This window comes from Kineosporia rhizophila (assembly GCF_021277265.1).
Taxonomy (GTDB): Bacteria; Actinomycetota; Actinomycetes; order Actinomycetales; family Kineosporiaceae; genus Kineosporia; species Kineosporia rhizophila.
In genome coordinates this window covers 1-57,671 of record NZ_JAJSOH010000015.1, presented here as the reverse complement: position 1 = coordinate 57,671, position 57,671 = coordinate 1, and the positions used below count along the sequence as shown (strand labels likewise).

Below are 57,671 nucleotides of genomic sequence, written 5' to 3'. Positions count from 1 at the left end.
GGAAGGGCTACTGAGGTGCTGGCCCGGCGGCCCTGATCGGCCGCCGGGCGTCCGGGTGCGGATCAGCCTCGGGTCAGGCGGTAGCCGGCGTGGTGAAGCACACCGTCGCGGAACTCTCCGAAAGCCCAGAAGCCCAGATCGTCCAGGTACTCGATCCGGTCGCCCTGGATCCAGTAACACCCCTGATAGGCGTGCGGCCGGCCACCGCGGGTCTCGTCGTACCGGCCGTCGGACAGCAGCTCCTGGTGCAGGAAGCCGGTGTCGTCGATCCACATGCCGGCGTAGGCGTGGTCCTGATCCGACTTCACCGTCGAGCCGGTGGGCTCGACGGCCGGAAGATCGACCGGGCGTCCGTTCCACACCTGCACCTGCCCCTGCGCGAGGACGATGTCCAGGTGGCTGGGGCGATTGACCACGGGACCCGTGGGCGTCGCGTCGCTGTCGGCGATCCGCATCACCACGATGTCGGCCGGGTTGCCACAGGTCAGGGTGCCCGCACCGGTGCCTGCCGGGGCGGTGAAGTCGGTCTGCGCAGGCATCACTACGCATCCTGCGCAGTCGATGACCAGCATGTTGTCGTCGGCGGCGGCTGACAGCAGCCCTGGCCCGACCCCGACGATCAGGGAACCGCCCAGCAGGACGTCCGCCTGCTCCCAGTCCCCCATCAGCGGGTTCCTGGTCAGAACGGTCCCGCCGCTGAGCAGCAACGGCTGCGACTCGGAACCGGTGGCCTTGAGCACAGCCTGGAGAACTTCGGCGCTTCGCGACTTCTCCACGGACATGAACTTCTCCTGTCTTCCGAAACTGTTACTCCTCAGGCGCTCTCGTGGTCGAGGAGTTCGGCGTAAACAGATCTTGACCGAGTTCGGCAGGCCCCGGCCAGGTCGTCGCTCTCCCTGGGAGCGCCGCACCCAGGGACAAGATCAGGCCGGAACCAGGGCGGGCTGAACCCGATCGGCGACGAGCCCGTGGTGTGGATGTGAACGTCCAGGATGTACACGGTCCGGCCGGGGGTCCGGTTCCGGGCATGACCGCCCGGTGGCGGGTGCTGTTCCGACCGGTAGGTACCGAACTGTGGCGGGAGGGCAGGCTCCTGCGCATCGGTGTCGGACCCGCCATCCCGTGGCCGATGCAGCGGATCGAATGGCTGAACCGCGACGGGTACAGCTGTGTGGTCGACTTCAGCAGCGACGGCATGACCTTCTCGGGAGTACGCACAACGCCCGACGGTCAGAACGAGGAGCTGCAAGGCCTGGTCCACGGCCCACCGCCGGTACCGGAGTCAGTGCGCGCCGCCTGGCCGGCCTGGCGAAGACGCCCCGCCACCGACGGATGGACGTTCACGATCCAGACGGCCGACCACCTCTGGCGCGCCACCAGCGACTGGCAGATCCTCCTTGACGACGGCATCGCCGCCCCGGCCTGGATCGGCTGGGAGGACGCCTCCGGCAGCAGCGGCGAATGGGACCTGGCCGAACCGACCCCCCGCGAGCATCCCGTCACCATCGCCCGTGTGGAGGCCGACGCCGAACACGTCGCGGCCGGGGAGGTTGCCGCCAACCTTCTGGAACCGGGCCCGTCCAAGTGGTTCGCGGACCAGCCCACCGGTGACCTCGTCCTGCTCCTGGGCGGCGCCGACACGGTGACCTCGTACGAGCTCGTGAGCGGCGACGATGCGCCCGACCGGGACCCCGGCGAGTGGCAACTGCTGACGCTCGAGGGCTCCGGATGGAGTGTCCCGTTCCGTCCGGAGCAGTGGCGACTCGTCGACAGCCGGTCAGGTGAGCACTTCGACGGCCGGAACACCGCTCGCCACTTCGTGGTGGCCCAGCCCGGCGAGGCCGGCCGGGTCTACCGGCTGCGGATCACCGGCAACGCCGGTTCCGGGCACCTGCAACTCAGCGGGTTGCGACTGTTCGGTCTCGACGCACCACATCCGGACACGGTGAACGGATTTCGCGAGCCTGCTGGTGGGCCCCGGCTGTTCATGCGCGGATACGCCGCCACTCAGCCGGCCCGTCACCTGGTCCCGACCGATCCTGCCGGGGGCCGGTGGGAACTGGAGCGAGCGGAGTGGGAGAGCCCGGACCCGGCCGCCCCGGTGGGCCCAGTGACGATGGACGAATGGGCAGTTCTTCTCGACCGGTTCAGCCGGCTGGGGCCGGTCGAGCTCGGCCCTCCTGCCACTGAGGAGCAAATCCTGACGCTGGAAGAAAGACTGGGTACACAGCTTCCCCCCAGCTACCGCAATTTCCTGAAGGTCAGCAACGGCATCGCTCAGGGAGGCACCTTCTGCCCGCCGGTCCTCCCGTTCGGGAGCGTAGGCTGGTTCCGCGACATTCACCAGGACATTCACATCGACAACATCAACGTGAGCACCGACCTCGACGACTGGACACGGGTCTTCGGCCGGAGCCTGGCCGTCACCCCCCGCGATGACGGCTGGTACTGGTTCCTCGACCCCTTCACTGTCGATGAGCGCGGCGAATGGCGAGCTTTCCGGTGGCGCGACGGCGACGCCCTCCCTCCTGAAGCCGTCGCCGACTTCGAAGTTCTGCTCGCCATCTGTCAAGCACTCGCAGACGCCCGGTCCGCTACCGCTGGAGGGTGTCCGTCGCCGGCCGGACGTTGTGGTTGACGCGGAACCGGTTGGCCGGGTCGTGACGGGCCTTGACCGCCGCGAGCTCGTGGTACAGCTCGTGCCCGTAGACCTCGCGCACCTGCTGCCCCGTCTGCGCCTCGTCCGGCGAGAGGAAGTTGGGCAGGGAGCGGTCGTGCCTCCACGGCCCGACCGCGACGATGAGGTCGTCGAGCGCAGCCTGCAACATCGAAGCCTGCTCGGGGCCGCCCACTCCGAAGGCGAACAGCTGGAAGGGAAGCCCTCGGGTCGAGACGGCGTCTGCTGCTGCCGGGGCCTGATCCAGCTTGCCACCCAGCGCGCGGATCTCGGCGTGGACCAACGGTGACTGTGAGTCCGGGCCGAGCACTGCCACCAGGGCGTCGACGGTCTCGGCGGTGATGCGGCTCAGGCCGGTGCTGCGGTCGAAATACGGGATGGCCTGGGGTGGGTCGGCGTGAATGGTGCCGGCCAGCATATACGGCATCTCCTGCAGTGTGTCCAGAACGATCGGGGCCGCAGCGCGCAGCGGAGCAAGGATCTTCTCGGCAGCTTCGGTCTCGCCGAGCGACGAGAATCGCACGTGGGTCACGAACTTCCCCTGAAGCACGGGCGGCAGCGCCGGGTCGGCCGGGAGGCGCTGGATCGCGATCGACGACGACATCTCCTGCGGCAGATCGGTGACCCAGCGGCTCCAGGCCCCGAGCACCTCACGCAGGGCCTCGCCCGGGAAGTAGAGACCGCCACCGTAGAAGCTGGACAGCGGAACCAGATTCGTCTCCACGGCGCAGACCACGCCGAAGTTGCCCTTGCCCCCTCGCAGGGCGAAGAACAGGTCTGGATGCCGGTCGCGCGTGACCATCCGGAAAGTGCCGTCGGCCAGAACCACTTCCAGATGGGTGACGTGATCGGAGGCGTAGCCGTGGCTGCGGCCCAGGACCGGGCTCTGACCGCCGCCCAGGAGGTAGCCGATCGCACCGACGGTGGGGCTGGAGCCGGAGACCGGGGCCAGACCGTGCCCAGCAGCCGCCCGGATGACGTCGTCCCAGGTGGCGGCGCCTTCGATCCGGGCGGTGCGCCGGGCCGGGTCGATGTGGACGTGGGACATGCGGCCCAGGTCGATCAGCAGGGCCTCGTCGGCAGGGCGGGCCACGCAGTGCCCACCGCCCCGGACCGCGACCGGCAGGTCGTGGATCGCGGCGAAACGCACAGCGGCCGCCACATCCCGCGGGCCGGTGGCCCCGACCGCGATCAGCGGCTGCAGCGGGCTCATCAGATTGTAGGTGCGACAGTCGTTCTCGTAGTCGTCACTCCCGGGAAGAGAGACCGGGCCTTCCACCTCGGCCACGAGGGCGGGCAGATCGGCGAGCGGGGAGGTCATGGGTGGTGCTCCGTTCGGTCAGTCGCGGTCGAGGTGGACGATGGGCATGCGACGCGCGGTCATGGTGCGGTAGCCGGAGAAGGCCGGGTTCTGGGCCACGACCTGAGCCCAGAGCGGTTCGTAGTCCTCGTCTCCGGCGATCTCGGCGTGTGCCGTGAAGGTCTCGTAGGTGTCGCCGTCCCACTGCTCGACGCCGACCCGGGGCTGAGCGACGAGATTGTGGTACCAGGCGGGGTGCTGCTCTCGGCCGGCGGCCGAGCCCACCACCGCCAGGCGTCCTCCCAGGACGAACTTCACCACCGGCCAGGTGCGCTGCTCGCCGCTGCGGGCGCCGGTGGTGGTCAGCAGGAGCAGGGCCGAGCGCGGGAAGACCCCGCTGAGATTCTCCCGGCCCGCCCGGAAGTCGGCGATGACCTGTTGATTGTTCGCCACCTCGGCGGCAAGTCCCGTCATGGTGTTCGTCCTCCGTCCTCGCACACGCGGTGATCGCCTGCCCACCCTGGGTTCTCGGTGGGGCGGTCGGCGATCATCGTCTGCTGCCCGCCTGGTGAGGAACTTGCAGAATGCCGGTGGCCGGCTGGTGGAGAGCGCGCCGGTGCTCAGCCGACCTGTGTTCTGATGTCCGTGTGCCAGATGCGACGCTCTTCCGCCTCCTGGGTCATCTCGAGGTCGTCCGGGACGGCCGGCCTCTCGACCTGGGCGGGCCGAAACAGCGAACCGTGCTGGCCGTGCTTCTGCTGGAGGTGGGGCGGGTCGTCTCGGCAGCTCGCATTGCCGATGCGCTCTGGGGTGAACAGCAGCCGGCGACGGCCACCGCGACCATTCAGGGATACGTCTCCAAGCTGCGCCGAGCGCTGTCCGAGGCTGAGGCTCCTTCCATCGTGCGGCGTGCCCAGGGTTACGTGCTGGAGGTGCCCGACGGTCAGGTGGACGTGGCCGTGTTCGCGGCCCGGGCCCGCGAGGCCCGCACGGCGGTCCAGAGCGGTTCCTGGGACGCCGCGGTCGCCGCGGCTGAGCAGGCGCTGGAGTTGTGGCGAGGTGTCCCGCTGGCCGACTTCGCCGACGAGGAATGGGTCCAGGCGCCGGCCGCCCATCTGGAAGAGCTCCGGGTCGAGTGCACGGAGAATCTGATCAGGGCCCTCCTGGGCGCCGACCGGGTCACCGAGGCCCTGGGCCACGCCGGCGTCCTGGCGCTGTCCGCGCCGTTCAGCGAACGGGCAGCCTGGTTGCGTATTCTGGCCGTCCACCGGGCCGGGCGCCCGGCGCAGGCGCTGGCCGCGTACACCGACTTCACCGAGACCCTGACCGCCGAACTGGGCCTGTCACCCGGCCCGGACCTGACCGAGCTGCATCGGCGCATGCTGCGGCAGGACCCGGGTCTGCTGGTCTGGCCCCGGGAACGGACGGACTGGGCGGATCCAGCGCGTCCCCGGGGTGGCCTCGTCGGACGTGATCACGAGCTGTCGCTCATCGACGAGACGCTGAAAGAGGCTCTGGACGGCCGGACCCGATGGCTGGCCCTGTCCGGGCCCGCGGGAATCGGCAAGAGCAGGCTCGCCGACGAGACGGCCTCGCGGTGGCGGGCCGAGGGCGCACGGACGATCCGGGTCACCTGCCCGGAGGACGACGGGCTGCCACTGTGGTGGCCGATCAGGGAACTGCTGCGGGCGCTGGGAGCGGACGCCGAGGGCGTCCTCACCCCTCCAGCGGGTGCCGAGGCGGATGCCGCCACCTTCGTGGTCGCCGAACAGGTGCAGACCGAACTGGCCAAGGCCACCGCATCCGGGGCACTGCTGATCCTGCTCGACGATGCCCAATGGGCCGACGCAGCCTCGCTGCGCTTCCTCACCAACCTGGCCACGACGTCCATGATCGAAGGGCTTCTCGTGGTCCTGACCGTGCGCGACCGTGAGGTGCCCGCCAGGACGGCACGACTGCTGACGGCCGTAGGGCGGCATCCGGGCGGGCGCCATCTCGCGGTTCCCGCGCTGACCGCACTTGAGGTGGCCGAGCTGGTGGCCGAGGTCAGTGGCCGCCCCCTGGATCCGGGCGAGGCCCGGCAACTGACCGAGCACACCGGCGGAAACCCCTTCTTCGTGCAGGAGTTCGCACGCCTGCCGGCCTCCCAGCGCGGCGCCGGTCAGGTACCGGCCGGTGTCCGCTCGGTCGTCACCCGCAGGCTGAGCTCGCTCCCGCCTGGGGTGCTGGACCTGCTGCGCGCCGGCGCCGTGATCGGCGACCCGATCGGCCTGGACGTCCTGGCCGCCGTGGCCGAGACCGACATCGACGCACTGGCCGACGTCCTCGACGAGCTCGTGGCCGAAGGGCTGATCGTCCAACTGTCCGGCGGTTACGGCTTCGCCCACGGTCTGCTGCGGGACGAGGTCCTGCTCGGCACTCCGCCGGTGCGCCGCCAGCGCCTGCACGCCAGGGTCGCCCGGGCACTCGAGAGCACTCACCCGGTCGACCAGGCCCGCAGGGCCACCCATATGACGGCAGCCCTGCCGTTCCTGGCCCCTGAACAGGTCTACCAAGCCTGTCGCGAGGCTGCCCTGGAGGCCGAGGCGCAGTGGGACTCGGACTCGGCCTCCCGCTGGTGGGACGCCGCCGTGCGGGTGTTCTCCCAGGTGCCGCCGCGGCCCGGTTCCGACACCGAGCGCGACGAACTCCTGGAGGCCCAGGTCAATGCCCTGGGCCGGGCCGGACACGACCAGCGCGCCCTGGACGCGGTCGACGCGGCCCTGCTGATCGCCGGGCGGCAGAACCACGCCCGGTCGGTGGGGCGGCTGGCCAGTGCCCTGCTGCGGACCGCGGGAGGCTGGCCCTGGGTGAGCTACGCCTCCGACCCGGGCCCACTCGTCACCCGGCTGGCGTCGCTGGAACCGCTGACCCGCGCCGATCCGGCGGCCCACGCGAGGGTTCTGGCTGCGCTGGCGGTGGGCAACTGCTACGACCCCGACCACTCCCTGCGCGAGCAGCTGAGCGCCCGGGCGATCTCGGTGGCGGAACAGGGCGGCGACGAGGACGCCCTGGCCGATGCGCTCCTGGCGCGGGCGGTCACCTACTCCGGCGTCATCACCAAGGTCGGGGAGGTGAAGGCCCTGCTGCTACGGCTCATCGGGCTCCCGCACAAGCAGGCTCGCCTGGACAAGGTCCTGGCTCACAACATGCTCTCCTGGGCAGAGATGACCCTGGGGAACATCGCCGCGGCCGAGGAGCACCGGCGCCTGGGCGTGGGCGGCTGCGACCTCCTGCGGCTGCCCGTGGCGCGCGCCCAGCTGCGCTGGGCCGAGGGCGCCCTGGCCCAGTGGCACGGCGACCACGAGCGCGCCGCATCAGTTTTCGAGCACGCCTACGAGCTGCACCGCAGCACCGAGCTCTACAGCAGCGGGGTGTACGACATCGCTATGACGGCCCTGCGCTGGGACCGTGGCACCTTCCGGGACGCATCACACCTGCGTGAACCGGATGCGACCAGCGAACCCTGGGACCGGCTGGGGCGATGCGTAGCCACCGGGCAGGCGGCCGAAGCCGGGCGGCTGATCACCGCGGAACTGAGCTCTGCAGGTCCGGACACCTGGACCACCTACGGCAAGCTGACCATGGTGGCCCATTTCGTCGCCGATCTGGGTGCCCGCGGCCATGCGCCGGCGCTGATTGCGCGGCTGCAGCCGATCGAGCACTGCATCGCCACCATCGGCCACGTCGGCGTGGTCGGGCCGGTGAGTCTTGCTCTGGCCCGGCTGCATCACCTGCTGGGAGACGACGGGAGCGCCCGGAGGCAACTGGCGACAGCGGTTCTCGTGAGCGAGTCGCAGGGCGGTGGCCCTTCGTTGCAGCGCTGCCGGGAGCTGGCCGCGCAGATCGCAGGCCCAGGAACGCCGCTCCCCACCTGCTGATCAGGGTGCATCAGCAGGTGGGGGTCGAAACCGGGCGGGCCTGCTACAGGCGGCGCCAGGTGTGGATGGCCGAGGCCTCGCAGTTGGCCAGCTGCAGCTTGGCCCCGTTGGCCGTGCTGGCACCGGCGATGTCGACGCACTTGCCGGACTGGGGATTGACCAGGTTGCGGTTGGCCGCGAAGACGAACTTCTGGGCCCCGGTACCGTTGCAGTCGGAGATCTGGACGGCAGTACCCACCGCCGTCGCCCCGCCCGCCACGTCCAGGCACTTGTTGTTCGAGGTCTTGAAGACGTTGTTGCTGTAGTTCCAGTTCTGGGCGAGGGTGCCGTTGCAGGTCCACATCTGCACGCGGGCGCCCCGGTCGAACTTGGCGTCCGGTACGTCCACGCACCTGTTGGTCAGGTTGTTGATCAGTCCCTGGCCGTTCTCGGCGGTCGTGGTGAGCTTCAGGTTGAAGGCGAACAGGGCCTCGGTGATCGGCTCGTAGAACTTGACGGACGTACCGTCCTCGCACTTGCCCCAACCGCCGGAGTGCACGCCCTGCGCCTGGTTCCCGCTGAGGTAGGGACCGCCGGAGTCGCCGGGCGAGGCGCAAGCGGTGGTGCGGTACTGCCCGGTGGCGATGACGTTCTCGGCTGACGCAGCGTCGGCGTCCTTGGCATACAGGAGGGTCTCGTCCCGGCCGAGCAGAATGCCGCACCGCCAGCCGGTGGTGATACCGGTGCGGCAGACCGAACTGCCGATCGTGGCCTCCTGCCAGCCGGCCACCTTCACGTCCGGGCCGCCGTAGCTGTTCACCAGCGGTCGCGACGTCCACTGGCTGTTGGTGCGGACGAAGGCGTAGTCGCCCTGGTCGGACTTGGCGGCGAAGGTGCCCTGGTCGATGCCGTTGTAACCCTTTACCGGCGTGCCCAGTTCCCCGCAGTGCCCGGCCGTCACGTACCCGCCCTGCACGGCGAACCCGATCGAGCAGGCTGCCCCAGGCACACCAAGAAGGTCGCCACCGCGGATGTCGTACTCCAGGCGCGGCTGTTCCTTCTGGACCACCACTGTGACCTCACCGGCACCGCTGGTACGGGCGAAGTCTCGGGCAGCGGCCTCGGCGCCGGGGGCCGCACGCACCACGACACGGTTGCCGGGCGTGTCCACGTACCAGCCCCGGATCTCGCCCGGGACCGCCTTGGCGGCATTGCGGTTCAGCGCCGCCAGCGACTCGTTCAGGTCGGCGGTGCTGCGGGTGACGACCTTGGGCTGGGCGCCCTCGGCACGCACCGTGGCCACGTCAGCGGAACTGGTGACCGCGACCGTCATCCGCGACTGACCTTGCGGGATCCAGGCCCCGGCGAAGCTCTCGCCCAGCCGGGCCTGCAGTCGCTGTTCGATCTGCGGAGCATCCGCCTCGGTGTGCAGTCGGTCGGTGACCTCGGCCGGACCCAGGTCGAGATCGCGTTGCATCGCCTTCAGCATGGCGGGGGCGACCTCGGCCGGACCAGGGTCCGAGATGGCGGCTGCCTGGGCCGGCACGGCGCACAGGGAGATGGCAGCGAACACGGCCGCAGCCAGAGCCGGCAGTGAATGTCGACGCACGGAAGTCCTTCCACGGGAAATACCGCCGCCGGTGGCGGCGAGCACCGTTCCTCACGGCCGGACGCTCACCAGGGTTCACCCGCCTTGGCCGAAGAGCTCCCGGAACACGGCTGCGGATTCGGGCATCGAAGTCAGCCGGTGGTTGCCGTTGTCGCCCACGTCGAGCTCGAAGTAGGCCTGATAGGCGACGTTGTTCGCCGGGTCGCTGATGAACTCGTGCATGCTCTCGATGAAGTACGGGTTGTCCAGGCCACCGTGCCCGTCGTTGGCCGTGCGGTCCCACAGACCCCATTCCGGGAGTGACAAGGGCTTACCGCGTCCGGCGGCGAAACCCGACCAGAACTTCAGGCCGAACCTGGAGTTGTAGACGTCGTTCCAAGCCGCTTTCTGACGCTCCAGACGGCAATCGGCCGGGCAGTTGCCCGGGTACGGGTAGGTGTTGTCGGCCCAGGAGATGTCGTAGACATCGACGCCCACGTAGTCGACATAGTTGTCGCCCGGGTAGAAGCGGGTACTGTCGTAGCGGCCACCACCGTTGCTGGGATTCCAGTCGAAGCGCAGGTTCTCACCACCGGGGACCGAGCGCATCGTGGTCACAATATGACGCCAGTAACCGATGAAGTCTTCGCGGTCCTGCGGGTGCCAGCGCCAGTTGCCGAGATTGAACTCCCAGCCGAGCCGCAGGATGGCGTCCTGCTGACTGTGCTCGACCAGGTTCTCCGCCAGCCGACGGTAGTGCTGGTTGTATTTTCCCTGCGCACCTTGGGCGAGGGAGACCCTGAGGTGCTCGGCCTCCGGCAGCATGGCCAGTCCGTAGACGACCCGGTAGTCGTGGTCCTGCCAGGCGCGTAACTGGTCGTACGGATTCGCGATCTCGTCCCAGGTCGAGCGCAGGGAGAAGTCGATGACGTAGTCGATCTCCTGCCCCGACCAGTCGGCGAACTCCTGGACGTCCTCGGGCGAGGTGCTGCGGAAGACGCCGGCTCTCGTGGTGGGTCCCGGGTTCGAGGCTGCCTCGGGGCCGGATGGGGCGACCAGTTCGCGGAACTTCTTCCCAGCATCCGTCAGGACCGACAGTTCGTGGGTGCCGTTCTCGGCCACGTCGAAGTCGAAGTAGATGTGGTAGGCGACGTTGTTCCTGGGGTCTTCGATGAACTTCATCATCTGCTCGACGAAGTAGGGGTTGTCACCACCGCCGTGCCCATCGGGCCGCTGCCAGACCCCCCATTCGGGAAGCGACATGGGCTTACCCATCGAGCGTGCGAAATCGGCGTAGGTTCTCAGCCCGAAAGTGCCGTTGAGCCTGTCGTTCCAGGCGACCTGCCGCCGGGCCTGGACGCAGGTCTGGTCACACCCCGGCGGAAGCGGGTACGCGCCGGCGGCCCAGGAGATGTCGTAGATGTCGACACCGACGTAGTCCACGTAGTCCCCACCCGGAAAGTACTGACGCGGGTCGTAGGTCTCTCCCCCGATGTTGGGATTCCAGTCGAACTGGAGCTTCTCGGCCCCTGGGACCGAGCGCATCGCCTTCACGATGTGCTGCCAGTAGCTGATGAAGTTCTCTCTGGAGTCCGGGTGCCAGCGCGACTCGCGAAGATTGAACTCCCAGCCCAGACGGAGGATGGAGTCACCCTGCCCGTGATCCACGAGATTCTGGGCCAGAGTCCTGAAGTGATGGTCGTACTCACCTCGGGCGCCGGCCGCCATGGTCGCGGACTCGTCCTGGAGCGGGAGCATCGCCACCCCGTAGACCATCCGGTAGCCGGAGTCCTTCCAGATGTCCAGGAGGTAGTTCGGGTACGCGATCTCCTCCCAGGTTCCCCGGGCGGAGAAGTCAGCCGCGTAATCGATTTCTCGTCCGGCCCATTCGCCGAACTTCGCCACCTCGGCGGGTACGCTTCCCTTGAAAACTCCTGTCCGGGCATGGCCTGCGTCCGGCTCACCGCTGGATTCGTCGGAACGCCCTGCAAAAATGAATGTTCCAGCCAGGACGGCAGCCAGAGCGATCAACGACACCACGATGGAACGGTTTGATCGACGGGACTTCTCCGCATCGTCTGACGGTGTCGCTGCCTTGCTCTCCCCGGGCTCCGGTGGGTCGACCCGCACAGGAACGGTGGGTTCGGTCGGTGGATGCACTGACTGCTCGGGCATGTTCTCGGCTTCCTGCTCGACTTTCCTTGCCCTTCAGTCACGTCAGCAGCAGGAGCATGGGTTCACCGAGTGATGTTCCTCCCCTTCCGGGCTTTTCGGCCGCGTCAAGGCCGTGGAGCACCGGTCGAAGGAACCGTCCACACCGCCTTGCCCTCGGCCGGGCGCTGGAGCATGCTCAGCACCCGGTGCAGAGCCACGTCGGAGACGTCCGGCTCAGAGTTCTTCGCCAACTGCAGGTGGTAAAGCAGTTCCGGTTCGGGAGCCAGGCCGTACCGTTCGAGGTAGTAGGTGATCGCGTCCGTCCAGACCCACCGGCCGTCAGTACGGAAGGTCAGCGGCACGACCTCAGGGCGCCGCGGGTCCATGACGTCCGCCATGGTCACCGCCGTGGTCAGCACGGGCAGGCCGCTGCCCAGGTACCGCAGCAGCAGGATCACTTCGTCCAGGTCGTCGATCCGCGGGTGCCCGTCGTCGAAGAGCGGGCCGCGCTCGGCGTCCACCGAGTCGAAGACCCGGGCCATCCGTACCGGGGCGGTGGGCTCGGACGTCCAGATCAGCGCTCCCCTTGCGCAGGCGTTGCTCTGATAGGCCGGCACCGGCGTGGCCTGGCCACACACCTCGACCTGCGGGTCCGGTTCGCCGGCCGCAGACAGGGCGGCCTGCAGTCGGGCCGTGACGGCAGGCAGGTCCCGAGGTGCGCTCTGAGGGCCCGTCTGGACCACGAAGACCAACCGGGGCGCGGGCCAGGGCGAGCCGTCGGCCGGGGCCCGCCAGGCCCGCCACACCGCGACCAGACCTCTCTCGGCCTGGGCAGCGGCGGCTATCGCACGGTCCAGTTCGTCGTGAGCCTGCTGCTCCCGGGCAAGGGTCAGGTCGATGGGCCCCTGAACGCCCCGGGGATCGCGGGGGTCGGTGGAACTGAAGATCCAGGACCGGTGACGGTCGGCCGGTTCCTCGAGTCGCTCCAGCGAGTCGATCAGCTCGGTATCCTGGCCGGCCGCGAGCAGCTGCGCCGCCATCAGCTCAGCGTCCTGGGCCAGGACCGGTACCCGGCCGGTGACGGCGGCGAAACCGATGGCCTGCGCCACGTCCACCAGCCCACCATCGGCCAGCCAGGCGCGGGCTTCGCAGATCAGGTCGTCGGGCAGCGATCCGGCCAGCCGCAGCAGCAGGGCATGCCATTCCCACAGCCCTGTGCGGTCGCCCTCCCTCGTCAGCCATTCCGGTCCAGCGCCGAGCACCCGCCACCTCCACCATGCCCACATCCCACCGGGCAGATCACCCGAACCGCCGGCTACCGATGACACGGAAATTTGGCTCGACGGGGTTCACCGGCCGGGCCCCGTGCCCTGGAGACGTCCATCACGGGTTCGGCCCGGACTCCACCACCCGCCGGTGTACGTCGTTGGGCAGGACGAGATCGACGACCGGCTGTCCAGACCAGCCGAACCGCAAGTGGACGCTCAGGACCTCCCGTCGCGAAGCGTGGTCGACGTCAGTTCGGCCAGTGCGGCCTGCGCGATCCGTGCCAGATCATCACTGTTTCCCATGTCTGCGTCGACAACTGGGGCTGGGCCCGACGGCGCACCGGGTTCCCGCGGCGCGCTCGTGGAAGCCCCCGGAGAGAACGGGGCCTGCAGCCCCAGCTTGCGAACGAGAGACCTGGTCAGTTCCACAGCCCGCCCGTACCGGTCCCCGGGGGTCGCCAGCGTCTCTGGCCCACTGTTACCCAGGATCGCAGCCACCACCGGCACTACTTCGACCCGCAAGCGGACCAGACGGCGGTCGTGACCCGCCTGCCGTCCGGCCGAGCCGATTGCCGGTGGAGAGTCGCCGGTGGCCCGGGCGACCACTTGAATAGCCATGCGATAGGCCATGTCTCGTGCCTGCGGGCCGCTGCCGAAGCCGGGGAAATCCACTTCCCCGCGAGGTGCGTTCTCCCACCACGTGTTCCACCAGTGCGGAGTGACGCTCTGCTTGACGGTGGCCGGCACGGCACCGAAGGCAGGCATCACCCGTAACGCTCCCGCCACATCGGCGATCCCCCACGCCCCCGGCAATGGCACCACGTTCTCGGTGGCCGCCCAGCGATGCCACGAATCGGTCTCGAAACGGCTGCGATCGGGCCCGGCCAGGTCGACGAAGTGGGCGCTGGGCAGCTGATCGCCGTACCGCTGCCGGAACGTGACCATGTGCTGGACTCCGACGCCGATGTAGCGAACCCCGCGACGGACGGCGTCGGCGGCGATCTCGCTCATGGCCTGGTCCCGCCAGGCCCAGAACATGGCACCCAGATCCGGCGAACGGTAGTAATTCTCCTGCTGCTCCTGGGTCAGGAAGGCGTCATCGAAAACCTTCCCGCGCAGGACCGCCTGCAGGGATTCGACGAAGGTTCGCAGAGCGGGGAGGAAGACGGCGTCGAAGTCCTCTTCACCGACGAAATTCTCGCGATAGGTCGTCAGAAAATAGGAGAGCTCCGGCATGCGGTCGTCGGTGCGGCCGACCGGCTCGTCCCCGCCTGCTGCGGAATCTTCTTCGGAGTCGAGGTCCGACCCGACGTCCGAGTCTGAGGGAAACGCTTCTCCCCGCAGCAGGTCGACGAACGGCTCGATCTGCTCCCGGTAGGCCATGACCATGCGCACCAGTTCGTACTCAGTAGCGGCTCGCTCGGCTCTGTGCGGGCCCGGGGCTTCTGGACCGGAGCCACGATCGGCTACGTCGTTCGCATAGTCCCAGGCCATCATCAAAACGTGCGGCAACATCCGGCCCAGGTACTGGCTCTCCGGGGACGCTCCATTCTCCAGCGCCGCGAACGGTGGGCCGCTGCCGAGCCCCGAAAGAATCTGAGTCAGTGCCCAGCCGAGCTTAGGGAAGATCGAGTCCGCACCGAACTGACGCACGTCCGCGTCCCTGGGCAGGTTCAGTTCCTCCATGACCGGCTTCAGCCCGGCCTCGACCATCCTTCTCAGACGCGGGCTGTCGGTCAGGTCGTCCACCGGGAACAACTCGTCGATGAAGCTGGGTTGCGCCCCGCGTTCGGAGACGCCTGCATGAACCTGCCGGAAGTTCGTACCGACATGGAACTCGCCGATGACGATGGAGCCCGTCGGAGGAAAGGTCACCTGCGTTCCGGCACTCGGGCCGGCATGGAGCACCCCGATGTGATCCGTACCCCCCTCGGCGAAGCGCACCAACTGCTCGACATTCTCGAAGGCATAGATGGCGCTGCCCTCGAAGAGCTCTCGTGCCGATTCCCTCAGTTGCGGGGTGGGCGTCATCTGCCGCCCACCGACCCAGACTCTGGACGTGGAGACCGCTCCGGATGCGGAACCCTCAGATGAGGGTGCGTCGAGGTCCATCGGCTCGGCCGTCGTGGGCGCCCCGCCTCTCAGACGCGGCCATTCGCGCCCATGGTCCCGGTGGTACTCACGCACCACGTTCCAGGCCAGATCCCGCATGGTGCGCCCGGCCGCCCCGCTGTCCAGCAGACGTCGCGAGATCTCGGCCGTCTGGCTGGACTCCGGCAAGGCGAAGTCGGCCGGCAGGCCCTTTCGGTACAACTGGGCCATCGCCGTACGGACTTCCATCGCCAGCAGTTGCGACTGGTCAGGGCCGAACTCCTGAGGAAGCGGGGTCCGCTCCTCGTCCAGCACCTGCCGCAGCTGGGAAGGCCCGAACACCGAACCATCAGGACGCACCAAAAGGACGTCTACCTCGGAGCCTTCCGCCAGGGCTGGGTCGAGTTCGCGTAGCCGTCGTCCGGCCGGTCCCTGGGGATCCCACCACACCGGGGCAGCATCGTTACGGCCCCACACCGTAGTCACCCGGGCCTCGCCGGAACGCTGCTGAACTATCCAGGCCACGGCACCGCTGCCCAACCGCTTGAGCTGACTGTGCAGGTCGAGCACTGCTGACGACGAAAGCCGGGCAAAACGGTTGTGTTCCAGCCCAAGGGCGGAAGACACCTCTTCCTGCGGTGACGCTTCAGCCCCCAGGGAGGGCCGCGTCTCGCCCATGGTGCGGGGCAGGCTCCGGGCCACGCGTACTGCTCGCTCGCGGTCAGTGGCCGAGGCCAGCGGGCCGAGCGGGCCCTCCAGTTCCTGTTCGCGCTGCCCGGTGCCCTCCAGGACAACGGTCTGCTCGCTGGTGCTCTGGGACACTGGCGGAGCGGCCACGACCTGCATCTGCACAGATTCCATTTCCTGGACAACGGGCGTGGCCGATTCATTCTCGCCCGAGGCCCGCAGCACGGGCTCACCGGACTCGGCGAATCCCAGCTCAAGGGACCTGGTCTGGTCGTCCGGGAAGGTGAGCGTCAGCGGCGGCAAGGAGACGGGCGCCTCAACCGTTCCCGACGGCGTCTTCCCCAGGGTGGCCCGCAAGGCATCCCCCAGCGTGGTGTCCGGCTCGCCGGCCACCGGTAGTTCCAGCACCAGCCGGTGCGGATCGGCCGACTCAGGCCGACCGATCCGGGCCAGGTCGGTGATGCCACGGTGATCGACATCGAACTGCCGGGCCATGTGCTCCACCAGCACGTCGCGCACGTGCTTGCCCGAACCGGTCTCGTCCCCGGGAACAACCTGCTCGAGCCAGTTGCGAATCTGCGGGTCCAGACCGGCTACAGCCGTCTTGAGGCTGCTCAAGGCAGACGGATCGATCCCGCGGGACGATCCCGTCTGCAGCGCGGCCCGGGTGAATGCTTCGTACACCTGCTCGAGGTGATCGTGAGCCTGCAGCATCGCCGGCTCCGGAAGGCCGGACTCGCGCAGCGCCTCGGTGACCGCCGGTACCGCAGCCCCACCACGCGCACCCCCCATGTGCATCTTGTCCAGAGCCACCGAGAGCATCTGATCGTCGACCCACTCCAGGTCGTGGGACGCGCCGTGCCCGGTCACCAGGACGTAGTCGTCTCCAGCCGGCTGAATCAGCGCGAACCCGTACCTCGACCGGAGCTGTTCCAGCCGGGGATCGATGAGGTTCTCCGACACCACCAGGGTGCGAGGGGCTCGTGGACGAGGCATGTTCACCCGGGCGGTCAGGTCCTGGATCAGGGCGTCGGAGTAAGCGTCCGCGCCGTCAGCTCCGTGCTGGTCCGGCTGCACCTCGATGATCGTCCAGCCTTCGATCTCGGCCCGTCGCCGAAGCAGGTCACGGCCGTTCACCGGCTGAGCCGGCAGGATGTGCAGCCCGGGCGGGATCAAACCAGCCGCAGGCCGGGTCTGGGCGATGTTCGGCCGGTCCGCCTGGTCAGACAGTTCGTCCAGGAACCGGACCGCGCTGGCCAGGCCGCCGTGAAGGTCGGACAGGCGTTGTGCATTGTCAGCAGCGTCCCTTGACAGCTGTCCCGCCTCACGCACGGAGACAAGCACTTCGTCCGTGTCGTGCAGGGTCCGCACATAAGTGTGTTCCCGGCCGTCCAGTTCCGGGATCGGTCTGGTGCCGTACCTGGCCTCGAACGTGAACTTCGGCTTGCCACCGACCCGGTTCGGGGTTGCCAGGGCATCGCTCGACCCACCGTGGAGCGCCTCCCGCACGATCGAGTGATGGACGTCAAGGGTGAACGCCGTCTTGAGGTGCTCTCGTGCGCTGAACGACGGCTTTCCCGGGCCCACCGAGAACCGCAGGTCGCGGTGGCGATAGTCGAGCCAGTCGGCCGGCAGGTCGGGGTCCTGCAGGGCGGCGAAGGCACCCAGGTTCTCGATCAAGCGATCGGCATTGCGCGCCAGCCAGGCCTTCGCCAGGTCGTCGAGCGCCTGCACCTGTTTCACGAGCCGGTCCCTGCTCAGGGCGGTCACGCCGTTCTTGATCAGCTTCGGGTACCCGGGCCGCCCGTAGCTGCTCGCGGCCTCCGCCTGCAGGTACCCGTTCATGACGACACCGAGCAGATCCTGCGACTCGGCGAAGCCCATGAGGATCTGGATCTGCTGCCGGGTGGCGCGCCCGCCGGTGATCTCGTCCAGGAACGACCGCACCACAGACCCAGCGAACCGATCGGCGTCATCCACCTTCTGTCGTCCGCGGGCGGCCGCCCAGTGCCCACCCGCCCGGGAGGCCAACTCACGCAACAGGACCGGAACTCCCGCCCCGACCGTTTCCTGAGTGATCTGCGTGGAGTAGCTGGCTTCGTCGAGGTTCGCCGGGACACTCAGCGGCCGCGCGCCCCAGTCAGGCGGGACCACCGCCTCGCCGAGCAGCAGAGCCCTGCCCACGCGCTCCACTGCGAGTCGCCACGGCTGGGACGCCCGGCCTTCTGCAGCACCCCACTCGGCGACGGTGCCGGAATGGCCGTGGGAAGCCGGGTGCAAGGCAGCTTCGACTGTCAGGTTCCGCTGTGCGGCGTAGCCGAGCCAGGACTGCAGCGCCTTCGAATTGTCGTGGAACTCCTGGACATCCGGGCCCAGGTCAGCTTCCTGAGTAACCCCGACAGCCGGTCCGTAGGTCGTCTCGATGATGGTGGCCCAGTACTCCCGCCTCGGCCCCGTCCCGGTCCTTACCTCGGCAATCAGAGGATCGGTGTACGTGCGGCCGTCCGTCCCCTCCACGAACAAACCGTGGTCGGCCTTCACCTGCATGCGAAGGGTGGGCAGATCGGCGATCAGCCCGTAGTGGATCGGGTACTGCGGATCCTGCGTCTCTTCAGCGTCCGGCTTTCCGGGGGCGCCGACGATTACCGGTCCTTCCACTTCCCCGCCGGTATGACCACCGCCGGGCCCTCGATCGGCCAGCAGTCCGAGCGACTTCAGGAGGGCCGCCGTCACCTGCTGCACCTCCGCCACAGGTGGCCCAGTGACCTGTTCGGAAAGGGCCTTCGGCGACACTCCGGCGATGAGCGCCGCATCACGCACCAGAACGGCAACCAATGGCACGACATAGTTCTTCAGCAGACTGAGCTCGGGCCCCCGCTCCACGGAGAGAGGGTTGCGACCACTGGCGGTCAACACCCAGCGCTCGACGTTGTTGAGGGCTGCGGCCCGCTCCGACGGCGTGAGATCGGCCAGGATCGCCTTGGCCAGTTCTCCGCGCTCACGCAACCAGTGGCTGCGGGCCTGCTCGAACGCCTCCACCTGGCCCGTCCGGTTGAGCACCTCGATGGGCTGCAAACCCGAAGTGAGTGCGGTCTGCGACAACTCGTTCATTGCGGCTCGGTCGGCGTACCGGGTTCGGAAGAGGTCGCTGAACCGCGAGGGCGAGACCGAGTCCGATGCGTTGCGACGGGTCCCCGGCCCGATCGCTGCACCGGGCAGTAGCCGGGCCTGCACGAGATCGCTCTCGGTGAGCAGCGCTTCCTGGCCGCCTCCGGGTTCGGAGTCCAGCCACGACGCGAGCACTCGTGAGGCCTGCTCACCCAGTGCCTCCAGCCGCTGCGCGACATGACCCTGCAGCGAGGCCAGCCAGTCCGGCCCCCATCCGCGCTCGGGTAGAAAGCCCCCCGGCGAGGTGTTCTTCAGCATGAGCAGCAGGCTGTGCGCCTGGCGTCCGGTCACAACCTCACTGAAGATGCGATCCAGTTCCTGGCGGACCGGCGAATTGTCCTCCAGAACGGTTGCGCTCAGTTCAGCGGGTGTGACCACCGAGCCGTCGGGTCGGACGGCAATGACCTGGGCCGGGCCCTGCGCGAACGACTTCCCGTCGAACTCGACCAGCCGCTGACCGGCCGGGCGCTCGGGGTCCCAGTGCGCAGTGGGAGCATGGTCGCGGCCCCACAGGGTTGTCACCCGCACCGAGCCCTCGTGGTGCTGAACGATCCAGGCCACCGAGCCGGCGCCCCACTGCGCGAGCATCTGGGGCAGAGCCCGCACGGCCGACGGCTGCACCGGGATCGCCGCGTCCAGGCCGGCTCCGATGGCCACGGAGATCTGCTGATCAGGCGCCAGCCTCTTGGCGGGCCGGATCTGCTCCACCCCGTGGTCCGCCGCCGTGAGCTGAGCAGCACGCACAGCCCGGGCCAGCTCCGTGTTAGCCGGCAGAAGGTCGAACTCGGACTCAAGGCGCTGCGACCAGGTCAAGGAGGGACGGGGAGTCGGAACCATCTGTGCCGGTGACGGTGTCAGTTCGTTCTTGTTCGGAACCGTTACCAGGGTCAGTGTTTCGCGCAACCATGCCTTTACCTGAGTGTCCAGTCCCGTAGGGGCGGGGTAGCCGCCTCGAGGCACTTCTGTCTGTTCCGGCAGCAGGGCCGCGACATCGGGTCGGTCGGCCTGGAACTGCCGGTACATGACGTCAGAGAGCTGGTCTGCGTTGTGGTTCAGCCACTCACGCGCGTCCCAGGAAAGTGATTCGCCCCTCGTCCCCAGACCGTCCAGGGCCGAGGCATCGATCTGCACGGACGTCCCGATTCCCGACATCCCCCGCTTGAAGGCCTCGAACACGTCCTCGAGGTAGGCCCAGGTCTGCGTCTGGTCCGACGCGACGAGGCCGGAACCGTTCACCAACTCGACAGCTTGTGGCACGGTCGCCCCACCGGGAAGGCCTCCTCGGCCGTGGGAATCGCCGGCTTCAGGCTCGCCCGCCTCGGCCTCGTCGCCGGACGAGATATAGCCGTGAGCCTCGAACCCCGTGCCGACTTCACTGGCTGCTGCTGCCTCGCGCACGCCGGTCTGCAGCTTACGGGTCAGCAGTTCGGTCCACTGCTGGAGGGCAGTGATCCGTTCGCCGTCGAAGCGGTGCACGCTGACCCGTTCGTCGTCGGCGATGCCCATTGCCTGCAGGTCGGTGACGTGGTCGCCACCCATGCCGATGTACTCCTTGAACTCCTTGTCCTCGGGGTTGTCGTTGGCCAGGGCCTTCTTGGTGGTGGCCCAGAGGGAGCTGGTACGCCACTGGGCGAACAGCGACTCGTCGTCGAGCGCGGCCAGCCGCTCGACCTCTGCCGCACTCAGGTCCGGATCCTTGACCAGGCGAGCCCGCATCGCTTCGTTGAAGACCCGGGCGAAGTCCTCTAGGGCGGGCAGGAACCGCGCGAGGAACCGTTCTCCGCCGATTTTGTGCAGGTGCGCCTGAAGGCTGTGGCGCAGGTGACCTTGAGGTTGCAGGCTGTTCATGAACGGGCCCAGTTCGGCCAGGGTGTCCTTGTGCACCTTGCGCAGTGCCAGCTTGGTGGTGCGGATGTCGGCCCGCCCGCCCCGAAGGAGGGCGTCCCGGGCGGTGGTCCTCACCTCCCCGGCATAGGCCCAGGCCATCTTGAGGTAGTTCTGCCAGATGCTGTCGGCGTGGGTGCCGCCCGGGGTGGGAGCGAGGTTGCCGTCCCGCACCATCTTCAGCACCTCGGTCATGGCGACCCCGAGCTTGGGGTACACCGACTCTCCGCCGTGGCTTCGGATCTCCTGGTCGTTCAGTCGTCCCAGGACCGGCTCCCACCGGTGCTGGTTCATCTGCCGGAAGGCCGCCAGGGTGGCCGGGTACGAGGTCAGGTCGTCCTTGGGGAAGAGCTCGTAGACGAAGGACCGGGAACCGGTCGCCTCGAGGATGTCCATCAAGGTGACGTCGGTGTGTCGCTCACCGATGAGCTTCTGGACCGGCTTCGGCTCGAAACGCACCCAGACCCGGGAGACGTCGTCCTGCCCAGGACGGGCCGGAAGGTTGCCGATGTGCGTCGTCCGCCCCTCGGCGTACGCCCGGAACTCCTCCACGCTCTCGAACTGCTGGAGCATGTTGTAGGTGGTGAGGGCCCGCATTCGGTCGGTCTCGCCCTCGGCCAGCTTGCCCTTGCCCTCCCACTTCTCACCCGCAACCAGCGTCACGCCCTCATGGTCGAGGTTGTACCGCCTCCCAGCGTCACTGCGAGCCTGGCTCGAGGCAGCCCGGCTACGGACCGAGGCCGCCTGTAGGCGACTGACAGCCGGCAGAGAGGGAAGCCTGCGGGTGGATGACTCCCGGGCCGATGGGACCGCTCGCTGGGTTCCCTCCGGTTGCGCCGGCCCAGCTACGTCGGCCGCATCCTCGGTGTCCGGCTCCAGAGGACGGAACGGGGCCAGAGCGGTGGGCGACCCCGCTGCCTCGTCCTCGTCCGAGTCCCGGTCGGAGCTGCTCTCGGACTCACTGGACGAACTGTCGTCCATGAAGCTCGAGAACGTCGGCGGCAACTGGACAGCACCCCGCCAGAGCGCGTTCTGTTCCAACGTCGAGGGATCCAGATGGCCTGGTCGCCCGATGGTCACATTGACCCCGTCTTCGAGCGAGAGCCGGCCCACGACCGGCTGGAAGCCGACCCGGACCAGAACAGCGTCCGCGTCACTGCCCCCGGGACGGTCCAGGCGCACGTCCAGGACCGTCGGCTGCTCGGCAGCGGCCCGCCGGCGCAGAGCCGGCGCATCCAGTTGGGTGACCATGGGGTGCCCGGCCGGGAAGCCGGCGGTCCCGGCCTCATCCGGCTGCGTCGGGGGCAACGTAGCCCCCTGCCCGGTCTGCAGCATCCCGTTGCGGACTGCCTCCAGGATCCGGCTGCGTGCCCCGTCCAGATCGATGGTGGCCAGCAGGTCCCGCTGCCCCGGCATCGCCAGTTCCCGGTCGCCCGCGCGGACTCGTTCGTACAGCTCCAGGACGTCCCGGACCGTGGGGTCGATCGAGTCGGCCCGGTTCCCGTTCCTCATCAGGGTGCGGCCCAGGTCCAGGGCGGTACTCCCCTGCTGCCTCAGGGGGTCGACCATGGCTTCGCGGACACCGATCCGGTAGCGATCCCGCAGACCCAGGGCGTGACTCGCCTCATGGGCCAGGGCAAAGGCCGAGGACTCCACAAAGACGTCCGCCACCGTCTCGCGTCCCCTCCCCGGATGCACCCTCATCACCCGGTCCGCGGGCAGCAACGGGTCGGCCTGGATCTGTACTTGCGGATCCGCCCGGAAGAAGACCGTCCGGCCTCCCGCCTTCACCCCCGGGCTGCGAGCCCAGGCGGCGGTCAGCCCCTCGCGCAACCGCTCCGCGACCGCTTGTAGGTCCTCCTGCGAAACCCCGGGCTCGGGCGAGAGGAGGATGACCGGCTGCATGACGAAGATGCTCACATCGGGCCGGGGGTTCACCTCCTCGATCGCGAAGCGGGACCGGACGCTGTTGCCGGTGACCAGGTTCCGGTCGTTGGCCAGCCGCACAAGCAGGCCCTCGAGCACGTCCGAGGTCGTCAGCTGCTGCAGTTCCCCCAGCTGGGTCCGCACCTGTGAGCGCAGCGCGCCGGGCGTCAGGCCCTGTAGCCATTGGGTCCGGCCGGGAGTGCGCAGCCCCGGGTCCATGACGCGGGCCAGCTCGATCAGGGTATGGCGCTGAAACGGCTCGAGCGCGTCCGTGGCGTCGAGGTACCGGCGGACCGCCTGGGGGTCGGGCCTCAGACCACGGCCAGGCCCCGGCTGCCAAGGACGGGTCGGTCCCTTGCCCCGTTCCAGCGAAAGGCCCTTGGCCGCACGGTCGGCAGCAGCGGCCCGGGCTGCGTCGGCCGCTGCCTTCTCGGCGTCAGCCCGGGCCTGGACGTCCTCCTGCATCCGGGTCAGTGTGCCGCCCAAAGGATCCGGATCACCGAGGCGTGCCCTGCGCTCCAGGGCCTCCCGAACGCGCTGCGCGAGCGAGGTGGTGTCCTGCTCCTGCAGACCAGGTACAAATACTCCCTGCTCGTAGCTCACATACGTGAGTAGCCGCTGCAGCGGGATGCTCATCTCTGCCGGAACATCCGTGGCCCCGGCTTCCAGCGCACTCCTGAAGTCCTGCTCGGGCGGTATCGCTCCACGGCCGTGATCGGTCCGCAGCGGGCTCTCGCCGCTGACCATGACCGGGCGGTTGTGCGGTCGCTGGATCAGGAGATCCCAATCCGGGTCCCAGGCCACCGGGCCGCGTCCCATCCGGTTGTGCGGTGCGAACGGCGCGGGTGGGTCGACGTAGAGCGACCGGCGGTCGTCGTGCAGACGCACCGAGGTGACCCCGGGAAGCAGGTCGCGCCAGGCCTGGAGTCCTTCGTCGGCGATCCGGTCGTCGGCGATCTGCGCGGTGGACACGGTCGGACGTTCCGCGTCCACGGCGATCCGGGCCGATCGGTCCTGCAGGGGCGCACCTTCCGAAAGCATGATCCCGGCCGGCATCCGCAGGACCCGCACGGTCGAACGGGCCTGGGGCGAGGCCGGGTTCACAGTCACCTGGAAATTGCTGGAGGCAGCTTCCGGAAGCAGATCCTCCGCCCAGGCCGGCAGGCCGTAGACGTCCTCGAAGGGAAGGTCCCGGCCCGAGGTTCGAGGACCGTGCCGGAACCACCAATTGCGGACGTCGGTGGGCCCGGAGGCGGACCGCTCCGGGTGGCGCTGTGGTTGCGGTCCCGTGGTGTAGACCAGTTCCACGCCGTGACTGAGGTACAGGTCGTGCACGAAATCCGGGGACATGTCCCCGACCAGTCGGACCGACTCTCCCGGCGCCGGTGCCAGTGCGGTGAGAGCGGCATCGAGGGCGGCCCGCGTAGCCGGATGGCCGCTGTCACCCTCCACCGACACCACGAGCCGCATCGAGTCCGCCTCCGGTCCCCTCACAGGGGCGAGATGCCGGGGAGCCACCACGGCCACCCGGTCGTTCCGGAAAAGGGCCCAACCGGAGTCTCCTCCGACGTCCAGTTCCTGGACCGTCCAGTTGACGGGCCCGGTCGTGACCGTGCCTGCCCCGGTGTGCGGCGGGGCCGAGAACTGCGGGCCCAGATCATCGATCAGCCAGGCCCGTGAACCGTCGTCCACCGGGGCCGGGCGGGTCCGGACCCAACCCGGAGCAGCCGCGTCGCCCGGAACCAGAGCCTGCCCGGTGCGGGGATCCGCACCAGCCGGTGCGTGGACCAGGTCGATATCGTTCTCGGAGACCAGTTCCCGGACGAAACTACCGGGCAGGTCCGGTGTGTAGAGCCGCCAGGCCGGGTTCTCGGTACGGCGGGCGGCGACCAGTTCACGAATCTTCTGCTGTACCTGAGGGTTAGCACCGTTGGCGTCTACCACCAACGTCGTGCGGCCTACCTCGAGCGGTACATCACCCGGCCGTACGAGCGGTTCCTGGCCGGGCAGGCTCAGGAAGACGGCGCCGTCCCCTTCCTCCTGTACCCAGACGACGTCGGTGTCCCCACCGGGCGAGGGCGAAGTGCCCGAAGCAACCGGTTCCGGCTCCGGTTCGTCATCTTCCGGGGCCGAGAACACCGGCAGGTCGGAGGACTCGGTGACGATGGGAGGCGCCGTCCGGCCGAGGCTGACAGGTAGGTCAGCAACATCCTGCGAGCGAAGCCCGAGCAGTTCGCTCAGATCGCTCACGGTCCAGGTCAGACCTTCGGAAAGCAGGACCTGCGCGGGAGTTGGGCGCAGGTCCTCGGGCAGGTCGGCGATGATCTGCGCAACCTCGGCCGCGCTGGGCTCCCGGCCGTCGACCGGTCCCTCGACGTGCACGTTCCGGGGACCGGGCTCTCCGGTGATCTCGAAAGTGTCGGCTGTGTCCGGCGTCCTGGGCTGACCGCTTACCCGGACGGTGATCCCGTCGGCAGCCGGGGCCACGCGAACGCCCTGGACCATCGTCTGCTGGGCGGCCAGCACGGCCCGGTGGTAGGAGACGAGCCCGTTGTCGTACAGGCTGACCACCTCGGAGGCCGGCAGGGTCTGGGTGCTGGCCAGCAGGTGGGCCCTGATCTGGTCGGCCAGCCGGTCGAACTGAGGGGTGCGCAGAGATTCCTGGAACTTCTTCACCCGGGCCGGCAGGTCGTGCAGCGAGGCGGTCCGGCTCCAGGCGTCCTGGACGGCCTCACCCACCACCCGCTGTGCTTCCTCGAGCCCGGCCCCGGCCTGGGTGTGCTGCCACTGCGTGATGATCTGCGGCCGGACCTGGATCACGGCTCGTTGCACGAACCCCTCGACGGCATGATAAAACTCCAGATAGGCCCGGGCATCCACCGAGACCAGGGCTTCATGGGCCGCGGCCAGTCTGCCCGCCGCCTCACCCGGTGGAATACGGCCCTGCTCGACCGAACTCCGGATCCTGGTGGCCCGCCGCTGCGCCTCGGCACCGAAATCGGCCAGAGCCCGGTCGATCACCTCCTCGGAACGGCCGAGAGCCTGCCACTGAGCGCGCAGATGCGCCTGATCCGTGCGGATCCGGGTCTGCGGATCGGCGAGGAACTCGTCCTGCAGCATCGGGCTCTGCGTGGTGGACGTGGGCGGGTTCGCTGCCCCCGCAGCGTCCTGCTCGGCCGACTGGATGGCCTGGAAAACCTGCAGCAGGCGAGCGCGGGTCTGCTCCGCGCCGCTCGGCTCCTCGTCCGTGGGCCCGGGCCGGTACTTCTCCAGCAGGTCCAGGCCGGACAGCGCCGTCACCTGGGGCACCCCGCCGTCGTCGCCACCCGTGGTGCTGATCACCAGCCGGTCGTTCTCCAGCAGGGCCCGTAGGTCCTGCTCGCCGTCGGTCAGCAGGTAGTGGTCGATGAACGCGAGATCGCGGCGGAACCCCTCGAACAGATCACCCATCACGTCGTCCGCGATCACGTAGTTGCGGTCGAACTCGTCCGTTCCCACCAACTCGTCCCAGCTACGGGCGGCATCGCGGATCGAGGCACGGATCTGGTGCTGCTCACGGACCCAGGCCGGGACCTTCGCGATCACCGAGTCGGCCTGGTCGTTGAAGCGCTGTACCCGCTCGGCCGCCCCGTGGGACTCAGACAGGGTGCGGCCCTCGCGGAAGAGGTGGAAGATATTGTCCTCGAACCGCCCGTATCCGGCTTCGTCGCGGACGTCACCGTCCCAGATGCTGTCCCTCAGCTCACGCAGCCGTTCGGTTACCTCGGCCCCGAGGAGGTTCACGGCCTCAGGCGGCAGTGTGGCCGGCTCTCCGGCTTCTTTCTGCCACCGCGCGTAGGCGGAGTCCACCACGTCCAGGGAGAGGGCCCGCAGCGCCATCTCGTCGGCGAGCAGCCCTATCCGGTCCGTCTCGTCCATTCGGGCCCAGGCTTCCGGGTCGCCGGCTGCGTCCAGGAAGACCTGGCCGGAGGAGTGCTCGAGGCCCGGTGCGGGCTGTAGCGCGGTGTCGAACTCGCGGAGAATCTGGGTCAGAACCTCAGGATGACGGCCAAGGATGTCCGGCACCGGGGACGCGTCCCCGCGCAGAATCTCCAGGGTGCGCTCCAGCAAGGGCTGGCCCGACGGATCAGGGCCGTCGATGGACGACGGTGGCAGGCCGAGTGCGTACCGGTCGTCGTTGAGCACCAGATCGTCCGACGGATGTGTAGAGCTACCGGACTCGGTGGCCGGTCGGCCGGAGAACAGGTCGGACGGCGCGCTGGTCCCGACTGTCTCGGCCTCCACCCGGACCGCAGCATCGATCTTGCCAGGCACCTGGGAAAGAATGGAGTCCACGTGCGCTGCCCAGCGCGCGGCGCTGTTCTCACCCTGGAAGTCCTCCGGGCGGGCGAAGAACTGATTGCGCAGATCGGACTGCACCTCCGCCCACAGCCGCTCGTATGTCGTGTCCCTGGGTTGCGGGCTTTGCGCCGGTCCGGCCGGGGGCGCCGCGGTGTGCTGGTCGAACAGCTGCCGGAACTGGTCTCGAGGCCCTCGGGCGGCAAGCTCGAAGCGCTCCTCCAAGGCCAGCCGCTCACGGTAGGAGTCGGTGACCAGACTGATCAGGTGCTGGCGCCGCTCGTGCAGCGGACCGGGGTGCCCAGTCGGCGCCGGCTCCGGTACCGGGAGGATGACTGCTGGCGGATCGGGGGGCTCCTGGGTGACCTCCCCCTCGTCCGGCAGGCGCTCGTAACCTTCCTCCTCCGGGTGGTCGTCCGGGTTCGGTCCGTCCCGGTCCGCCCCCGGCTCATCGTCGATTCCAGGCTCGTCCCTGCCACCGGTCCGGAGAGCGAGATCGTCCATCTCGTCGTTCAGGCCCGAGGTGGACGGATAGGTTCCGGGTCCGTCGAGCCTGCTCAGATCGATCGGACCGGGTAGTGCCGACGGTCGGGGAGCGTCGAGGGAACCCGTGTCGACGTCGAAGGACACGAGACGGTCCGCGTCGCTGGTGTCGCGGCCCAGCAGCGGCATCGTCTCGTTGTCGGAGAACGCGTCAGCGTACGGCCGAGGCGTGTTCTCGCCACCGATGGTCCGCACCGCGATGTCCGGGGCCGCCGGCTGCCGGTCGTCAGGTGCGGGCGGCCTCGGCTCATTTCCGCCACGCGAGCCGCCACCGTCAGGGCCGGCGCCTCCTTCGGTGTCCGGGTCCTGGTCTGCAGGCTCGATCTGGGGCTGCTCCTTGCGCTCGTCCCCTTCTGCACGTAGACCGCCGTCCGCCCCAGAGATCAGATCGGCCTGTAGTTCCTTCAGGGACGGCAGATTGCGCAACTGGATCGGCTCAACGCCCCAGATGTGCCCAGCATGTGCGGCAATACCCAGCACCACACCACCGGCGAAGGCCCCGGCCTCGGTCTCGAATCTCTTGTTGGGGCCGATCAGAAGGTTGTAGAAACCCGTGGACAGGGTTCCGGTCACCCCCTCCAGCAGACCGGTACCGGCCAGTGTGCCCAGCTTGTACCCGAGCGTTCCGGAGAAGTTGCGCCGCAGGTTGGTGAGCACCAGGTCGACCACGTCGTCCGAGAGCATCCGCACCGTGCCGGCTCCGAGCGGTCCCTCGAAATCCTTCAGCAGCAGACGAAGCTCGTTCTTCAACGGGAGGATGCCGTTGCGCGACCAGTTACGGACGAAGACATCGGCGTAGTCGCGGCCCAGATCGCGGGCCAGTTTCTCGCCCAGTTCGTGTCCGGCGAAACGCTGGAAGGTGTGAGCCATCGACTCGACGAAGTTCAGGGTGTTCTCGTCGAGCTGACGTGCTGCAGCACCCACTCCCCCGCCCGCACCCCGAAAGCTCACCGGCGGGTTGTCGCCACCGAAGATCCGCTGGTAGTTGTCCAGGAGGCTACGGCTCTGACTGGGCCCGATCAGACTGCTGTTCTTCTGCAGCAGATTCGGGAAGAGGGTCGTGTCCCCCGGTCGTCCGGCCCCACCGGGCACCCGGCCCCCGCCGCCGCCCAGGCTCTTGGTGTCGGGGCCGCCCTTGACCGGGGGTTTCCGACCGAAACCGGCGATCAGACCGTGGGAACCGTTACCGAAGACGTTCGCCAGGTCGTCCGCAATCTGTTTGTTGTTCGCGCCCTTGGGCAGGGGGGCGTCGTCGAAGAGGCTGCGCAGGTCCTTGACCAGTTTGCCGACGAAGTCGTCACCGAAGGCCTTGCCCAGGATGTGGATCAGTGCGCCGCCGAGGCCGAACACGATGCCGCCGACCAGGCCGGCCAGAGCACCGAAGGTCAGCGCTCCGACCGTCTCGTCCTCCAGCCAGCCGTCGATGATGCCGTCGTCCTTCAGCTTGAGCTGAATGACCACGTCCACCATCAGTGCGATCATCGTCTCGACGGCCACCATCGTGACGATAGTGCTGATCAGTACGGCGATCTGACGGTTGATCCCCAGCCGGGTCAGCCAGCGCACCAGGAAGATGCGCTGCATGGCCCCCGGGAACCAGTAGGCCAGCGCCATCCAGAAGAGAATCTCGGCCAGCGCCACGGCCAGGTTGCTGATGATGCTCAGGTTCAGATAGTCGACCTTCGCCCCCAGGTCGCGGGCGAAGCCGGCCAGCAGTCGCATGGTCTCCGCCGCCACGCTCAGATAGTCGCCCGGGCCGGAGGGGTTCAGCGGATCAACCGTTACGAAAGGCTTGAGCTGGTCGAGAAAAGCCTCCGCGGATTCGCCGGACCAGTTCGCGCTCACCTCGGCGATGGTCCGCAGCACCAGCGAACGCAGTTGCTCGACCTCCTCGGCGGCCTCGAGGTAGAGCTGACCGGCTTCCCGGAGCATGTCCGAATCAGCCTGCGGGGGGCGCATTCCCAGGCCTGCCAGGAAGTCTCTCAGCGCGGGGGGATACTCGACCGACATGTCGCTACCTGATCATCGTCGTGTTGTCTGTGCTACCGGTCACCAGCCCTCAGTGTTCGGCGGTCCAATCGGCGTTCGCGGCGTCCTGGGCATCGTCCTCGGCCCGCTCGAGCACCGACGCCGCGGCACTGCCGGCTTCGGCCTTGACCCCGAAGATGCGCCCGATCTCCTGAACCATGGTGGCCAGATATTCTGTCGGCCGGTCGATCTGGCCGTGGTACGCCTTGGCGATCCCGTCGTCAGTGCCGGCCGCAGTCTTGTTCAGTGTGTTGATCTGCTCGATCTTCGCGGCCAGCGCCAGGACTGCTTCGCCGATCTCGTCGACGTGGGAGAACCGGTCTCGTAGGTTGCCGGGAATCTGGACGTAGTGCGGTGTTCCCTGGCTCATCAGTAGTTCTCCCTGGGGTTGCTCTCCGGCGGTTTCGGCCTGGTTCGGAGCATTTGGAAGATGCTGTCGACCTCTTCGGTCAGATCGGGGAGCCCGGCGCCGCCGAGCAGCGACTCCCGGAACTCGGTGGGGAAGGCCGCCTGCTCACCGAACATCTCCCGGGCCTGCTCGGTGGCCTTGGCGAAGGCCGCGTCCAGTGTCTCGACCAGGATCGCGGAGAGCTGGGCGGGAGCCATGCGGATGTAGTCGTCACGGTGGAACTTGACGGCCTTGACCTGCCCGCTGGGCAGCAGGGTGACTTCGACCATGCGGTCCTTCGACAGCGCCGAGACGGTGCTGCTCTCGAAGGTCTCCATCACCTGGGCCAGTTCGGCGTGCTGCTGCCGCAACTGGGACATGATCTCGTCGACCCGGTCCTGGAAGGGTGAGTTCATCGGCCCAGCACTCCTGAGTTGGTTGCGGTCTCGGTACCCCAGACGTCCTCGTCCTCGGTCACCCACGTCTTGCGCGAGCCGTTCTGCCCCTGCGGTCCGCCGCCGGCCCCACCACCACCGCCCCCGCCCATCATCGGCGGCATCATCTGGCCCTGTCCGGACGAGCCGTTGCTGCTGGTGGCAACCCGGTTCATCATCTGCTGCTCGGCGGCGTTCAGCGTCGGGCGGGCCTCGGCCGCCGGGGAGATCTCCGGCAGGATGCCCTTGGACGAGGTCACCATCTGGCTGGCCGGACTCGCGACTCGGGTGCCCTGGCCGGAAAGACTGGACTGAACCGGTGTGCCGCTGCTCAAAGGCGTGGACTGAGAAGGGGTGAGTGCCTCCAGCGCCGGCGTGCCGCCCTGCGGCTGGAGTGGACTCAGCGGAAATGACTGATAGCGCGGCGGCACCAGCCCAGAGGAGTTGCTCTGCATTCCAGTGGGCAGATTGTAGGACGCCTGACCGCCACGGGGAGGGACGAAATCCGCCACTGGAAGGTCGGGGCCGGAACCGCCAGTCTCGGTGCGCGGTGGGGCTGTGGAAGTGAAGGAGGGCAGGTTGCCCAGGTTGGGTGGGGCGAACGCTCCGGAACCTGAGGAGCCGCTGGCCCCCACGCCGGTGAGGGAGGAACCGGCAGGGACCGAGACCGGCGCACCGCTGGAGTCGATGATGGGCCGGCCGTCCGGTCCGGTGATCGTGCCCTCCGGCGTGATCACTGACCCATCGGGCACGACGATCGGCTGGCCGCCGGCGTCACGTACCAGGTCGCCGTCCGGCCCCAGCACAGTTTCGCCACCGGTCACCCGGTCGCTCGGCACCGTGATGTCGTCCAGGTCGGGCAGATTCCTCGATCCCGTACCCCCCTGGCCCGAACCAGAGGCTCCGGTCGAGGTGACGAAGCTGCGCACCGGCGCAAGGGGCAGCGACGAACCGGAGGAGTCCGTCGAGGTGGCCAGGCTGCCGTCCGGCGTGGTGATCGTCCCGTCGGCATTCACCCTGGAGCCCGGAGGGACCGTGATCTTCTCGCCCAGGGCGTCACGCACCGGCTGACCGTCCGGACCCACCACCGTCCCGTCCGAGCTGATCTTCGCGCCCTTGGGAACTACTTGGAGCCCGCCACCACCGCCGCCGAGCACCGGGCCCGGCTGGAGAATGCCGGCCTGGTAGAGATCGGGCGAACTCCCGCCCGGGCCGTTCGCTCCCCCTGCGGTTGTCTTGACGTCCGGCTCCCCCTTGGGCGTGGAGTCCCACAGATCCGGGAATCCGTCGCCGTCGGTGTCCTTCTTCTCAAGTCTGTCGGGAATGGTGTTGTTGTTGGAGTCCTCGGCGTTGCCTTCGCCCGGACCCGACCGACCCTCGAACAACTTGTCATAGTCCGGCGGCTCGCCCTGCGGGGTCTTGTCCTTGTAATCAGGAGTGCCGTCACCATCGGTGTCGATGTGCTCCTGGCGGTCGTCGACATCGTTGTTGTTCTTGTCGAAGTCCGGCGGTGAGCCTTGCGGCGTCTTGTCCTTGTAGTCAGGGGTACCGTCACCGTCGGTGTCGATGTGCTCCTGGTAGTCGGGAACGTCGTTGTCGTTCTTGTCAAAGTCGGCCGGCGAACCCTGCGGCGTCTTGTCCTCGTGGTCAGGCGTGCCGTCGCCATCGGTGTCGATGTGCTCAAGGTAGTCGGGAACATTGTTGCCGTTCTCGTCCCAGTTGGTCTCCCCACCCCCGGAACCGCCCCCGGCACCCGCACCCGCACCACTCCTCGGAGCCCCCGGAACCGAGGGAAAGAACGTGGGAAAGTCCTCGTATGCCTCCTGGTACGCCGTGTCCAGAGCCGGAAGCAGGCGGGTGAGGTCCTCGTTCAGAACCTCGATGTAGGTCTTCCACCGCTCATGAGCGGTGGCCATGAGCTTGTCCCAGAAAGCCTGCTGCGTGGGGTCACCGTAACCGGGCACGTCGATCTTGGGCACCTGGCCGTCTTCCGACTCGTCCTTGGTCGGTGCCGTCCAGCCGTTCTCACCCAGGATCACCTTCTCGATGTCGTCCTGCCAGACCGCAGCCAGGGCCGCCTGCGGGGAGTTCTGGTACTGCACCGCCCAGTCCGCGAAGGTCTCGAACAGTCGTCCGGCCGTACTCATCAACTGGAATCCGGCCGTCTGCAGAGCCATTGAGCTCTTCGACGACTCGATCTGCTGATTGATCATCTGCATACGGCCCGAGAAGGTGCTCAGAGTGCGCCGGAACACCCCGGCGGCGCTACCGGACCAGTTGCTGTCCGGGACGTCGATCGCGTCTGCCCACTGCTTGAACGTGTGCCCCCAGGCCTGCAGGAGCCGTCCCACTGCCATCACCGTGGTACCGGCTTCGATCAGACTTCGGGGACTGGTCTGGTCATTGCCGCCCTGAGCGTAGATGGGCAGCAGGATCTCGCCGGGGGCGGCGAGGAACTTCTGGTAAGGCGACTCGGATGCCTCGAAGTAGGCCTTGTTCGGATCGAAACCGATGAAGTAGGTGTAGTTGTCGGTCTTGTTCTCGGCCGACTGTCCGGTCTCGGCGGTGAAACGGCCTGAACGGCTCGGGGTGCGGTAGGAGTAGGCCCACTGCAGGCGGATAACGCGGAACCACTTCGGCTGTGCAGGAGCGACTTCGCCGTTGGCCGACTGGGTGTGCCACCCACCCTCAGCTATCCACGGGGTCCCGTCCTTGCCTCCCTGGATGACTGCGGTCGGAGTCGTCACCTCCTGGGCTGAGCCCGCGAAGGTCTGCAGGATCTCGGTGTAGTCGTCCAGAGGCAAGATCTTTCCTCACTGCTCAGCATCGCCGGGTTCGTCGGATCAGTCCGTGGTCAAGGACCGGTGGGGGCCGGCTTCCCGCCGTCGGCCTTCCCCCCACCGGTAGCTTCCGGGCCGCCGACCGGTCCGGTGCCGACGGCCCCGGCGCCACCCGCAGATCCTCCTCCGGCTCCGTCGACGTCCACGTTGGCCAGATCTTCCTGCATCTCCGCGGCCGTCAGGTCCGCCTCGTCGGAGGCGTCGGTCAGCACCATCGAGACCAGTTTCAGGTCGCTCTGCATCTGGACCGCGGCCTGGTACAGGTTCTGCACCGCGTCGTCCACCAGCGTGGCCAGCGTCTGGAAGTCTCCCTGCAGCTTCTTGGCGCTGACCAGTTGCCCCTTCTCGGTGTTGGCCGGGAGCACCTGGGCGTACGAGCCGTTCGGGGAGACCCCGCCGGTGGCGCCGGAGGCGAACAGGTTCAGGTCGTCGATGGCCGGGTTCTGCTTCAGCTCGTCGATGAACGACTGAAGGTTCATCGATGCGAAGTCGTGGAGCAGGTCGGTGCTGATCTTGACGACTTTCCCGCCCTCGAGCGCATTTTCACCCATGAACCGGTCTCCCTTCTGCGGGTCGGGGTGGGCTCAGCCCGAGACGATGACGCCACCCCGGCGGTCGGCGTCGTTGAGGCTCTGGATCATCCAGGTGAGCGTGTCACCGGCGTTGTTGAAGGTGTTGGCCATGCCGCCGGCCAGCTGGTTCAGCTCGTTGCACTTGGTGGTCAGCTCATCGGCGGTCATACCCTCGAAGTTCTGCAGATTGGCCTGCACGATCCCGGTGAAGTCGGCGATCGCCTGCATCATGTTCTCGGCCTGCCGGTCGATCTCGTCGATGTCCGCGTCGAGGGCCTGGTTCAGCATCCGGACGTCACTCATCGGAACTCCTGGTCTGTGAGAAGGTCTGGGAATGCTCAGCCGTTGCTGAGCGTGGAGTAGACGGCATCGCCGGCCGGTCCGCTCTCCATGCTGTTGCTCATCTGCACCGCCTCTTCGTGGGCAGCGTTGATCGCCCCGTCGGCGACGAGCAGCCGGTCTGTCACCTCCTGCACCAGACGGGTCACCTGCGCATAGTTCTGCTGCCACTCACCGACCTTGTTCTGCCAGGTCAGCGAGGCCTCAGCCTGGAAGTCCCGGTTCACCTCCTCGATCAGCTGCCCGACGGCCTGGTTGGAGTGACGCATGTGCTCGACCTGGGTGTCCAGGGCCTGGTTCAGGGCCCTGAGCCCGGCGTCGTTCTTCTGGAAGGTCTGGGCGACAGCCATGAATGCTCCCGGTGTCCTGTTCCGCGTGGTTGTTCCGCACCACCATCACGGGCCGCCACCGTCGCTGGTTCACCGCAGATCGCAGGCATTCTCGCCGAGAGTCAGGCGCAGACCCGACCGGGCTCAGTGGCGGTCTCCGGCCGAGCTCGATCGTCCAGCACCGGGCCGGTGGGCAACAGGCCGAGCCAGGCGCGCGGAACCCCCCTGGCCTGCTCAGGTGCGTACCCCAGCGCTGCCATGGCATTTTCCGAAGCGAGGGCATACTTCACCCCGTTGTCGGTGACGAGGTGATAGCTGCTACCCGGTACGCCACTCGGAAGCCTGGTTGCGGCCAGCACTCCGTGGCCGGGTCGGATCCGGATGTACTGTGCTGGTGCACAACTGGGCACGATCGCGCGTCCGGCCTCCGGAGGTGAGGCCCCCGGCGTGGTCGCCTCGGTGATGATGAAGGACGTGGTGGTCGCGTCGGTCTCCATCCGCGTCTGTGCGCAGAGCGTCTGGGCCGACGACGGCTGGACGAGTCGGGGCATCGCGGCCGGTAGCTTCCCGGCGGCCGGTGACTGCTGGGGAGCAAGGTTCTGGCTGACGTCCTGCGGCCCGAGCCGGCCCACGCTGATCGGCCGACCGGCGTAGGCTTCGGCCTGGGTGCGCGAATCCGCCTGGTAGAGCGCGAAGAACAGGGGTGTCAGGGCGACCAGGCCGTCGGACGTGAGCAGATAGTGGTTCTGGCGGCTGTCGGCGAACAACTGCCCGATCCGAGTCGGCTGCCCGGCCAGTGCCGGCCCCGCCTGCCCCGCGCGGGCTGTCGCCGGTACCCCGAGGTCGGGACCGGCGGGGACGACCCCGAGAAAGGCCGCCGACACCGGGGGCAGCGCCGCAGCGCCGGCACCGATTGCCTGGCGTACGTCCTTCGACGGCCGCAGCCGCAGGCGTCGGCCGTTCCACAGCAGGTAGTCGTGCCCGTCCGGCCCAGCCACGGCGATCGCGGTGTCCTGGTTCACGGCGGTGCCTTGCGGAGGCGACCCGACGACAAGAGAAAGGCCGGGCTCGACGGTGCCGGTGGCCTGGTTGCTCCAGGTGGCGCAGGCACTCCAGACCTCACCGTCGAGGTTCTCCGGCGCCGGCAGCGAGTCGGGGGCACCGACCACACCGACCGCTGGACCGCGTGGGGCCTCACGCAGCGACTCGGACTTCATCGAGGAGACGGTGAGGTTGTCACCGGCCAGCAGCCGCGCCGAGGTCAGGTTGTGCACCGGGTGCAGGACCCCGTCGAGGGACAGGTAGCGGGCTCCGGTGTCCTCGACCAGCACCAGGGTGCCACTCTTCTCCCACTTGGTGTTCCCCCCGGGCACGACGAAACCGAACAGGGCCACGACCAGGCAGACCAGCGCGGCCACCAGGATGCCGCCCAGGGCGCCCCGGCTGGTCCGGGTAACCGGCTGGTCCAGACCGTCGGGTTCCAGCCGCAGCAGCCCCGAGGAGAGGCGGCCCATCACGAACATGTGGGCCTGGACCTGGTCCTTGCGTGACTGCACGGCTCACCCGCCCAGACCGCGCAGGCGGGTGAACACCCCGACGCACAGCAGGAGCAGCGGCAGCAGGCTGATCGCCAGCATGGTGTGCAGGATCTCGCCCGCCCGGGCCCAGTGCGGCACCATCCGGCGCCCAGGAACGGTGCCGGAGGCCACCGCCAGGCCCAGCGCCAGGATCCAGAGCAGGTTTGCCGCGATCATCGGGCCCAGCCCCTCGGCGGTGACCAGGTAGCTCACGGCCAGTGCGGCCAGCCCCACCAGTCCTGGTCCGACGACGGCCAGGCGCTGCCCGCTGCCGCCCAGGGTACGGCCGTGCAACAGGGCCAGGCCGCTCAGCGCGCCGGCCATCAGCCGGGCCGAGATGCCGTCGGCGGTGACCACCAGGGTGATCACCGCGACCGTCATCCCCGTCCCCAGAGCCGCCAGCAGGCCGGTGAGGAAGGCGTCGGCCACGGCCGAGCGCTCGATCACGTTCCGGCTCGGATGCGGCTCGATCCCCTCCTGCAACTGGTCGGCGTTGGCCGGCAGGGGCGGCAGACGCAGGCCCGAGAGCCAGAACGCCCAGCCCGGGGCAAAGGCCAGCAGGAGCACCACCACAGCGCCGACGATCGCGGCGGTGTGCTGAAAGCTGCTGCGCACCAGGGCGCCGGCCAGCCAGGCGAGCAGGCCCAGGGTTCCGATGCCCAGGTACATCGGTGCGCCGGAGCCGGTGACCGAGAACCCGACGGCGGCCGCAGCTGCGGCCAGTACCCCGCCCACCAGCAGGCGCAGGTGCGAGGCGGCCAGGTCCTCGCCCACCGGGATCGTCGCGGCCGCGACCACGACGTGCAGGATCGCGGCCAGGGCCAGGACGTGTCCCAGCCGGGTCTGGTCGAACGACCGCACGGACGAGGCCGCCGCGCCGAAAAGCACCGCAGCCACCACGTAGCCGTTGGCGGCCGAGGCGATCGGAGGCATCACCAGGGGCAGACAGGCGGCCGCCAGCACGAGAACGGCCAGCATGGTTCCGAGCAGCAGCCGCCGGGTGAGTTCCGGCTGCCAGGTGTCGTTGCGGGTGACCAGCGTGCTCATCACTCCGTCGACCAGGTCGTCGAAGTGCACCGGGGGCAGGGAGTCCTGCTGTGGGCGCAGATGGAGCACTTCACCGTCGCGCAGTTCCAGCTCCGCCGCTGTCCGGGCCAGGGGCAGCGGCTCCTGGCCCAGTCGTTGCAGCACCCAGCCGCCCTGCGCCATGCCTTTCTCGTGCAGGTCCTCACCGGCGTGACCGACGAGCGTGGGCATCAGATCGGCCAGCTGGATGTCGGTCGGCACCGCCAGGTCGAACCGGCGGCCGGGACCGTGGACGGTGAGCCGGCACAGGCCGGCCAGTGCCCCGGTCGGGCCGGCGCTGGAGAGCGGGTCGCCGGGGGACGTATCCGTGATGGTCACGCCTACCTCCGCACGCTTCGAGAACTACCGCCGGATCAACGGATTCCGGCACCTTCGGCACAGCCTGCAGCACCGTCCGCGTAGCGAAGCCGGTTCTGGGCGACCTTCGGCCTCGTGTACGGCAATCTCCGCCCCTGGGGACAGATTTCCTGCTTCATCGGTGACCGCACGCATGCTGGAGGGCAGGATGAACGTTCGTCGTGCCGCCGCGCGCGGATCCAGGGAGGCGGTTCTGCCGTGAGCATCATCCTTTTCAAACGCCCACCCCGCCGGCCCGGGCCGGAGATGCCCGGCGGGGAGCTGCAACTGCAGGAACCACCGGAACTGCCGGAGCAGCCCGACAGCCTGTCTTCGATGGTCATGTACGCCCCGACCGCGCTGGGCTCGATGGGCATGGTGCTCATCTTCGTGCGCCCGGGCGACAACGGGCCCCTGGTCTACTTCGCCCTCGGCCTGATGGGCCTTTCCGCCGTGGCCATGCTGTTCGTGCAGTTGCTGCGCACCTCGCTGGACCGCAAGCACAAGATGCGCGAGGAACGCCGCGACTACCTGCGCTATCTGTCCCGGTTGCGGCGCCGGGTGCGCAGGACCATCGACCAGCAGCGCGAGGCCCAGGCCTGGCGGCACCCGCAGACCGAGGCTCTGGCCTCGGTGGTGCGCACCTCACGGCTGTGGGAGCGCCGGCCAACTCACCCCGACTTCACCGAGGCCCGGATCGGCCGGGGGCCACAGCGTCTGAGCCTGACCCTGGCGCCGGTGGAGACCAAGCCGGTGGAGGACCTGGAACCGCTCAGTGCCCACGCGCTGCGCCGGTTCATCCACGCCTACTCCAGCGTCCAGGACCAGCCGATCGCGGTGTACCTGCGCGCCTACTCGCGTCTGGTCCTGCAGGCCGAGGACGAGGCCGCGCAGAGCGCGGCGCAGGGCCTGGTGCGGGCGCTGCTGCTGCAGTTGGCGGTCTTTCATTCACCCGACGACCTGCGGATCGTGATCCTGGCCCCGTCCTCCCGCCATCCGGACTGGGACTGGGTCAAGTGGCTGCCGCACGCCCTGCACCCGCACGAGACCGATGCGGCCGGCCCGGTCCGGATGATCACCACCGGCCCCGGCCGCCTGGAACACCTCCTCGGTCCGGACTTCGCGGGGCGGGCCACGTTCGACCCGGACTCTCCCCCCGGGCCGGAGGAACCGTTCACCGTGGTGGTGCACGACAGCGACATCCCGGTCCCGGCCGGAGACCGCCTGGTCACCCGTGGCTACCGCAACACCGTCCTGCTCGACCTGGCCGCCGGAGGCGGGCGCCCGTCCCGCCACGATCTGGTGCTGCGGGTCAGCCCGGAGCGGCTGGAGATGCTCGACACCGACCCCAACGGCATCGAGAAGGCCACACTGCTGGGGGTTCCCGACGTCCTGGCGACCGGACCGGCCACCGCCCTGGCCCGGCAGCTGGCCCCCTACCGCATCAGCACCTCCACCGAGTCCGCCGAGCCGATGTCCACCGACGTCGAGTTGACCACCATGCTCGGGATCGACGACCTGGCGACCCACCCGGTGGAGAACCTGTGGCAGCAGTGGCGCAGCTCCGGCCGGCGGCTGAAGGTGCCGCTGGCCGTCACCGGCGACGGAACCCCGCTGGAGCTGGACATCAAGGAGGCCGCCGAGGGCGGGATGGGGCCGCACGGGCTGCTGATCGGCGCGACCGGCTCGGGCAAGTCCGAACTGCTGCGCACGCTGGTGCTGGCGCTGGCCCTGACCCACTCCTCCGAGACGCTCAACTTCGTCCTGGTCGACTTCAAGGGCGGTGCCACCTTCCTGGGCCTGGAGCAGCTTCCGCACACCTCCGCGGTGATCACCAACCTGGCCGACGAGTCCTCGCTGGTGGAGCGGATGAAGGACTCGCTGCAGGGTGAGCTGATGCGCCGACAGGAGCTGCTGCGCTCGGCCGGGAACTACAGCTCCGTGCTCGACTACGAGACGGCCCGGGCGCAGGGCGCACCACTGGCTCCACTGCCCAGCCTGTTCCTGGTCGTCGACGAGTTCAGCGAACTGCTGGCGGCCCACCGCGACTTCATGGACGTCTTCGTGATGATCGGCCGACTGGGCCGCAGCCTCGGCGTGCATCTGCTGCTGGCCTCGCAACGACTGGACGAGGGCCGCACCAACCAGCTGGAGTCGCACCTGTCCTACCGGATCGGCCTACGCACGTTCTCGGCCATGGAGAGCCGGGGAGTGCTGGGCGTCCCCGACGCCTACCAGTTACCGCCGCAGCCCGGAAACGGCTTCCTGCGCACCGACGTCACCACTCTTTCCCGGTTCCGCGCAGCGTACGTCTCCGGGACCTACCGGGCCCGGGAACGCGTCGCACCGGCCGCCGTGGCTGCGAAGGTCGTCCTCTACGGAACAGATTTCGTCGAGGCGGCCGCCGAACCGGAATCGTCGGCACCGGCCCAGTCGCAGCCGGCCGACGCCCTGGACACCCGAACCCTGTTGCAGGCCGCGGTTGCCCGGCTGCAGCACTCCGGCCCACCGGCTCATCAGGTGTGGCTACCCCCGCTCACCGTGCCGCCCTCCCTGGACGAGCTGCTACCTCCGTTGGCCCCCGATCCCGAACGCGGCCTGACCACCCTGACCGAGCGCGGGCCCAGTCGTTTCGCGGTCCCGGTGGGGTTGATCGACCGGCCCTACGAACAGGTGCGCGACCTGCTGGTGGCCAACCTGTCCGGGCAGGGCGGCCACGTCGGCATCGCCGGTGGGCCGCAGAGCGGCAAGAGCACGCTGATCCGGACGCTGATCTCCAGTCTGAGTCTGGCCAACTCGCCCGAGGAGGTGCAGTTCTACTGCCTGGACTTCGGCGGCGGCTCCCTCTCGTCGCTGTCCGGGCTGCCACATGTGGGCGGGGTCACCGGCCGGCACGACCTGGAGCGCGTGAACCGCACTCTGGGCGAGGTCACCCAGCTGATCAGCCGTCGTGAGCACCTGTTCGCGCAGAACGGGATCAGCTCGGTCGAGGAGTTCCGCCGGCTGCGGGCCGCCGGCACGGTGGTGGACCCGCACGGCGACGTCTTCCTGGTGGTGGACGGCTGGAACACTGTGCGCCAGGACTTCCACGACATGGTCCAGGCCTTCACCCTGATCGCCAACCGCGGCCTGAACTACGGCGTCCACGTGATCGTCGCCGCGGGCCGGTGGAGCGAAATCGGCACCGCCCTGCGCGACCAGCTCGGCACCCGCTTCGAGCTGCGCCTGGGCGACGCGATCGACTCGATGATCAATATGCGGGCGGCCCGCACCGTGCCCAGGCGGCCGGGAGCCGGGATCACCGACGAACAGCTGCACTTCATGGTCGGCCTGCCCCGCATCGACGGACGCACCTCCACCGACGACCTGGGCGCGGGCACCACCGCCATGGTGGAGAACATCCGGGAATGGTGGACGGGGCCGAGCGCACCACCGGTGCGGATGCTGCCCGCGGTGCACGACGCGGGCCAGTTGCCGGCGCCGGACGGCGATCTGCGGATGGCGCTGGGCCTGGAGGAGAACGAACTGCTGCCCTTCTGGCACGATTTCGAGCAGAACCCGCACCTGCTGGTGGTCGGCGACCTGGAGTCGGGCAAGACCAATCTGCTGAAGCTGGTGGCCCGGGCCGTGGCACAGCGCTACGACCCGTCCCAGGCGCGCATCGCCCTGGTCGACGTGCGCCGCGAACTGCACGGGGCCGTCCCCGAGGATCACCGGCTGGCCTACGCGGTCTCGGCCGACATGGTGAAGGACATCGTCGGCGGCGCCGCCCGGGCCATGCAGGACCGGATGCCCGGCACCGACATCACGCCCGAGCGCCTGCGGCGGCGGGACTGGTGGAAGGGCCCGCAGATGTTCTTCGTGGTCGACGACCTGGAACTGATCTCCGGCGGGCTGGGCGACAACCCCTTCGGACCGCTCCTGCCCTTCCTGTCCCAGGGCAACGAGGTGGGCCTGCACCTGGTGGTGGCCCGCAGCGCGAACGGCATCGGGCGGGCGATGAGCGATCCACTGATCCGGAAGTTGCTGGAGAACAACACTCCTGCGGTGATGCTCTCGACCCCGCCGTCCGAGGGAGCGTTCGTGGCCAACGTGAAGCCCCGCAAGCTCCCACCGGGCCGGGCGCTCTACGTCACGCGCCGGGGTTCGGTGCAGATCCAGACGTCCCAACTGCCCGAACCGGCCAGCGCCGAGCGCTGATCCCACAGTCTACTCGTCGCGGTCGCTCCGGGCCCGACACGCTGCGGCACTCCACAGGGCCAGCGCCAGCGCTGACAGTCCCGCTCCGGCCACGATCAGCGCCCTGATCCAGGCCGGCTCGCCCGGCGGTGGGGGCATCGGGGCAACCGGCGCTGCCACGGGAACGCGGTCCACGGTGCCCAACTCCTGGGGCAGCACGGCGGTGACCGCCGCGTAGGGGTCGATCAGACCAACAATGGACGATGGCGTGGGCCCGGCGTCGATCGGATAGGCGGTCTCGGTGAGACGCCCGATTCGCTGACGACGGGTCAGGCCGGGATGGTAGGCATCCATCAGCGCCGCGGTGGCGGCCACGGCCGCGGCCGAGTACGCCGCTCCGGTGCCGACGCAGACCCCACCGGGGCACACGCTCGTCACCGCCTGCCCCGGCGCCAGAAAGCCTCTTGCTGCGGATCCGGCCGAGGGATCACTCACCGCCAGGACACCGTCGAGGGCAGCCGGGTACACCGGGCCCTGGATCGTCTGGTCGTCGGCCACCGCCGGAGCGATCACCAGTGCTCCGGCATCGACGGCGTCCTGCACCGCGGCCTGGAGTCTCGCGCTGGAACGGGAGGAAACCACGGACACCAGAATGATCTTCACCTCGGCCCGGACCGCTGCGCGGATGCCCTTGGCGATCACGTCCGGGCCGGTCGCGCCGGTGTCGTCGGTGACCGTGATGCCGTAGACGTGAGCACCCGGGGCCACCCCGGCCACGGTGCTGCCGGTGCGGGGTCGCGCGGCGACCAGCCCGGCCACGAAGGTGCCGTGCCCCACGCAGTCGACCCCGACCCGTCCTCTGCTCACCTCGTTCTCCCCCAACGTCACCTGATCCCGCAGATGCGGGGAGCTGACGTCGAAGCCGGTGCCGAGCACCGCCACCACCACCCCCTCGCCCTGGGTGAGGGGCCAGGCCCGCTCCGGCCGCAGTGCCTGCGCGAGAGGCGAGGGCGTGGAAACCGTCGGCACCGAAGACGTCACACACCGGTCTCGGTCACCCAGAACGGCTGTGACACGGGGCAACTCAGCTACTGAAGGTTCGGTCGTGGCCAGCGCGGAGGTCGGCAGGGCGACCAGAGCAGCGAGTGTCCCGAGCACAACCGGGGCGCTCCGGCGCCTACGCCGGTGGCAGCGACGAGCACCGGAAGTCATCGGCTCACCCCGCCTGCGCGACCGCCAGGTCGACGGCCTCCAGGCTGCGTAGTTCGCTCATGCTGGGCGACTGGATCCGGTTCAGCCGGGTGGCCTGGCGGGTGATCATGTTCTCCAGTACCTGCCGGGCGTACCGCGCATTGCCGAAGGTCTCTCCCCGGCCGACCGTGGCGAAGTGTCCGGCCAGCTCCTGGCGGGCGCCCTCGCTCAGCTCGTAGCCGCCCTTCAGGGCGTGCCGGCCGACGATCTCCACCAGCTCCTGTGCGGAGTAGTCGCCGAACTCCACGTGCCGGGTGAACCGCGAGGCCAGGCCCGGGTTCGAGGCCAGGAAGTGCTCCATCTGACCGGAGTAGCCGGCCACGATCACCACCACGTCGTCACGGTGGTCCTCCATCAGCTTCACCAGGGTGTCCACCGCCTCCCGGCCGAAGTCGCTGGCCCGCCCGGTCTGGGTCAGGGTGTACGCCTCGTCGATGAACAGCACGCCGCCGCGGGCGGAATCGAAGGCGTCCTTGGTCAGCTGTGCGGTCTGGCCCATGTACCGCCCGACCAGATCGCCCCGGCTGACCTCCACCAGCTGCCCGCGCGGCAGCACCCCCATCGCGGCCAGCAGCTCGCCGTAGAGGCGGGCCACCGTGGTCTTGCCCGTACCGGGCGGCCCGGCGAAGACCAGGTGGTTGCTGATCGCCGGGGTGGGCAGCCCGGCCTGTTCCCGTCGGCGCATCGCCGAGATCAGCTCGACCAGCGCCGCCACCTCGGTCTTCACCGTGCTCAGGCCGATCATGTCGTGCAGCTGGGCCAGCAACCCCGGCAACCGGTCGTCGAGCGCACCCGGCGCCCCCGGCGCCGAGGCGACCCCGACGTCCTCGGGCAGCATCAACGGCAGATCGTCCGCGCTCACCTCGGCCAGACCGGCCAGCCGGGTGGCCTGCCGGTCGATCATCTCCTCGAACGTCTTGCGGGCGGCCCGGCCGTTGCCGAACGCCTCGTCCTTGACGATCCGCGAGAAGTGCAGCCGCAGAGCGTCACCGACCCCCGGGGCGAGCTGGTAGTCGTGACCGGCGCACATCGTCTCCACGATCGTCACCAGTTCCTCGTCCGAGTAGTTCTCGAACTCGATGGTGCGGCTGAACCGCGACGCCAGGCCCGGGTTGGACTGCAGGAACTGGCGCATCTCGGTGGAGTAGCCGGCCGCGATCACCACGACGTCGTCGCGGTGGTCCTCCATCAGCTTGACCAGGGTGTCGATCGCCTCCCGGCCGAAGTCCGGACCGCTGCCGCGTTCGTTCGGGCTCAGCGCGTACGCCTCGTCGACGAACAGCACCCCGCCCAGCGCCCTGGTGAAGGTCTCGGTGGTCTTGATCGCCGTGCCCCCGACGATCTGGGCCACCAGGTCGGCCCGGGCCACCTCGACCAGATGACCGCTGCGCAGCGCCCCCAGCTCGGCCAGCACGGCCCCGTAGAGCCGGGCCACGGTGGTCTTCCCGGTCCCGGGCGGGCCCGCGAAGATCAGGTGCCGGCTCATCGGCAGGGCCGCCATCCCGGCCTCGGCCCGGCGCCGGGCCAGCCGGTTGAGGTTGATCAGCGAGGAGACCTGCTGCTTGACCGCGGCCAGGCCGACCAGGGCCTGCAGTCTGGCCAGCGGCCCCTCCTCGTCGGGAGCCCCGGGCCCGGCCGCCTCCGCAGGGCCGGCCGACCCGGCCGCCACCGTGACCGAACCGTGCGCGTCAGGCCGTCGGTTGTCCCGGCTGTCCAGGTCCTCCACCGAGACCCGTTCGCTCGGGATCAACTGGCGCAGCCCACTGCCCTGGTTGCCGGTCAGACGGATCCCGGAAAGAGAGACCGCCTCGGTGGTGTCGATCCGCATCCCGTCGCCGCGGTTGTCCTGCACCGAGCCGTCTTTCAGGTTCGCCCGGGCGCCGGGCGTGACCAGGACGCCGTGTTCGGAGCTGCCACGGATCAGGAACCGGGTCAGCGACAGATCGCCGCCGGCTGCCACCCGGATGCCCTCCGCGCCGGCGGCGCTCACCTCGGCATCGCGCAGGACCACCGTCCCCCGTTCCCCGACCAGAAGCCCCTGGGCGCCGCTGCCGTTCACGGTGAGGTGGCTGAGATGCGGGCCGGCCCCGTCCTCGACCCGGACCCCGGCTCCCCCGGCGCCCCTGACCACGAGCGTCTCCAGCCGACCACGGCTGTTCTCGGCCATCAGCACACCGTCACCGCCGACGCCGCTGACCTCGGTGCTGCGCAGCAGCGGGCTGGCCGCGCCCCGGACCCGGACTCCGGCTCCGGGGACGTCGCTCACCTGCAGGTGGTCGAACTCCGCCACGCTCTCCTCGTCGAGCAGCACCCCCGCGTCCTGCCCCGCCCGGACCACCGTCCGGGAGAAGGCCGGACCGGACATCCCGCCGACCCACACCCCCGCCAGTCGCGCCTCGGTGAACTCGCAGTCCTCGAAGACCCCGCGAGAACGGGCGCTGACGTGCAGACCGTAGGTGCCCGAGCGCTCGGCCCGGCACCGGCGAAGGTGCGGGTCGCTGCCGGCCGCCACCGCGAACCCGGCGCTCCCGCTGCGGGTGACCACACAGTCCTCCATCACCACCCGGACCTGACTGCCGAGGTAGACCCCGACCGAGGCGTCGCTGACCCGGGTACGCAGGAACCGGGTGCTGCTGGACTCCTCCATGGCGATCCCGGGCTTCTGGGTACCGGTGATCTCGCAGTCCTCGACCACGCCGCGGCCCTGGCCGTTGACGCAGATGCCGTTACCACCGGCATCACGCAGGACACTGTTGCTCACCCGGGTGCCGGCCCGGGCCGCGATCACGATCGCGGAGGTGGCCAGGTGAGCCACCACGCAGTCGTCGATCACGCTACCGGCGTCGGAGGTGTCCACGATCCCGGCCCCGGCGCCGTTGGTGACCCGGCAGCCGCGCATGGCCACCGATCCCTGGGGGCGGGCCACCACCGCCGCCCAGGAGGAGCCGATCACCTCACAGTCGTCCATCGCCAGCTGACCGCGCAGGATCTCGACCGCGGCGATCTCCTCGTCCTGCCCCTCCAGGACCAGACCGGTCAGTTTCACCGCCTCGGCCAGGACCTTGACCACCGGGCCCCGGCGGGGCGAGACGTGCACGCTGCCGCGGCCCTCCTCCGCGGTGATCGTGACGATCTTGGAGACGACCAGGTTCTCCTCGTACCGGCCGGGGTGAACGGTGATCACCGCCCCCGCCCGTGCGCTGCTGAGGGCCTGGCCGATGGAGCGGAACGCGTCCCGCTGATCGGGCGAGACCACGAGCATCTGAGTGTTCACCGCACACCCTTCGCCGCCGGTGCGCCCAAGACCCCGGGCGGGCGCTCACTCGGACTGCTTCTGCACCCCGGGCGCATCTACAGAACCCCTGCCCGCATGGCGAACGCGACCGCGTGCGACCGGTTGCGCAGTTGCAGGCGCTCCATCAGGGCGTACAGGATGCTTTTCACCGTTCGCTCCGAATACTGCATGCGCTGGGCGATCTCGGCATTCTCGAGGCCCTCGGCAATGCATCGCAGCACCTCGACCTCCCGGTGGTCCAGTCCCGAGGCCGTCAGCCGGCGTGGGGCCAGGACGGTCCGCTGGACCCGGGCCACGTCTGCCAGCAGCCTGGCCTGTATCTCCCGGGGCAGATGAGTTCCCCCCTGGTGCACGATGGTCAGGACCCGGGTCAGGTGCTCGCCGGTGGCCTGGGAGCGGTTGACGAACCCGGCCACCCCCAGCTCGGCCGCCGCCATCAGGTCCGGATCTCCCAGGCGCTCCAGCACCAGGACGATTCGCAGCTGCCCCGGCTCCGCCCGCAGCGATCGGAGCCGGTTCATCACCGGAACAGTGAACTCAGCAGCGGCTTTCAGCACCAGATCGGCGTCCGCCTCCCGGCCCGGAGGCACCAGTTCGATGCCGGCGCGACCGTGCAGAAGGCCGGACAGGCCGGCCTGGCTGACCGGATCGCCGGACTGTGCCAGTACTTTCACCGGATGCGCCGGGTCCACCGGGTCCACCGGGTCCGGGCCGGGGGCGCACACCTCGCAACCCGCGACCGGCCGCAGCGACCGATAGGGCGGCCTGCCCGCCAGAGCCGTCCGAGAGGAACTCATCGCCTGGTCGTCACCACCCCGGTGCAGGCGTTCCACATCTTCTCCACTCAGCTCATCACGGCGCCCGTCCCGCCAGGGTTCAGCTTGCGGGCCGGTGAACTTCTGGCCCCGATGGTCCGTGAGACCCGTCAAGGACGGACCACACCTTGTCGGAAAGGACGAACATGCTCACCACGAAGGCCCGCAACCGGGTCGCCGCCGTCACCGGAAGCGCCGTCGCCGCCCTGGGCCTGGTGGTGGCCGCCGGCCAGCCCGCTGCCGCCCAGGCCAACACCCTCATGCTCTGCGTCCGCAGCGCCGCCCCGGCCCAGATCCAGATCCAGCCCAGCAACGGCCGGACCGGGATCCTGAGCCCTCTGGTCAGCAACAACCGATGCTGGTCCACCACTTTCGACACCCGGGGCACACGCCCGATCGACATCCTGCGCAACGGCCGGCACATCGGCAGCGACACCTGGAACAGCAACAACGGCGCCAAGGCGATCTATCTCTGACCATCGGCGCCGCAACCGCCCGAAGGTGCGGACCGGCAACCGGCCGGCTCTTGCCGTGGTTGCCGGTGCGCAGTCGATGATCTAGGTTCCCGTTCCGTGACCAACGGCAGTGAGCTGGGCAGATTCTTACGATCCCGGCGGGCTGCGACGTCCCTGGCCGACACCGGACTGGTGTCCCGCGGAGCGCGCCGGGTGCCAGGGCTACGCCGGGAAGAGGTGGCTCATCTGGCCCGGGTGAGCGCGGACTACTACGTCAGGCTGGAGCAGGGCCGGGAGACCCGCCCTTCGAACCAGGTGCTGGAGGCGCTGGCCGGGGTCTTCGGGCTGGACGCGGGGCAACGTCGGCTCCTGTACACCCTGGCCGGCGCTCTCTGGGTGCCGCCGCTGCCGGAGAAGCCGGTCACCCTGGACGCTTCGGTGCTCCAGCTGATGAACTCCATGCCGGGATCGGCCTGCTTCGTGCTGGACCCGATCCTGGACCTCGTGGCCACCAACGATGTTGCCAGGGGCCTGTTCTCGCCGTTCGAGGACTCCGGGGCGGTGCGCAACCTCGCCGCCATGGTGTTCCTCGACGCCGCCGGGCAGACCTTCTTCGGCGACTGGAAGATCGCCTCCCACAACTGTGTGGCCCTGTTGCGCGCCTTGTCGGCCTCCTACGCCGGCTCTCCCCGTCGAGAGCGACTGATCAGCGAACTGGACTCCGGCAGCAGGACGTTCCGACGCCTTTGGGCCGATCACGACGTGCGGCTGGACCTTCACGGCGACGAGGTCGTGCTACACCCGGCCGCGGGCCGCCTCACGCTTCACGCCGATGCCCTGGAACTCTTCTCGGCCCCCGGGCACCAGCTCATCGTCTACCGGGCCCGGCCCGGCAGTCCGGACGAGCAACGCCTGCTGGATCTGACGCACCGGCCGGCTGGTCCGGGCCGCCCGATGGTGCCCTCGCAGACCACGCCATCGGCGCCCGGCCCGGCCGGTTCGTTCGTCGGTGGATCAGCCTGCTGAGAGAGGACTGCGGGTTGACGAGCCCGGCCCGTCGGAAGGCTCGGTGGCGTGCGGGAGAAGCGCTTCAAGGCCGTGCCGCCGATCGCCCAGAACCCGCCGGGAGACCTCGGCCTCCATCTCCGGCGAGAACGCCTCGGCCACGGACGTGGCCAGCCCCTTGAACGGCTGGCCCGTCACGATCGGGCCCTTGGCGGCATTCTCGGTGATGGCCTGGACGATCCGCTCCCAGGCCCCCTCCGGCAGGTCGTGGCCCATCCCCGGGATCACCACCAGTTCCGCCCCGGCCGCCTCAGCCGTGGCCCTTCCGCCCCGGATGCCCACGAGTGGGTCACTGTCACCGTGGATCACGACAGTGGCCACCTGCATCTCACGCAGGCCCGGCGTGCGATCAGTGGCGGTGAGACTGGCGGCCACCTGACGCAGGACCCCGGCCGGATGGTAGGCCCGTTCGACCTTGGCCCGGGCGCGGGCGACCAACTCGTCGTCACCGGTGGCGAAGCCGGGCGAGCCGATCGTCCGGTAGAGAGCGGCATCGGCCGCGACCGCGGCCTCAGGTCCGTCCCGGCCGGCGGCAGCAGGATGCTGGGGTCGCTGATGCTGCTCTCCCGGACGGCCGGATCACCGGTCGTTCCCATGATCGAGGCCAGACTGGCCACCAGCTCCGGGTTCTGAACGGCGATCTGCTGGGCGATGCCGGCACCCATCGACACCCCGGCCAGGTGAACCCGCTCGAACCCCAGGGCCCGGATCAGCCCGGTGGTGTCGTCGACCAGGTCGTCGAAGCGGTACTTCACACTGGAGACGTCACCGGCGAACAACGCCGCGAGATCGACCTCACCAAGCTCGTCCAGCCACGTCGACCGGCCGACGTCGCGGTTGTCGAACCGGACCACGTAGAAGCCACGCTCGGCCAGTTGCTCGCAGAACGCCTCGGGCCAGCCCAGGAGTTGCTCCCCCACCCCCATGATCAGGAGCATGGGCGGCTGTTCGGGGGAACCGAAGGTCTCGTAGCAGAGTTCGATTCCGTTGGACTTCGCGAAAGGCATGACTCTCCATCACATGTCGCCGGTCTTCTCCGACATCTGCACGTAGGGCGCCGCGACTGCGTTCACGGTCGTGGCACACATCACGACCACACCGAGGCAGCACGAGAGGGCCCGCCTGCCGCAAAGGGCACCCCCTCCTGCCCACGTTGACCAAGCTGCCGAATTGGTCCGCCGGGCCGGCACAGCCGAGGCGTATCACTCTAATCCGGCCAGACCGGCCCATCAGCAGCGCATTTCGGCGACTGCCCCCTCGCGGGCCATGATGACGATCGCCCCGGTCCCCTTCTGAAGCTGGCCCGTCGTGGCAACCGGTCGGCGCCGCACGGGTACCTTCGGACGGTCTGCCCAGCCCTCTGGGGCCTCTCCGGGCAAGCGGGTGCCGTTCCAGGCCCGGAAAAGACGACCTGTCGCGAGGTGACACCAGTGCAGATTGCCAAGACCTTCCATCCCAGCACCCATCACAAGGCCCGACGCCGCCGCACTCTCCTGATGACTTCCGGCGCGACCCTCGTCCTCGCCGGAGGAACCCTCTCCCTGGTGGCCCTGGCCGGTACCGGCCAGAAGGCACCGGAGTCGAAGAAGGACCAGACGGCCATGCTGGCCGGTCCGGTCGACGGCGATGAAACACTGCTTCAGCCAGTGCCTTCGGAAACTGCCGCAGTCACCCCGGACTATGCTCTGGTGACGCCGAAAGCCCCGACTCCCAGCGTGGACAACGACGACAAGACACCGCCGCGCAGGCCGTCCCCGAAATCCACCACGGGAGCCGAGGCACCCGTGGCTGCTGCCCCCGACACCGCCCCGACGGCCAAGGAGAAGAAGCGCGTTCCGGTCAAGAAGAAGCCGGCCAAGGCCAAGAAGAGCAAGAAGACCACCTGGGTCACCTCGGCCCCCATGCTGCTGAAGAACCAGAACAGTGGCTTCTGCGCCGACCTGCCCACCCGCGGGGTCGTCGGGATCAGCACGCCGCTGAGCCAGTTCGAGTGCGTCGCCGGGGACGCGGACAACCAGCAGTTCCGTACTCTGCGGGACGGCTCGCTCCTGGCTCTGCGCAACGAGAAGACCGGGTTGTGCGTGGACGCGCCCGGCGAGGGGAACGTGGCCGCGGGGACCTGGGTCACCAGCTACGACTGCCTGCTGGGCAAGAACGACAACCAGATGTTCACCAGCCAGGCCAGTGGCAACGGCCTGCAGTTGAGGAACGTACGCACCGGCATGTGCCTGGACGTGTCCAGCAACACCGGGGCGGCCACCGACCGCGGCCGCAAGATCGTGCTCTCGACCTGCACCTCGTCACCGTCCCAGGTCTGGAACTTCGGGTAGTCAGCAGTGACCCGGAGCCGGGCCGCATCCGTGTGTTGATGTGTCAGGCAAGCGAAATCAACTCTCGGACGGGAACACCCATGCTGAACTCGAAGACCGGACGCCGGCTCCTGGCGATCTGCGCAGCCGCGAGCGCCGCGACCGGGATCGGGGCGGTGGCGGCGCCGGCCGCCTCGGCCTCCACCATTCCTCCTGGCCACATCCAGATCTGTGCCCAGGGCGACTACCACTCCTCGATCCAGATCGTCTCGCAGCCGATTCCGGGGGTCCTGGCCACCACGGGTGGGCTCGACATGGTCCCGGTGGCTCCTGGGGGTCCTTGTTCCATGACCGAGTTCGACACCCACGGGGCCACCGTCGAGGTCCGGGTCTGGGGCTTCGCGCCCGACGGGACCGCGTTCCCGATGCACAGCCAGTTCTACAACAGTGCGCAGGGCCTGGGCATCGGCACCCAGGGCACCTCGAGTGCTCCTTACTACTGGCTCTGGTAGGGCAGGAGCGGGAACGACCGTGGGCCCTGGTGATCGCGACCCGACCGCCGGGGCCCACCGAGCCGGGCCGGCGGCCGCTCTGCCCTCGGCCGCCTGATCGGGAACTTTCGCCCCCGCTCTGGCTGGGTACGACGCACCCTGGTTAGGCCCGGTGCAGAAGGGGAGACTGTCGTGAACGCCCCCGGGCCGCCCCGACCAGGCGGCCTGTGGTCCCGGCGCCGGTCCCAGCTGCACAGGAGGCGGCACCCGTGCGAAGAGAACCGATGGTCTCGACGAACACCCAGGTCACACAGATAGTTCTGCCCGGCACGGTCGAGCCCGGCGAACTTCAGATCCACAGACGTCCCCTGCCCGTGCCCGCCCCGGGCCAGGCCCTCCTGCAGATGGAGGCCACCGGGGTCTCGCGGGCCGAGCAGGGCATGCGCCGGGGCATCCACCGGGGCCAGCCCGCCTTCCCGTTCGTTCCCGGGTTCGACGTGGTGGGCCGGGTCGTCGCGGTCGGCCCCGCCACCGACCCCGGCCTGGTCGGGCGACGCTACGCAGCGATCACCGAGACCGGCAGCTGGTCGAGCCATCTCGTGGTCGAGGCCAACTCCCTCGTCCCGGTCCCGGACACTCTGGATGCGGCCGCCGTGGAGACGGTCCTGAGCCACGCCGTGGCGGCCTGGCAGATGCTGCACCGGATCGCTGTCGTCGCCCCGGGGCAGTCCATCGTCGTGACGGACGCCGGCGGTGGCTTCGGTGCAGCGCTGGTCCAGTTGGGCCGGCACGCCGGGTTGCGGGTCATCGCGATCGCCCCAGCCCACGAGCACGCGCGACTGCGCCACGAAGGTGCCCTGCCGCTGGACTGTTTCGCTCCTGACCTGGTCGGGCGGGCCCAGGAACTCCTGCCCGACGGCGCCGCCGCCGTCTTCACCCATGTCGGCGGCGAGCGTCTGGTCAAGTGCTGGAGCCTGGTCGGCCGAGGTGGCACTCTGGTGCTCTACTTCAGCCTCTCCACCAGCAACGACGTAGAGCCCGGCCTGTGGCCGGCCGCCTGGGACACCGCACGCCTGAGGCTGTGGAGCCTGATGCCGAACGGCCGGCGGGCGCGGGCCTTCGCCCTGTGCGGCGGGCGCCTGCGCAGCAGACGGCGCCGACAGTGGTGGCACCAGGACGCGGGCCAGGTTCTGGAACTCCTGGGCCAGGGCGTCCTGAAGCCCCGGATCGCCGCCCGGTTCCCGCTGTCCGAGACCGACCTGGCCCTGACGCTGGCGGAGTCCCCCGACGTCAGCGGCAAGGTCGTCATCGTCCCGGACGAGTAGCAGCCGGTCCGTGCCCGTACGGCGACGGCCCCGCAGCAGTGGGATTATCCTCGAGCCCAGCGAATGACCCGTCTGCCGGCGTCGAAGGAGAGTCTTGAGCTACGGCCTGGGCATCGATCTGGGCAGCACGTACACGGCCGCGGCGATCAGCCGCGACCACGCACGAGCAGTACCGGCCATGGCCCCTCTGGGCAGCGGCTCGCCTCTCCTGCGCACCGTCGTACGGGTGTCGCGCGAAGGTGGGCTGGTCGTCGGCGACGACCTGTCGTCCTCGCCCGACCTCCAGAACGAACTGACCGGGCACGACTTCCGGCGCCACCTGGGCGACTCCACCTCGCTGACGCTGGGCGGGCGCCGGCTGAGCGCCCGCGACCTCTACACCGAGGTGATCTCGGCCGTGCTGGTCAGGGTGGCCCGGACCGAGGGCGCAGCCCCGGGTCACGTGGTGCTCACCTGCCCGGCGACGTGGGGCCCGCACCGCCGCGAACAGCTGGCCGAGGCCTGCCGCCGGGCCGGTCTGGCCCCGGCCGGCTTCTCCCTGTGCTCGGAGGCCGAGGCGGTGGCCGTGGCCCACCTTTCCGGGCAGCCGCCGCGTAATCCGCACCAGCTGGTGGTGTACGACGTCGGGGGCGGCAGTTTCGACGCCTGCGTGGTCGATGTCGAGCGGACCCCGGACGGCCTCGTGCAGGTGCGGGACCTGGGGGTTCCGGATTCGCTGGAGTGGTTCGGCGGGGTCGACCTCGACCAGAACGTGCTCAGCCTGGTCGACCAGGCCTGCGGCGGTGCCGTCTCCCAGCTGGACCCCGACGATCCGGGCGAGGCCGATGCCCTGCGGCGCATCCGCGCGGCCGGTGTACGGGCGAAGGAGGCCCTCGCCGGGGCCCAGCAGGCCGAGATCGACATCGGGCTGCCCGGCCGGACGCCGAGCGTGGTGCTCACCCGGCTGCATCTGGAGGAGTGGCTGCGCCCCCGGCTGGCCGCCGCCCTGCCGGCTCTGCGGCAGGTGCTCGACTCGGCCCGGATCGGTCGCCGCGACCGGGCCACCATCCTGCTCAGCGGGGGTACCGCGGCCATCCCCATGGTGGGCCGGATGCTGGCCGAGGACCTGGGACGCCCTGTCCGGCTGCTGCCCGACCCGCAGTTCGTCACCGCCCTGGGCGCGGCCGTGCTGGCCGGGCAGGCGGTGCCCGAGCCCGGCCCGGGCTCGCCCCACCGCCCGCGACTCCGCACCGGAGTCCGCTTCGCCCTGCTGGCCTCGGGCACGCTGGCCGGCGCCACCGGCCTGCTCATGGCCGCCCTCGGGCTCGACGGGCTGCAGCCCTGAACGCCTGCTGTCGGAACGCACACCTCCACCACGTGGCGGTCGGGCCCGGGGTTCATTTTTCGCGCAACTGAACCTTCGGGCAGGGTTCCGCGTGCAGAGAGGTGATCCGGTCCGGCGCCTCATATCGCAGACACCCCCAGTCCATCAAGGGGGGTTTGCCCTCTTCCTGCCGAGGGACAGCACCCTTGAGGGGAGGGATGTCCCCATATCGGGAGTGCGGCCGTCCTTGGAATCGTCGGAGCATGCTGCAGACCGCACTCGCACCGGCAGTTCACGATCACCCGGACACCCCGGCCGACGTGACCCGCCCCCGTCCGGCCGGGCCGGGACCCGATGCCGACGAACAACGCCTCGCCGACCTGATCCGCACCCACCGTCCCGCCCTGCTGTCGTTCGTCACCCGCCTGGTGGGTGGTGACAGCGCCCTGGCCGAGGACATCGTGCAGGAGACCTTCGTGCGGGCCTGGCGCCGGATCGACCGGATGACCCCGGAGCAGGGCTCGGTCAACTCCTGGCTGCACCGGGTGGCCTACAACGTGGCGATCGACGGGCACCGGATGCGCAAGGTCCGGCCCACCGAGGTGGAACTGCTGCACCAGGACGTCTCACTGGGGCAGAGCGTCCCGGACGAGACCGGCCGGGTCCTGGCGCAGATGGTGGTGCGCGACCTGCTGGCCTCGATCTGGCCCGAGCACCGCGCCGTGGTCGAGCAGGTCTACCTGAAGGGACACACGGCGGCCGAGGCCGCCGGTGTGCTCGGCGTGCCGGTCGGCACCGTGAAGAGCCGGCTGTTCTACGCACTTCGCACCCTCCGTGGCAACGCCGCGCGGATGGGCCTGCAGGAAGCCGGGTGAGCACCCAGGTGACGACGCTTCTCGCCGGTCTCCTGGTGACCGGCCTGGGAGTGGCCCTGATCGTGCTGGGCAGTCGCCGCCCGCGCGACACCCCACCCGCTGAGCCATCCGGCCAACCGCTGCCCGACGAGCCGGGGCCGACCGGGGCCGAGGCCCGGCCGCAGCCGGCCGAGGCGACGCCCGTCCTGCCACCGGCCGACCGGCCCGAACCGCACGGACCGCACGGACCGCACGAACCGGAGCAGCAGAACGACTTACCAGAAGGCCGGCCGGACCTCCTGCCCGCGCCGCTGACGGTCGTGCCGACCCACGCCTTCACCCCCGTGCTGTCCTCGGACCACGAAGTCACCGCCGCCGAACGGCGCAGCAGCCAGCAACATCTGGGCAGCGACCTGGACGCCGATCTCGTCGAGGTGCGGAAACTACTGGAGCGACGGCCGCCCGCGCTGCGCGGGATGCTGATCGACGCCGGTGAGTCCATCGTGGTCGAGGAACTGGCCATGGTGCGCTCCTACCTGCGCGGGGCCGTGGCCGGTCTCGACATCCGGCTCCGGGAGGGCCCGGTCCACGACAGTGACCCGGCCCTGGTCGCCTGCCTGGCATCCGGCCTGGCCCGGCTGCCGGCCCACCACGGCCCGGTCTTCCACCGAGCCCGGCGGGACAGCATCAGGGTGGACGCACTGTTTCCCGGAAGCCTTCTGACGGAGCCTGGTTTCACTCTGACCCGGCGGGACGCCTACCCGGCGACCGGGATGACGTCCGGTGCCGCGATCTCCTATGCCATCTGGTCGGAGACCGGGCGTTGTGCGCCGCTGCTGGCCGGCCACGAGTCCACCGTGCTCTTCACCGCGGCCGCCCGTTTCCGGGTGCTGGCGGTGCAGCAGCATCCCGGCCAAGACGACCTGACGGTCTTCCTGGCTCAGGAACCGGCCCGGAACAGTGTCCGCAAACAGCGTGAGCACCAGATTCTGGAGCACCTGCGCCGTCGGGCCGCCGATGTGGGCGTCGGGCCTCTGGACGGCCCTTCCCCCTCCGCCGTGATCCACCCGGGACTTGACGCGACCGGGCGCGCCTTCACACCGCGAACGGCCCCCGCCCCAGGCGTCAGCTCCCCGGTGATCCCTACCTGATCGTGTACCTGGCCACTGAACCGGCCTCGGGAAACGGCTTCACCCGCGCGGCGGCTCGGCCCCCAGAGCCAGGCGGGCCAGGTCCTGCCACAGGCGCAGGACCGGATGCCGCGCGGGCGCAGCGATCACCTCGAGCACCGGCAGTCCTTCCCCGTCGCTCAGGAGTGCTTCGAAGCCGGTCAGGGAGGCGGCTACGGACTCGAACCGGCTGGGCCGAAAGCTCTGCGCCGCATAGGTTCCGGGCACCCGGCTGACGCAGACCCCGCCCAGCCGGGCCACGATCTCCAGCCGGAGAAGATCGCGCGCCAGCGCAAGGTCCCGGGGATCACACCCAGCCTGCTCCAGCGCGGACAGACGGCTCATCGCCACCGACCATCCTGGCCCGATCACCTCCACCCCGCTCACCACCAGGACCTGGTTCTCGCGGGCCCAGGCCAGCAGCGAACGGATCTGCCCCGCCCGTTCCGAAAGCCCTCCGTTCAGGGCCCCTGTCGCTTCCGCCCGGCTCACATCCGTCACAGGACGACGTCGGCCTCCCCGTCCCGGCGACGGGTGACCTCGGCGGGACAGTCCTCGACACCGGACCAGACGCTGTGAACCAGATGAGGAACGACGGTCTCCTCCGGCATCGACGGGGCCCCCTCGGCCTGCCCCCAGGTCCGGGCCTCGACACCCCGCCACACCCGGCTGACCTGGCCGCTCTCCCCCAGCATGAGACCGACGGCCAGCTCTGCGTACTGAGGGGTGACGGGCAGGTCCGGCCGCGACAGGTCCAGCCAGCGCAGGAACGGCCCCAGCGCGGCCGGGTCCAGCCCCGTCGGATCGAGCCGCTGCCACTGCGCAGCCGGGTCCGGACCCGGCCGCCGATGCGGAACGTCTTCCGGCCGGACGAACGAGTCCCGGGACCACCGCCCGTAGCGCTGCAACCACTCCAGCACCGGAACCGGCGGTGCCGTCGGAGCCCACGGAAAGACGTTCTGAAGGAACGACGTCAGGTCGATCGGCTCGGGCCCCTCCCACCCGTAGGATCCGGACCGCCCCCGGCCCTCGTCGCCCGTCTGGTCGCTGCTGCCGGCGCGGGCACCCCGCCCCGAATTCGTTTTCCCCACACCCGGTTCACGGATGGAACCGGCCGGGCGTTCACCCGGCATCCGCAGCGCTACCATGGTCGGCGGCGCAGTAGACGGCCCCGTCCGAACGTATCCCGATCGGGTAGCGCCACTGCCGCGGAACCGGTGGACGGGTCCGGACCACCGCTGCTGCCGGCTTCAGCCACTCCTGGAGTCGTTCCCGCGTACGCTCGTCCAGGCCCTGATCGGCGCTCGTCCTCCTGACGGCAGTCGGCAACTCCCGCAACAGAACCCTCAGCCGCCCCTCGTCCTGCCGGATCGTGTCCAGCACCACGAACTGCGTGCCCGGGGCGAACAGCACCCGCGCCCCGTCGTCGTGCCCCGGGCCGGTCACCCGGTCGGTACGGCGAGCGGTGCTGGACCAGATCAGGTATTCGACCGTGCTTCCGGATGCGAGAACCGGATTCAGCCGCGCTTCGACGAAACCCGGCTCGACCAGACGGTCTCCGGCCCGGTAGGACTCCAGGGCCGACACCGGCGGGGCGCCCGCGCGATAGAACGGCCCGGCCGCGACGGGCAGCCGCCTCAACCCCGCGCTGGGGCAGCGAGCCAGCAGACCCGCCCCCGCCGCGGCGACCCCCGCCCGCGCCTCCTTC

The 57,671-nt window shown here is 69.3% G+C and carries 33 protein-coding genes and 1 pseudogene; 11 read left to right on the top strand and 23 right to left on the bottom strand.

Annotated elements, in window-relative coordinates; translation table 11 throughout:
* Window positions 1–62: 62 nt before the first annotated feature.
* Entirely contained in the window at window positions 63–782 is a 720-nt protein-coding gene (locus tag LWF15_RS20840; RefSeq protein ID WP_232812552.1) for an Atu4866 domain-containing protein, read from the bottom strand.
* 245 nt (window positions 783–1,027) lie between these two features.
* Here LWF15_RS20840 and LWF15_RS20835 point away from each other — a divergent pair, with 245 nt between their 5' ends.
* On the top strand, window positions 1,028–2,638 hold the full coding sequence (locus LWF15_RS20835) for an SMI1/KNR4 family protein (RefSeq protein WP_232812551.1): 1,611 nt from the start codon (window positions 1,028–1,030) through the stop codon (window positions 2,636–2,638).
* On the opposite strand, the gene LWF15_RS20830 is transcribed toward LWF15_RS20835, so the two are convergent.
* Window positions 2,595–3,998 (bottom strand): FAD-binding oxidoreductase, encoded by a 1,404-nt coding sequence (locus LWF15_RS20830; RefSeq protein ID WP_232812550.1) that lies wholly within the window; start codon window positions 3,996–3,998, stop codon window positions 2,595–2,597. The two genes, LWF15_RS20835 and LWF15_RS20830, sit on opposite strands and share 44 nt — an antisense overlap.
* A gap of 18 nt (window positions 3,999–4,016) precedes the next feature.
* Entirely contained in the window at window positions 4,017–4,451 is a 435-nt protein-coding gene (locus tag LWF15_RS20825; protein ID WP_232812549.1) for a nitroreductase/quinone reductase family protein, read from the bottom strand.
* Between the two features lie 173 nt (window positions 4,452–4,624).
* Between LWF15_RS20825 and LWF15_RS20820 the strand changes: the two genes are divergently transcribed.
* Entirely contained in the window at window positions 4,625–7,897 is a 3,273-nt protein-coding gene (locus LWF15_RS20820; RefSeq protein WP_232812548.1) for a BTAD domain-containing putative transcriptional regulator, read from the top strand.
* Window positions 7,898–7,940: 43 nt separating this feature from the next.
* On the opposite strand, the gene LWF15_RS20815 is transcribed toward LWF15_RS20820, so the two are convergent.
* From LWF15_RS20815 to eccD, 12 genes are all read right to left on the bottom strand, one after another.
* Window positions 7,941–9,485 carry a ricin-type beta-trefoil lectin domain protein gene (locus tag LWF15_RS20815; protein ID WP_232812547.1) on the bottom strand — a complete coding sequence of 515 codons (1,545 nt, stop codon included), beginning with the start codon at window positions 9,483–9,485 and terminating at the stop codon, window positions 7,941–7,943.
* A 75-nt stretch (window positions 9,486–9,560) separates the two neighbouring features.
* Complete coding sequence (locus LWF15_RS37710) at window positions 9,561–11,369, bottom strand: glycoside hydrolase family 26 protein (RefSeq protein WP_232812546.1); 1,809 nt, start codon at window positions 11,367–11,369, stop codon at window positions 9,561–9,563.
* 374 nt (window positions 11,370–11,743) lie between these two features.
* The gene (locus tag LWF15_RS20805; protein WP_232812545.1) at window positions 11,744–12,880 is read right to left on the bottom strand and encodes a hypothetical protein; all 1,137 of its coding nucleotides are present in this window, start codon (window positions 12,878–12,880) and stop codon (window positions 11,744–11,746) included.
* A 222-nt stretch (window positions 12,881–13,102) separates the two neighbouring features.
* On the bottom strand, window positions 13,103–29,482 hold the full coding sequence (locus LWF15_RS20800) for a WXG100-like domain-containing protein (RefSeq protein WP_456298976.1): 16,380 nt from the start codon (window positions 29,480–29,482) through the stop codon (window positions 13,103–13,105).
* Between the two features lie 100 nt (window positions 29,483–29,582).
* On the bottom strand, window positions 29,583–29,921 hold the full coding sequence (locus tag LWF15_RS20795; RefSeq protein WP_232812543.1) for a hypothetical protein: 339 nt from the start codon (window positions 29,919–29,921) through the stop codon (window positions 29,583–29,585).
* Complete coding sequence (locus LWF15_RS20790; RefSeq protein WP_232812542.1) at window positions 29,921–30,355, bottom strand: YbaB/EbfC family nucleoid-associated protein; 435 nt, start codon at window positions 30,353–30,355, stop codon at window positions 29,921–29,923. The genes LWF15_RS20795 and LWF15_RS20790 overlap by 1 nt, the downstream gene beginning before the upstream one ends.
* A complete protein-coding gene (locus LWF15_RS20785) occupies window positions 30,352–33,177 on the bottom strand; it encodes a hypothetical protein (RefSeq protein ID WP_232812541.1) in 2,826 nt (941 codons plus the stop codon). The genes LWF15_RS20790 and LWF15_RS20785 overlap by 4 nt, the downstream gene beginning before the upstream one ends.
* Window positions 33,178–33,227: 50 nt before the next feature.
* Window positions 33,228–33,764, bottom strand: a complete 537-nt coding sequence (locus LWF15_RS20780; protein WP_232812540.1) for a hypothetical protein — start codon at window positions 33,762–33,764, stop codon at window positions 33,228–33,230.
* Window positions 33,765–33,797: 33 nt separating this feature from the next.
* On the bottom strand, window positions 33,798–34,088 hold the full coding sequence (locus LWF15_RS20775; RefSeq protein ID WP_232812539.1) for a hypothetical protein: 291 nt from the start codon (window positions 34,086–34,088) through the stop codon (window positions 33,798–33,800).
* A gap of 35 nt (window positions 34,089–34,123) precedes the next feature.
* A complete protein-coding gene (locus tag LWF15_RS20770; RefSeq protein ID WP_232812538.1) occupies window positions 34,124–34,474 on the bottom strand; it encodes a hypothetical protein in 351 nt (116 codons plus the stop codon).
* A gap of 101 nt (window positions 34,475–34,575) precedes the next feature.
* Window positions 34,576–36,009, bottom strand: coding sequence for a type VII secretion protein EccB (gene eccB, locus LWF15_RS20765; protein ID WP_232812537.1), 1,434 nt, complete (start codon window positions 36,007–36,009; stop codon window positions 34,576–34,578).
* A gap of 3 nt (window positions 36,010–36,012) precedes the next feature.
* A complete protein-coding gene (eccD, locus tag LWF15_RS20760; protein WP_232812536.1) occupies window positions 36,013–37,434 on the bottom strand; it encodes a type VII secretion integral membrane protein EccD in 1,422 nt (473 codons plus the stop codon).
* 237 nt (window positions 37,435–37,671) lie between these two features.
* Between eccD and eccCa the strand changes: the two genes are divergently transcribed.
* Window positions 37,672–41,652: a type VII secretion protein EccCa gene (gene eccCa / locus LWF15_RS20755; protein ID WP_232812535.1), complete on the top strand. Its 3,981-nt coding sequence runs from the start codon at window positions 37,672–37,674 to the stop codon at window positions 41,650–41,652.
* Between the two features lie 9 nt (window positions 41,653–41,661).
* Here eccCa and LWF15_RS20750 read toward each other — a convergent pair whose 3' ends face one another.
* From LWF15_RS20750 to LWF15_RS20740, 3 genes are all read right to left on the bottom strand, one after another.
* Window positions 41,662–42,660 (bottom strand): S8 family serine peptidase, encoded by a 999-nt coding sequence (locus LWF15_RS20750; RefSeq protein ID WP_232812534.1) that lies wholly within the window; start codon window positions 42,658–42,660, stop codon window positions 41,662–41,664.
* Window positions 42,661–42,847: 187 nt separating this feature from the next.
* Complete coding sequence (locus LWF15_RS20745; protein ID WP_232812533.1) at window positions 42,848–46,156, bottom strand: right-handed parallel beta-helix repeat-containing protein; 3,309 nt, start codon at window positions 46,154–46,156, stop codon at window positions 42,848–42,850.
* A gap of 77 nt (window positions 46,157–46,233) precedes the next feature.
* Window positions 46,234–47,106, bottom strand: coding sequence for a helix-turn-helix transcriptional regulator (locus LWF15_RS20740; RefSeq protein WP_232812532.1), 873 nt, complete (start codon window positions 47,104–47,106; stop codon window positions 46,234–46,236).
* Window positions 47,107–47,138: 32 nt separating this feature from the next.
* Here LWF15_RS20740 and LWF15_RS20735 point away from each other — a divergent pair, with 32 nt between their 5' ends.
* Window positions 47,139–47,468: a hypothetical protein gene (locus LWF15_RS20735; protein ID WP_232812531.1), complete on the top strand. Its 330-nt coding sequence runs from the start codon at window positions 47,139–47,141 to the stop codon at window positions 47,466–47,468.
* Between the two features lie 96 nt (window positions 47,469–47,564).
* Window positions 47,565–48,473, top strand: coding sequence for a helix-turn-helix transcriptional regulator (locus LWF15_RS20730; RefSeq protein ID WP_232812530.1), 909 nt, complete (start codon window positions 47,565–47,567; stop codon window positions 48,471–48,473).
* Here the strand turns inward: LWF15_RS20730 and LWF15_RS20725 are convergent.
* Both LWF15_RS20725 and LWF15_RS20720 read right to left on the bottom strand, forming a co-directional pair.
* Window positions 48,462–48,833, bottom strand: coding sequence for an alpha/beta fold hydrolase (locus tag LWF15_RS20725; RefSeq protein ID WP_232812529.1), 372 nt, complete (start codon window positions 48,831–48,833; stop codon window positions 48,462–48,464). The genes LWF15_RS20730 and LWF15_RS20725 overlap by 12 nt on opposite strands.
* Window positions 48,818–49,519, bottom strand: coding sequence for an alpha/beta fold hydrolase (locus LWF15_RS20720; RefSeq protein ID WP_232812528.1), 702 nt, complete (start codon window positions 49,517–49,519; stop codon window positions 48,818–48,820). Before LWF15_RS20720 ends, LWF15_RS20725 begins: the two co-directional genes overlap by 16 nt.
* A 423-nt stretch (window positions 49,520–49,942) precedes the next feature.
* On the opposite strand from LWF15_RS20720, the gene LWF15_RS37705 reads away from it, so the two are divergent.
* The 6 genes from LWF15_RS37705 to LWF15_RS20690 all read left to right on the top strand — a co-directional run bounded on the left by LWF15_RS37705 (window position 49,943) and on the right by LWF15_RS20690 (window position 55,945).
* The gene (locus tag LWF15_RS37705; protein WP_232812527.1) at window positions 49,943–50,842 is read left to right on the top strand and encodes an RICIN domain-containing protein; all 900 of its coding nucleotides are present in this window, start codon (window positions 49,943–49,945) and stop codon (window positions 50,840–50,842) included.
* A gap of 80 nt (window positions 50,843–50,922) precedes the next feature.
* Window positions 50,923–51,333: a hypothetical protein gene (locus tag LWF15_RS20710; RefSeq protein WP_232812526.1), complete on the top strand. Its 411-nt coding sequence runs from the start codon at window positions 50,923–50,925 to the stop codon at window positions 51,331–51,333.
* 263 nt (window positions 51,334–51,596) lie between these two features.
* Complete coding sequence (locus tag LWF15_RS20705) at window positions 51,597–52,637, top strand: zinc-binding dehydrogenase (RefSeq protein WP_232812525.1); 1,041 nt, start codon at window positions 51,597–51,599, stop codon at window positions 52,635–52,637.
* 94 nt (window positions 52,638–52,731) lie between these two features.
* Entirely contained in the window at window positions 52,732–53,961 is a 1,230-nt protein-coding gene (locus LWF15_RS20700) for an Hsp70 family protein (protein WP_232812524.1), read from the top strand.
* Window positions 53,962–54,203: 242 nt separating this feature from the next.
* Window positions 54,204–54,815: a sigma-70 family RNA polymerase sigma factor gene (locus LWF15_RS20695; RefSeq protein WP_232812523.1), complete on the top strand. Its 612-nt coding sequence runs from the start codon at window positions 54,204–54,206 to the stop codon at window positions 54,813–54,815.
* Window positions 54,812–55,945, top strand: a complete 1,134-nt coding sequence (locus tag LWF15_RS20690; protein ID WP_232812522.1) for a hypothetical protein — start codon at window positions 54,812–54,814, stop codon at window positions 55,943–55,945. Before LWF15_RS20695 ends, LWF15_RS20690 begins: the two co-directional genes overlap by 4 nt.
* Before the next feature lie 39 nt (window positions 55,946–55,984).
* Here the strand turns inward: LWF15_RS20690 and LWF15_RS20685 are convergent, their stop codons facing one another.
* From LWF15_RS20685 to LWF15_RS20675, 3 genes and pseudogenes are all read right to left on the bottom strand, one after another.
* Window positions 55,985–56,464 carry a hypothetical protein gene (locus tag LWF15_RS20685; protein WP_232812521.1) on the bottom strand — a complete coding sequence of 160 codons (480 nt, stop codon included), beginning with the start codon at window positions 56,462–56,464 and terminating at the stop codon, window positions 55,985–55,987.
* Window positions 56,461–56,883 carry a hypothetical protein gene (locus LWF15_RS20680; RefSeq protein WP_232812520.1) on the bottom strand — a complete coding sequence of 141 codons (423 nt, stop codon included), beginning with the start codon at window positions 56,881–56,883 and terminating at the stop codon, window positions 56,461–56,463. The genes LWF15_RS20685 and LWF15_RS20680 overlap by 4 nt, the downstream gene beginning before the upstream one ends.
* A gap of 202 nt (window positions 56,884–57,085) precedes the next feature.
* A pseudogene (locus tag LWF15_RS20675) lies at window positions 57,086–57,671 on the bottom strand (hypothetical protein); the annotation flags it as partial.

Bases quoted from the DNA above. Each gene is read 5' to 3' on its own strand.
- LWF15_RS20780 (WP_232812540.1), bottom strand. From the start codon at position 33,764: ATGGGTGAAAATGCGCTCGAGGGCGGGAAAGTCGTCAAGATCAGCACC.
- LWF15_RS20705 (WP_232812525.1), top strand. From the start codon at position 51,597: ATGGTCTCGACGAACACCCAGGTCACACAGATAGTTCTGCCCGGCACG.
- LWF15_RS20735 (WP_232812531.1), top strand. From the start codon at position 47,139: ATGCTCACCACGAAGGCCCGCAACCGGGTCGCCGCCGTCACCGGAAGC.
- LWF15_RS20695 (WP_232812523.1), top strand. From the start codon at position 54,204: ATGCTGCAGACCGCACTCGCACCGGCAGTTCACGATCACCCGGACACC.
- LWF15_RS20830 (WP_232812550.1), bottom strand. From the start codon at position 3,998: ATGACCTCCCCGCTCGCCGATCTGCCCGCCCTCGTGGCCGAGGTGGAA.
- LWF15_RS20795 (WP_232812543.1), bottom strand. From the start codon at position 29,921: ATGAGCCAGGGAACACCGCACTACGTCCAGATTCCCGGCAACCTACGA.
- LWF15_RS20840 (WP_232812552.1), bottom strand. From the start codon at position 782: ATGTCCGTGGAGAAGTCGCGAAGCGCCGAAGTTCTCCAGGCTGTGCTC.
- LWF15_RS20800 (WP_456298976.1), bottom strand. From the start codon at position 29,482: ATGCGCCCCCCGCAGGCTGATTCGGACATGCTCCGGGAAGCCGGTCAG.
- LWF15_RS20775 (WP_232812539.1), bottom strand. From the start codon at position 34,088: ATGAGTGACGTCCGGATGCTGAACCAGGCCCTCGACGCGGACATCGAC.
- LWF15_RS20770 (WP_232812538.1), bottom strand. From the start codon at position 34,474: ATGGCTGTCGCCCAGACCTTCCAGAAGAACGACGCCGGGCTCAGGGCC.
- LWF15_RS20720 (WP_232812528.1), bottom strand. From the start codon at position 49,519: ATGCCTTTCGCGAAGTCCAACGGAATCGAACTCTGCTACGAGACCTTC.
- LWF15_RS20825 (WP_232812549.1), bottom strand. From the start codon at position 4,451: ATGACGGGACTTGCCGCCGAGGTGGCGAACAATCAACAGGTCATCGCC.
- LWF15_RS20790 (WP_232812542.1), bottom strand. From the start codon at position 30,355: ATGAACTCACCCTTCCAGGACCGGGTCGACGAGATCATGTCCCAGTTG.
- LWF15_RS20710 (WP_232812526.1), top strand. From the start codon at position 50,923: ATGCTGAACTCGAAGACCGGACGCCGGCTCCTGGCGATCTGCGCAGCC.
- LWF15_RS20835 (WP_232812551.1), top strand. From the start codon at position 1,028: ATGACCGCCCGGTGGCGGGTGCTGTTCCGACCGGTAGGTACCGAACTG.